The following is a 56,155-nucleotide window of genomic DNA, read 5'->3' as shown; positions in this document are numbered from 1 at the left end:
TTTTTGGGCGGCGAGTTCCCGACGAGATACTGGCACTTCGGCGCGGACTTGCTACATCGGCGCGCGTGAAGATCGCCTCCTGGAACATCAACTCCGTCCGCTTTCGCATCGCCATCCTCGAGCAGTTCCTGCGCGAGGAGATGCCCGATATCCTGTGCCTGCAGGAAACCAAGGTGATCGACGGCGATTTCCCCGAGTCGCCATTCCACGCGCTGGGCTATACCCACATCATCAAGCACGGCCAGCGGATGCACCACGGCGTGGCGATCGTTTCGCGCGTCCCCATTGCCGAGGATGATCGGCTCGACTGGCAGGCGAATCAGGAGGCGCGGCATGTGGGCGTGCGGCTGCCGGGCGGTGTGCGGCTTGAGAATGTCTATGTGCCCGCCGGCGGCGACGTGCCCGACCGCGCGGTGAACCCCAAGTTCGGCCAGAAGCTCGATTTCGTGGCGCGGATGACCGAATGGTCCGAAAAGCTCGACGTGCCGACGATCCTGACCGGCGATTTCAACATCGCCCCGCTCGAATCGGATGTGTGGAGCCACAAGCAGCTGCTCGACGTCGTCAGCCACACGCCGATCGAAGTCGAGGCGCTGGGGCGGCTGCAGGCGGCGCATGGCTGGGTGGATCTCGGCCGCAAGTTCATCCCGGCGCCGGCGCGCTGCTACACCTGGTGGAGCTACCGCGCGAAGGATTGGGCCGCCTCCGATCGCGGGCGGCGGCTCGACCATATGTGGGCCAGCCCCGAAGTTGCGGAAAAGGCGGTGGCGCACAAGGTATGCGAACCGTGCCGTTCATGGCTCAAGCCCTCGGACCATGTGCCGATCGTGACGGAGTTCGATTTTTGAGCAACCCGCGCGCCGCCGCCCATGCCGTGGATGCCCTGCGCCGCGGCTGGCCGATCGCGATCCGGGGCACAGGCGGCACGCTTCGGTTGCTGGCGGTCGAAACCGGCGACGGCGAACGGCTGGCGGCATTCGACTCCGCAGGCACGGCCCCTGTGCTGCTTTCCGCAGGGCGCGCAGCGACGCTGAAGCTCGCCAACCAGCGCGACGCGGCGACGCCCGATGCACCGGTGCTGATCGAGCGGGTGGACTGGCTCGACTTCGACGCGGCGACGGCGCTGGCCGACCCGCAGTTCGACCTCGCGACGCCGCTCAAGGGGCCCTTCCGCGCGATTCCGGTGGTGCAGGCCGATGCCGCTGCGGCAGCGCTGCGGCTGGCGCGCATTGCCGGGATGCTGCCGGCCTTCTTCGTGCTCGAAGGCGAGTCGGAAGATTCGATCACGCTTGCCGATATCGACGCCCACGAGGATGCCGATCGCCTGCGCATCGTCGGCCGTGCCCGGCTGCCGGTGGAAGCCGCCGAGGATGCCGAGATCGTCGCCTTCCGTACCGACGAGATGCCCGGCGAGCATATCGCGCTGCTGATCGGCCAGCCGAACGGCGAGGCACCCCTGGTACGCCTCCATAGCGAATGCCTGACCGGCGACATGCTCGGCAGCCTGAAATGCGATTGCGGACCCCAGCTCAAGGCGGCGGTCGCGGAGATTTCGAAGAGCGGCTGGGGCATCCTGCTCTATCTGCGCCAGGAAGGCCGCGGCATCGGCCTGATCAACAAACTGCGCGCCTATGCGCTGCAGGACCAGGGCTTCGACACGGTCGATGCGAACACAAGGCTGGGCTTCGCGATCGACGCGCGCAACTTCCGGGTGGCGGCGCGGATGCTGACCCTGCTGGGCCAGCCGCGCATCCGGCTGCTCACCAACAACCCGCAAAAGGTGGAGACGCTGCGCGCGGCGGGCGTGGACGTGGCCGAACGCGTGCCGCATGTGCTGCCGGCGAACCCGCACAACGCGCGGTACCTGGCGACCAAGCGGGATCGGACGGGGCACGAGTTTTAAGGCCTGCCGAATCCTCCCCCGCCAGGGGGAGGCAGCACGACGGCTGCCGTTCTGGCATCCTCCCCCTCCGACCCGCTGGCGCGGGCCACCTCCCCCTGGCGGGGGAGGATACGCTCAGCTTTAACGCCTGGTAGGAGCGGTTATGCGATCAGCCGGGCGACCTCGTCGAAATCGTGGGCGATGTGCTGCACGCCCAGCGCCCGCAGGCGCTCGCCATGGTCCGCCGCGCAGTGGGCGCCCGCGCACAGGCCGATTACCGTCGCGCCCGAGGCAACCGCGCCCGTCACCCCCACCGGCGAATCCTCGAGGATCACGCAACGCTCGATCGGCACGCCCAGCGCCGCGGCGGCGTGGAGATAGAGGTCGGGCGCCGGCTTGCCGCGCACCACATGCTCGCGACCGCTGAACAGCTTGTCGCCGAACAGGTCGCGCACGCCCAGATGGCGGAGATGGGTGTCGAGCCAATGCGTGGGGCTCGACGAGGCGATCGCCTTGGGCAGATCGGCGGGCAGGCTTTCGAGGAAGCGGAGCGCCCCCGCTACCGCCGGCAACCCCTCTTCCAGCACCCGCGCGTCTTCCTCGGCGCGGGCGGTGTGGAAATCGTCGGGCACCGTGCGGCCGATCCAGCGCTCGATGGCTGCCAGGAAATCATGCCCCGCCAGCCCCATGAAATGCGCCATCGAATGTTCGGGCGTGGTCGGGTGGCCGATGCTGGTCAGATAGTCAGCGACATGCTTGTTGCCGGCATATTCGCTTTCCAGCAGCACCCCGTCGAAATCGAACAGGATTGCGTCGAAGCGTACCGAGAGCATGGCTGGAATCCGCGAAAGTTCGTTCATGCGCGATCTCCGAACAGCGCCGTGCCGACGCGGACATGGGTGGCGCCGAGCGTCACCGCCGTCTCGAAATCGCTCGACATACCCATGCTGAGCCCGTCGAGCCCCTGCTCGCCTGCCAGCTTGGCTAGCAGCGCGAAATAGGGGGCGGCCTCCAGCCCCGCCGGCGGCACGCACATCAGGCCGGCAACCGGCAGGTTGGCCGCACGCGCCTCGGCGAGCAGTGCGGGCACATCTGCTACCGGGCAGCCGCCCTTTTGCGGTTCGTCGCCGATATTGACCTGGAGGAAGCAGGCAGGACGGCGATCGGCCTTGTCCATCGCCTTGGCGAGCGCCGTGACCAGCGAAGACCGGTCGACGCCGTGGATCGCATCGAACAGCGCCACGGCCTCCTCGGCCTTGTTCGACTGGAGCTGGCCGACGAGATGGAGCTCGATGCCCGGCGTCGCCTCGCGCAGCTGCGGCCATTTGCCCTGCGCTTCCTGCACCCGGTTCTCGCCGAAAACGCGCTGGCCGGCAGCGATCAGCGGCTGGATCGTCGCGGCGTCGTGCGTCTTGGAAACGGCGATAAGGGTGATGGCGTCGGGCTTGCGGCCGGCGATCTTGGCGGCGCGGAGAATCGCGGTCTGCACCGCGGCGAGCCGCTGGCTGGCATCGTCTTGAAGCATAGGGCGGGCTATAGGCACGGACATGCCCAATCGCCACCCCCCAATCCCAAAGCTGTGGCTGATGACCGACCCGCGACTCGGCGATCGGCTATGGGAGGCGCTGGCGCGGCTGCCGCGCGGTAGCGGGGTGATCTTCCGCCATTACCAGCTGCCGAGCGCCGCGCGCCGCGCGCTGTTCGCCCGGATCGCCACGATCGCGCGGCGGCGGCGGCTGGTGCTGCTCCGCGCGGGCGCTGCGCCGATGCGCGGCGAAGCCGGCACGCATGGCCGGCGCGGACGCGGACTCACCACCTGGCCGGTCCATTCCCGGCGCGAGGCTATCGCCGCGATCCGCGCGGGGGCCGATGCCCTGCTCGTCTCGCCGGTGTTCCCGACGCGCTCGCATCCCGGTGCGCCCGCGTTGGGGCCGATCCGATTCGCAATGTTGATCCGGGGCCTGTCGGTACCGGTGATCGCGCTGGGCGGCATGAACCCACAGCGGGCCCATCGCCTCACATCGTTCGGAGTATATGGATGGGCGGCGATCGACGCATGGGCGCCCGCCTGACCAACCGATCAGAACCGGAAGGCGGTGCCGATATAGATGGCCTGGCTTTCGCGACGGCTGTCGTTGGTCAGCTGCGGCAGGCGGTCACGCTCGTTCTTATACCGCACGCCCGCGGTAAGCGCGAGGTTGCGCGATACCGAATAGGAGCTGCTGAGATCGAGCGCATAGCTGGACTTGTCGCCGATCAGCACCGGCGTGTCGACCAGCGGACGATCTTCCGCCGCCGATATGCGGCCGCTCAAGCGCTTGCCGCTATAGCTGAGGCCGACTTCCTTGCGCTCACGGCTGCCGGGCTGGTCAACCAGATCGACATGCGTGACATCGCCCGACAGGGCAACACGGCGCCAGCCCACCGACACGCCAAGATTATACGCGATCGGCGTCAGGTTGACGGCGCTCGGCTTTGCGGCGGCAATGCGGCTATCCACATCGACCGCACGGTTCGAACGGGCGCGGACCGCGACCGTGAGCGGACGATCGACGCCGGAGCGCGAATCGGCCGGCGTGAAGCGGAAGCCCGAATCGGAAATGCCGCTACGGGCCAGCGCTGCGGCCAGCTTGGGATCGGCCGCAGCCGGGGTGAACCCGCCGACGCCATTCAGCGACAGCGGGATGGTACGAACGGCTGCCCTTGCCAGGCGGTCTCGTTCCTGGGCCTGGAGCGCTGGAGACACGGCGAGGCCGGCGACGCAAAGCGCCCCCACCCCAAGTCCCGTCATCCAGCGAACCAAACGCATCTGCATTCCTCTCTTATGGAGGCCCGTACCATGAAACGAAGCCAACGTTCCACCGGTGGCAGCAATTTTCCGGCAGGTGTTGCAACAGACCCACAGATTCGAGCCGAATCGGCCAAGGTCGCCCGTCGCGTCGCGCCTTGCTCCCGCCACATCACACCCTATAGATGCTCGCACTCATCCCTTGCCCGGTAGGAAGTACGACGTCCATGAACCGCCTGTTGCGCTTTGCGATCCTGGGGTCGCTCGCTGTTTCCGCCTCCGCCTGCAGCCACCACAAGAAGGGCGTGAACGCGGACCTGGCGGCATCGAAGGTGACGACGATCGGCGTCAACGCCTATCTGTGGCGCGCCACGCTGGACACGCTGAGCTTCATGCCGCTGCTCCAGACCGATTCGAACGGCGGCGTGATCGTCACCGACTGGTATGTGAACCCCAACGTCCCGACCGAGCGGATGAAGGTGACGGTGACCGTGCTCGACCAGGATCTGCGCGCCGATGCGCTGCGGGTCGCGGCGCTGCGCGAAGTCAATCGCAGCGGCGCCTGGGTCTCGGCACCCGTACAGGCCGCCACCGTCCAGAAGCTCGAGGACATCATCCTGACCCGTGCACGCGACCTGCGCCGCGCGGCCGTCGCCACCAACTAATCGGAATCCCAATATGGCGTCTCGCTTCAATCCCTTGAAGGCGGACGCGGCGTGGCAGAAGGCGTGGGAGGAAAACCGCACCTTCGCCGCCCGCGACGATTCGCCCAAGCCCAAGTCCTATGTGCTCGAGATGTTCCCCTATCCTTCGGGGCGCATCCATATGGGCCATGTGCGCAACTACACGATGGGCGACGTGCTGGCGCGCTTCCGCCGGATGAAGGGCATGGAAGTGCTCCATCCGATGGGCTGGGACGCCTTCGGCATGCCCGCCGAAAATGCCGCGATGGAAAAGAAGGTCCATCCCGGCGCCTGGACCCGTCAGAACATCGCGACGATGAAGGCGCAGCTCAAGCGCCTCGGCTTCGCGCTCGACTGGACGCGCGAGATCGCCACCTGCGAGCCCGATTATTACGGCCAGGAACAGGCGCTGTTCCTCGACCTGTACGAAGCCGGGCTGGTCTACCGCAAGGAAAGCGCGGTCAACTGGGACCCGGTCGACATGACCGTGCTCGCCAACGAGCAGGTGATCGACGGGCGCGGCTGGCGTTCGGGCGCGTTGGTCGAGCGGCGCAAGCTCAACCAGTGGTTCCTCAAGATCACCGATTTCGCCGACGACCTGCTCGAAGGGCTGAAGGGCCTCGAGCATTGGCCGGACAAGGTGAAGCTGATGCAGGAAAACTGGATCGGCAAGTCGGAAGGCCTGCAGTTCACGTGGGAGTTGTCCAACGGCGAAGGGCTGACCGTCTACACCACGCGGCCGGACACGATCTTCGGCGCGAGCTTCGTCGCGATCGCGGCGGACCATCCGATCGCGCAGGGCCTCGCCGCCGGGAATCCGGAAGTCCAGGCGTTCATCGAGCGCTGCAAGCAGGGCGGCACCACCGCCGCCGAGCTGGAGACGCAGGAAAAGCTCGGCTGGAACACCGGGCTCACCGCACAGCATCCGTTCGACGAGAGCTGGCAGGTGCCGGTCTATATCGCGAACTTCGTGCTGATGGACTATGGCACCGGCGCCGTGTTCGGCGTGCCGGCGCATGACCAGCGCGATTTCGAGTTCGCGTCCAAGTACGGCCTCGAAATCCGCCGCGTCGTCTCCGAAGGCGACAAGGCCGACCCCAAGTTCGACGGCACCGAGGCCTATACCGGCCCCGGCACGCTGGTGAACTCGCACTTCCTCGACGGCCTCGACGTGGTCGACGCCAAGCGCGAAGTGATCCGCCGCGCCGAGGAAGGCGGCTGGGGCACGGGCAGCACCGTCTGGCGCCTGCGCGACTGGGGCGTCAGCCGCCAGCGTTACTGGGGCACCCCGATCCCGATCATCCATTGCGAGGATTGCGGCCCGGTCGGCGTGCCGAAGGACCAGCTGCCGGTCACGCTGCCCGAGGACGTGTCGTTCGACGTCCCCGGCAACCCGCTGGACCGCCACCCGACCTGGAAGCATGTCGACTGCCCGAAATGCGGCAAGCCCGCGCGGCGCGAGACCGACACGCTCGACACCTTCGTCGATTCGAGCTGGTATTTCCTCCGCTTCGCCAGCCAGCCCTCCGACAAGCCGTTCGACAAGGCGGTGGCCGAGCAGTGGCTGCCGGTCGGCCAGTATATCGGCGGCGTCGAGCATGCGATCCTGCACCTGCTCTATGCGCGATTCTTCACCCGCGCGCTGCGCCATATCGGCCGCATCGACGTGGCCGAGCCGTTCGCGGGCCTGTTCACGCAAGGCATGGTGACGCACGAGACGTATCGAGCCGATCACGTCTATACGGCTGAAGATCTGGACGGCTATGAACCTCGCCACCAGATGACAGAGCAATATTGGGTTTCTCCCGAAGAACTGGATCGTCGTGACGACGGGCTGTTCGTCAAAGGAACAAACGACCCAGTAACCGTCGGCCGCATCGAAAAAATGTCCAAGTCGAAGAAGAACACGGTCGATCCCGAACCGATCGTGGACCAATATGGCGCGGACGCGGTGCGCTGGTTCATGCTGTCTGACAGCCCGCCCGAGCGCGATCTGGAGTGGAGCGAGAACGGCATCGAAGGCGCTTGGCGCTTTGTCCAGCGGCTGTGGCGGCTGTTCGACGGGCTGGAGGCAGCAGAGGGCGAGGACAAGGATCTCGACCGCAAGCTGCATCGCACCATCGCCGGCGTGGCCGAGGACATCGAGGCGCTGACCTTCAACAAGGCCGTCGCCAAGCTCTATGAGCTGACCGCGGCGATCGAGAAGGCCAAGCCCTCCGCCTCGCGCACCGCCGCGATCCGCACGCTGGTCCGCGTCGTGGCGCCGATGGTGCCGCACATCGCGGAGGAAGCCTGGGCCGCGATGGGCGAGACCGGCATGATCGCCGATGCCGCATGGCCGGCGGTCGATCCGGCGCTGCTGGTCGACGACGAGGTCACGATCGCGGTGCAGGTCAACGGCAAGCTGCGCGACACGCTGGTGATGCCGAAGGGCGCGGCCAAAGACGTCGTCGAGGCCGCGGCACTTGCGTCGGACAAGATCGTTCGGCTGCTCGAAGGCAACGCACCGCGCAAGATCATCGTGGTGCCCGATCGATTGGTGAACATCGTCGCATGAACAAGTCCGTCGCCCTGCTCGCCCCCCTCGCCCTCGCGCTGTCTGCGTGCGGGCTGCATCCGATGTATCAGGGGGGCAGCGGCGGTGTGGTCGCTTCCACGCTGGCGGCGGTCGACGTCGCGCCGATCGAAGGGCAGTCCGGCTGGCTGGTCACCAACGCGCTCAAGGACCGGCTCGATCATCGCGGAGCGCCTGCCGTCTATCGGCTCGACGTGAAGCTGGACGACCAGATCATCGGTCTCGGCGTACGGCGCGATGACTCGGTGTCCCGTGAGCGGCGGACGCTGCGCGCGCGGTACCAGCTGGTCGATGTGCGCAACGGCCAGGTCGTGCTCGACGCTACCGCCGGATCGGATGCAGGCATCGACGTAGTGGGTTCGGAATATGCGACGATCGCCGCCGAAAAGACCGCGCTGGAGCGCCTTTCGGGCATCGTCGCGGACCAGATCGTCGCCCGCATCGCCCGCTATGTGCGCAACGGCGGCACCCCGCCGGCACAATGAAGGCCAATGCCGGCCAGATCCGTGCAGCGGTAGAGGCACCGAAGCCCGATACCCGGCTTTATCTGCTCCACGGCCCCGATGAAGCAGGTGCCGCCGATCTCGCCGCGCGGCTGGGCAAGGCGCTGGGGCCGGAGGCCGAGCGGATCGATATCGACATGAAGGCGCTGCGCGACCAGCCGGGGCTGCTGGCCGATGAGGCGGCATCGCTCTCGCTGTTCGGCGGTGCGCGCTACATCCGGGTGCAGGGCATCGACGAAGGCGCGGCCGAGGCGGTGGCGCTGCTGCTCGGTGCAGAGCGCGCCGGCAATCCGGTGGTGGCGATCGGCCCGAACCTGAAGGCGAGCGGCAAGTTGGTGAAGGCTGCGATCGCCGCGCCCACCGCGATGGCTTTTGCCTGCTACGTTCCCGAAGGCGCAGGCGCAGCGCAACTGGCCGGTACGATCGCGCGCGAGCACGGCCTGCGGCTGACCGGCGACGTGCCGCACCGGCTGGCGCTGGCCTCGGCGGGTGATCGCGCGGTGCTGACCCGCGAGATCGAGAAGCTGGCGCTGTTCCTCGACGCCGATCCCGAACATCCGCGTGATGCCGATGGCGCCGCGCTCGACGCGATCGGCGCAGACCTGGGCGAAGGCGAGCTGTTCGGCGCGATCGAGGCGATCCTCGACGGGCGCGTGGCCGAAGTCGGCGAGGAGCTGGCCAAGCTCGGCGAAGGCGGCGGCTCGGCGATTCCGCTGCTGCGCCAGCTGGTCCGCCGGCTGATGACGCTGGCCGAGCTGCGCGCCGAGATGGACCAGGGTGCCAGCGTCGACGATGCGATGGAGCGGCACCGGGTGTTCTTCAAGGAACGTCCCGCCATCGGCCGCGCGCTGCGCCGCTGGTCTGCCCCACAGATCGCACGGGCGATCGAGCGGGTACGCCAGGCCGAACGAGCCATGATGCACAGCGGCAGTGCCGGGGAATTGCTCGCGGAAGTCGAATGCGTCGCCATCGCCCGTGCGGCGGCACGAGGAAAAGGCTAGATCAGGCTGTCTTGGCGAGGGCGTCGAACGCCTTCAGCCGAGCCAGCAGCGCCGGCATTTCGGCAAGCGGCACCATGTTGGGGCCGTCGCTGGGGGCGGTATCCGGCGTTTCATGGGTTTCGATGAACACGGCCGCAACGCCTACCGCCACGGCGGCACGGGCGAGCGCCGGCACGAATTCGCGCTGGCCGCCCGAGCTGGTGCCCTGCCCGCCCGGCTGCTGCACCGAATGGGTGGCATCGAACATCACCGGATAGCCGGTCTGCGCCATGATCGGCAGCGACCGCATGTCGCTCACCAGCGTGTTGTAACCGAAGCTTGCGCCGCGTTCGCACAGGATGATGTTCTCGTTGCCCGAGGCTGCGAGCTTCTTGGCGACGTTCTGCATGTCCCAGGGCGCGAGGAACTGGCCCTTCTTGACGTTGATCGCACGTCCCGTCTGCGCGGCGGCGACGAGCAGGTCGGTCTGGCGGCAGAGGAAGGCGGGAATCTGAAGCACGTCGACCGCCTCGGCCACCGGTGCGCACTGGCCGGCATCATGGACATCGGTCAGCACCGGGCAGCCGAACTTCGCCTTGAGATCGGCGAACACCTGCAGCGCCGCGGCCATGCCGATGCCGCGCGGTGCATCGATCGAAGTGCGGTTCCCCTTGTCGAACGAACTCTTGTAGATGAAGCCGATGCCCAGATCGGCGCACAGCGTGGTCAGCGCCTCGGCCATGTAGAAGGCGTGTTCGCGGCTTTCCATCGCGCAAGGGCCGGCGACGAGCACGAACGGCTTGTCATTGGCGATTTCGAGAGCACCGACCTTGACCGTCTTCATCTTCAAATCCTTCAAAACGCGCCGCATTCGGCGAGAATCGCGTCCACGTCGCGCCCCCGTGCCGCCTGCATCCGGATGCGTGCCTCATTCGATAGCACGTTCCACGCGGCTTCCTCGATTTCGGGCCACAGTGCCCGCGGCACCGCCACGATTCCATCGGCATCGGCGAATATCACATCGCCGTTGGCGATCGTCACCTCGCCCATCGTAATCGGGCGATTCATCGCCTTGAGCGTGCCTTCATACTTGATGTCGTCGCAGGTCTGGCCGCGGGCATAGACCGGCAGGCCGAGTGCGCGCACATCTGCGGTATCGCGCGTCGCCCCATCGATCACTGCGCCCACCGCACCGGAGCGGATCGCGAGATTGGCGTTGAGATCGCCGAAATAGGCATATTCCGGCACGTCGGTGGCGACCATGATCACGTCGCCCGGCCGCACGAAGCGATAGGATTGCAGCGCGCCGTAGATGCCGTGCCACGGCCCGTCCGGCGAGCGATCGGGCCGCTGCGCCAGCGCCGCCAGCTCGATCGTCTTGGCGCGGCCGAGGAACTTGCCGCCGCTGGTCGGGCGCAGCACCTTGGGCAGCACCACGCGGTGGCCGCGTTCCTTGAGGATATCCGACAGCACCGGCGAGGAAAGATGCGGCAGCATCGCCCGGAAGCGCGTGACTTCCGCCTGGCGGAAGCCGGCGGCGACCGTCTCGGCGATCACCAGATCATGATGGTGGTTGATGTCGATTTGCTCGATCGGGTCGAGGTCGAACAGGATCGGGCGCGTGCCGAAGCGGCGGGTGGCAGCCCCTTCGCCCGTGCGGCGGACGATGTAGAGGCTCATCGCCTCGACGATCGTCTCGGGCAGCTCGACGCTGTTGGGGATACGGCCGGTGCCATAAGCCGGGCCCTGCCCCGTCCAGCAATATTGCTTGGCGCGGGTGACCGCGACGAGGCTGTCCGCTTCCGGCTCCGCCAGCAGGCGCTGGATCGCCCGGCCGATCGTCTCGGCGGTGACGAACGGCGCAGTGCAGAGCAGTTGAATCCAGATATCGGCGTCTGGACGCTGTGAACACTCCCAGGCGAACATGGCATGGCCATCGGTGGCGTTGCTCGCCAGCTCGGCCGGACGCTGCAACCAGGTGACCGGCAGATCGTCGGCCAGGGCGGCGATGCCCGCGCTTTCGGTATCCAGGCAGACTTCGGTGATCGCCGGGCAATCGAGCGCCTGGAGCAGCTTGCGCCTGAACAGGTGCTCGCCGTCCAGAATGCGGGTGTTCTTGTCCGAGACGCGCTCGCTGCTGCCCTTGGCGGGAATGAAGGCAACGATCTTCAGAGGCTTAGCCATTCATCATATCCTTGGCGTGAACCATGCCGTGCAGGCGGCCTTCGCCGTCGACCACGGGCAGCACCAGCAATCCCCCTTCGTGTTCGCGCAGCATCAGCATCGCATCTCCAAGCGTGGCGGCGAGATCGATCACATGCGGATGCGGTTGCATCAGCGCCGCGGCGGGGGTTTCGTACACGTCGCGGCGCGACTGGAAGTGACGGCGGACATCGCCATCCACCACCAGGCCGAGCAGCAGGCCTTCCCGATCGACGACGCAGGCCGCTCCCATTCGCTGCGCCGACATGACGGCGAGCAGATCGGCGATCGGCGCGTCGGGAAGCACGGTGGGCAACTCGTCTCCGACACGCATCAGCGTTCGGACCGGAATCGACTGGCGCCCGAGCAGGCCGGCCGGGTGATGGCGCAGAAAGTCCAGGCGGGTGAAGCCGCGCGTCCGGCTCACCGCCACGGCAAGGGCGTCGCCGATCGCGAGCTGCAGCGTGGTGCTGGCAGTGGGCGCCATGCCGATATGATCGGCCTCACCCGCGATCACCGCTGGGATCAGGATGTCGACCGCGCGGCCGAGCGGCGAATCGGGCCGCCCCACCACTCCGATCAGCACGCAGGCACGCGCCTTGAGCAGCGGCAGGATGCGCAGGATCTCGTCGGTCGTCCCGCTGTTCGAGAAGAGCAGCACGACATTGCCGTCCTGCACGGCGCCGAGATCTCCATGCGCCGCTTCCCCCGCATTGAGCGCGAAAGCGGGCGTGCCGAGGCTGGAGAAGGTCGCGGCAACCTTGGCGGCAATCAGCCCGGACTTGCCCATGCCGAGACAGGTGAGCGGACTAGCCTGCCCGGCAATCACCGCCACCGCATCGCCGAGCGCGGGCGGCAGCACCGCCTCGAACGCTTCGAGCGCGCGGCGCTCGGCAGCGATCACCTCGCCGGCCCAGCCGAGCGCCGGCGCCGTCGTGTCGAGCGCTCGGACGATGGCACCGAGCTTCATGCCGCATCCTCCACCAGCGGATTGCGGAACTGAACGCGGCCTATTCCCGCCTGCCAGCGGCCTGGATCCACCGGGCGCATCGCTCGATCGATCACCATCGCACCGGTCAATGTCGGATCGGTAGGATAAAAGGCCTCGTTGGCGAGATGATAGCCGAACCAGCGGCGGACCATGGCTTCTTCCGGCCGCATCGCCGTGCCCGCTGCAACCGCCCGCACGAACGCCGACAACTCCGCGCCGTCGTGCAGCCAGGGCGCGCTGGCGAAGCGCGAATGGCGGCGCATCGGTACCCCGAACGCAGCGGCCAGCGCGAAGCTCTTCGAATCATGGAGCAGCGCGCCGTCGACATGCCGAGCCAGGGCGATGGTGGGCGGGGTATCCCACACCGGATCCTCGACGAGCACCACATTGTCGAGCGTCGCCAGGAAATCGTAGAATGCGTCACGATCCACATGCTGCGCGTTGAGCGGGTGATCGGTGACGACCAGTGTGCCGATACCCTTCACCGCCGCGGCTGCCTGGGCCACCAGTTCGCGGCTGCTACGGCTACCGGGGCGATGCTGCAGGTAAAAATTCTCTTCATGCTCATATTCGAGCGGAAGCAGGAAGGCGGGACGTCCGGTATCGAGGCCCAATACGCGAAACACGTCTTCGCGTTCGCCACAGGCTTCGCGCCAATATGCCTGCATGTCCGCCCAAGCAGGTGCGATCAGGGCATCGAGACGAGCGGCGTCCGCGTCCGGCAGCGTCGGCAGGAAGCCGTTCACAAAGGGGGCCTCGGTGAAATGGACGGTGTTCGCCGGCGAGACCAGATCGAACGGCGCGGTCACCGCTTCCATGATATAGCGGACCACGCCCGGAAAGGCCTGCGGCGTGTCGAAATCGGCGCTGCGGCACAGCACAAGGTCCGGCGCGAGCGAACGGACATAGGCGATCAGCCCTTCCCTATCCGCGGGTACCGTGCGCAGGCTGGCGTGATCGCCGCTGTCGACGATGGCCCAGTGCACATTGGGCAGATCGACGCAGCGGCCCAGTTCTGCCGGGCCAAGCCCGGTATTGCGCCACGGGGCGGGAGCGAGCACATGCACTTCCGCCACGCTGGCCACGCAACGGATCAGCGGCTCGACGATATTGTCGAACCACCAGGACGTTACCACGGGCAGATAGAAAAGCACTCTCACGCGCCGGCGTCCGCCTGCGCCGCATTCGGCTTGTCGCTGCCGTGATATCTCCGTCCCGCCATGCCTGCTCCGTTGCGCGGTGAAAGGCACATCTCGGCGCCTACCTGTATCTTATAGGAACAGCGCGGCACCGCCGGCGGAGGACGATAGGAAAAACTTGCCTAGTGCCGACCCGCGCGCGCCGAATGCCGGATCGTGCCGATTTGTGCATGGAACCGATTTGGCAAGCCGCTCCGGTCGATCCGCCGCATCCGGTCCGCCGCCCGATTACCAAATGGTCGCTTAGTGGCCCTTGCGCGGGAGCAGGTGCAGCAGCAGCACGATGATGCTGCCCGCCACGAGTCCAGCGATCGCCGAGCCGAGCGCATACACCGCCCAAGTGACGATCGCGCCAACGCCCCCCAGCCCGGCCCCAGCCGCTTCCGACCAGTGATGCACGGCATGCGGCAATGCGCCAAAGCCGAATTCCTCCATGCCGTGCAACAGGATGCCGCCGCCAACCCACACCATCGCCGCCACGCCGAGATGCGACAGCGCGCTGAGCAACAGCGGCATCGCACGCACCAACCCGCGGCCCAGCGCGGCCGTGGCCCCGCCACCATTCCGGCTGAAGTGCAGGCCGATATCGTCCATCTTCACGATCAGCGCGACGACACCGTACACCCCCACCGTGATCGCGAACGCGACGAGCACCAGCGCGCCGGCGCGGGTGATGACGGACATCTCGGCCGGCAGCTGCGACAGCGCGATCACCATGATCTCCGCCGACAAGATCAGATCGGTTCGGATCGCGCCCAGCACCTGTCGCTTCTCCAGCGCCTTGGCATCGGTGATCTCGGCGACTTCGTCGGCATGGTGCTCGCCCTTGAGCGCCTCCAGGATCTTCTCCGCCGCTTCGAAGCAGAGATAGGCGCCGCCGAGCATCAGGATCGGCGTCAGCGCCCAGGGCGCGAAAGCGCTGAGCAGCAGCGCCAGCGGCAGGATCAACAGCAACTTGTTGGCGATCGAGCCCAGCGCGATCTTGCCGATGATCGGCAGCTCGCGATCGGGCGACAGCCCGACGACGTAGCGTGGCGTGACGGCGGTATCGTCGATTACAACGCCCGCTGCCTTCACCCCGGCGCGGCCAGCCGCCGCGCTGACATCGTCGATCGACGCCGCCGCCAGCTTCGCCAGCGCCGCGATATCGTCCAGCAATGCGACCAGGCCACCCGCCATCAAATCCCCCTCATGTTTGCCCCGGGCTAGCCGAGATGAAGCGGAAATGCACGCGAATGGCCAAGGCTCCCGGCGGGGCGCTGCACAGTCGCCACGAAACAAACGTCATCCCCGCGAAGGCGGGGATCCATTCGCCGTACCGCCGGGGGCAGGAACCGCCGATTCAGCGCCGATGGATTCCCGCCTTCGCGGGAAGGACGAAGGGCGTGTGGGGCGGGCTTTCGTTGCCCCACACCCCTCCGCCCCTCAATTCGGCAGGTCGATGGCCTTCTCGATCTTGAACTCCACCGACGCCCCCGCCGCCCCACTGCCCGGCTGCCCGCCGCCGACGGTGGCGCGATAGGTGCCGGCGAGCACCCGGTGCTGCCCCTCCACCGTCACCGCGCTCAGGTCGCGCGGCGAGAGGGTGAAGCGAACCGTCCGCGCCTCGCCGGGCTTGAGCGACACGCGCTGGAAACCGCGCAGCGCCACCTTCGGCGCGCCGGGATCGTCGGGGAAGTTGAGGTAGAGCTGCACGACTTCGTCGCCGACGCGCGCGCCGGTATTGCGCAGCTCTGCGGTAACGGTCAGCCCCGCCCCTTCGGCCTTCTCGACCACCGGTGCGCGATAGGCAAAGCTGGTGTAGCTGAGGCCGTGCCCGAACGGATAGACCGGGGTGCCGGTGAAGTAACGGTAGGTCCGCCCTTTCATGCTGTAGTCGCCGAACGGCGGCAGATCGTCGACGCTGCGGTAGAAGGTCAGCGGCAGGCGGCCCGAGGGGCTGGTCTTGCCCGACAGGACATTGGCGATCGCGGTGCCGCCCACCTCGCCGGGATACCAGGCCTCCAGGATCGCCGCGGCATGGTCCTTGGCCCAGCTGAGGTTGATCGGGCTGCCGTTCATCGCGACGACCACCAGCGGCTTGCCCGTCGCCTTGGCGGCGTCGAGCAGCGCCTGCTGATCGGGCAGCAGGTCGAGGCTGGTCTTGTCGCCGCCCTTGAAGCCGGGGATCTGCACCGGCGATTCTTCGGCCTCCAGGTCGGAGGTGATCCCCACCACCGCGACCAGCACGTCCGCCTTGGCGGCGGCGGCCCGCATCGCCGCCACCGGATCGGCGCTGATCCGCTTCCAGACCAGATCGATGCCCGAGAGCACATGCTCGTCGGTGCGCACCTCGATCGGATAGCGCTTGCCCTTGACCAGTTGCACCTCGCGCATTGTCGGCAGGCTGCCCCAGCCGGACTTGGTGAGGTCGACGAACGGCTTGCCCTCGAAGCTCATCGCCCCGCCGAAGCCGGTCAGGCCCAGCCGGTAGGTGCCGGTCTCGGGCGGCACGAGAAAGCCGGTCCAGATCGTGCGGTGATGCTCGGAAACGGTCGGCAGGTCGAGGCTGCGCGCCGAGACATCGACTTCGACCCGCGTGACCACCGGCGTGTCGGCGAACTGCATCTTGGCGACGGCGTCGCGGAAGGTACCGGGCGCGAACTCGGCGGGCGCCGGCGTCACCGGGTTGAAGTAGCGCGCGAGCAGGCCCGGTTTGCCACTCGGCGTACGCAGCGCCGCGCCCGGCACGCGGTCGCCATCGGTCACCGAAGCACCGAACGGCGCATAGCTCACGTTCGCGCGCGGAAAGGCGCGGCGCAGGCCTTCGACCACCGAAACCGGGGCACCCGATTGCGAGGAGGAATAGTTGCCGCGCAGCACGCGCGTCGCGTCGCCCAGCGGGCCGATCACGGCGATGCGGCTGCCGCGCTTGAGCGGCAACAGCCCGTCATTCTTGAGCAGCACCAGGCTCTTCTCGGCCGCGTCGAGCGCCAGGGCGCGGTGTGCCGGCGCGCCGACATCGGCGACCTTGCCGCTGGTGGTGCGGATGCCCGGCAGGTCGCCGTTGCGCAGGCGGGCGGAGAACAGCCGCACCAGCGTGCGGTCGATCTCGGCCTGGGTGATCAGCCCCTTGGCGAGCGCGTCCCGATAGCGATCGCCCAGTCCTGCCGTGTCGGTGAGCGTCGCGCCGTTGCATTCATTGTCGACGCCTGCGCGAATCGCCGCCGCCACCGCGGCGGGGCCGTCGGGGGCGTAGTGATGGTTGTCGCTGATGTCCTTCACCGCGTCGCAATCGGAGACGACATAGCCCTTGAAGCCCCAGGCGCCGCGCAGATGCTCCTTGAGCAGTTCGTCGCTCGCGCAGGCGGGCTGGCCGTCGATGCGGTTATAGGCGCACATCACCGATCCCGCCTTGCCCTCGACGATCGCGGCGCGGAAGGCCGGCAGATAGGTGTCCTCCAGATCGTGGCGCGAAACGAACACGTTCGCTTCGTGCCGCGTCGATTCCGGCCCGCTATGGACGGCGAAATGCTTGGGTGTGGCGATCACATTGGGCAGGTCCGGGTTCGGCCCCTGCATGCCCTGGACGAAGGCGACGCCGATCCTGGCGGTGAGGAACGGGTCCTCGCCGTAGGTCTCTTGCCCCCGCCCCCAGCGCGGATCGCGGAAGATGTTGATGTTGGGCGACCAGGTATCAAGCCCGGTACCGATCCGCCCCATCCTTCCGGTCTGCCGGGCAAGCGCGTGCAGCCCCTGCACTTCGCTGCTGATCGCGGCGGCGACGTCGTGCACCAGCGGCGCATCGAAGGTCGCGGCAAGGCCGACCGGCTCGGGGAAATTGGTGGTCGGCAGCGTGCCGAGCGCGCCGTGGAGCGACTCCGTCCACCAATTGTAGCGCGGGATGTTCAGCCGCGGAATCGCCGGCGCCACGTTGAGCAACTGGGCGAACTTCTCCTCCGGGGTGAGCTGCGCGACGATCGCCGCCGCCTTGGCATCGGCCTCGGCGCGCGGATCACCGGCGGTCTGGGCGAGCGCGGGCAGCGGCGTAAGCGCGGCGGCCAGCAGCGCGGCGCGGATGGTGCGATTCATATGGTTTCCCCTCTGCGGTCGGTCAGACCGGTTGCAGCCCGTGTTCGTGGATCTTGCGGATCAGGTCGCGGTGGCGCGGCAGCCCGGCGCAGAGGCGTTCGGTCTGTGCCTGATTCTCGCGCATCGCCCGCTCGGCGAGCCTTTGGTCGCCGGACAGTGCCTCGGGCTCGACCTCGCTGCGGAAGCCCATGCCGTACAGGACATATTGGTAGCTGGCGGGCGGGAAGACCTCTTCCACCCGGTCGAACTCGTCATGGAACCAGGGCGGCTGGTAGCGCCACAGGGTGAGCAGCTCCTGGAGCCGCTCGGGGATCGTTTCGGGCAGCAGATTGTCGCGCCAGAATGCGGTGTCGGTGCGCTTGGTCAGGACATAGTGGAGCTTGAGGAAATCGATGATCCGGCCCCAGCGGTAGAGCGTGGTGGCATTGAAGCGCTTGGCGACCACGTCCATCACGTCGCGCACCGCCGGCATCTGCTCGGCGATCAGCTTGGCGGAAAGCTCGATCAGCACGATCGCCGAGGCTTCCAATGGCTCGAGGAAGCCGGCGGCAAGGCCGACCGCGACGACATTGTTCTTCCAGAAAATCTCGCGGTGGCCCGAACGGATCGGAATGCGGCGAACGCCCACGTCCGCGCCTGCCGGGCCGAGATAGGCGCGCAGCGTCGCCTCGGCCTGGTCGTCGCTGGTGTGGGCCGTGGAATAGACATAGCCGGTGCCCCGCCGCGTCGGCAGCCCGATGTCCCAGATCCAGCCGGCATCCTGCGCCGTCGACAGCGTATGGGTGGCAATGGGCGCATTGTCTTCGGGATAGGGAATCTGTGCGGCAAGCGCGGCGTCGCAGAAAAGCACGTCGCCGCAATCCTTGAACGGCACCCCCATGGTCTCGCCGAGCAGCAGCGCGCGGAAACCGGTGCAGTCGACGAACAGGTCGCCTTCGATCCGTCCGGCCTGTTCGGTGTCGATCGCGACGATGTCGCCATTCTCGGCCCGCTCGACCGAACGGACATCGGCGAGCACGTGGCGGACCCCGAGCTTCGTGGTGCAGTGGCGCGTCAGGAAGGGCGCGAACTTGCCGGCGTCGAGGTGATAGGCATAGTTGGCCTGCCCCTCATATTCGGGCGTGGCGATGGTCTTGGGCGCCAGGCCCGCGTCGCAGATCCGGCCTTGCGGGGTAACCGTGTCGCAGAAGCTGCGGCCTTTTGAATCGGTGATCCAGTGCGGCACCAGACTCAGTTGGTGGAAGCCCTGGGGCAACATCAGCGGGTGGTAATAGGCGTCGTCGTCCGCGCCCGTCGTCCAGCGGGCAAACAGCGCGCCCTGCTTGAAGGCAGCATCACACTCGCGGAAGAAGTCGGTTTCGGAAACGCCGATCTTGGCGAGCGTTGTCCGCAAGGTGGGCCAGGTGCCTTCGCCCACCCCAATGATCGGGGTGTTCGGCGATTCGACCAATGTGACGGTGAAGCCGCCGGGCATCCGGCCCTGGTGGCGGGCGGCGATCACCCCGGCGGTGAGCCAACCAGCGGTACCGCCGCCGACGATGACGATGTTGCGAACCCGTTTCACGCGTGCCGACCCGTGGAAAAAGAAGGGGATGCCGGACGATACCGGCATCCCCAGTCGTGGGAAGAGGCTTCAGAAGCGATAGCGCACGCCCGCCGTGAAGCGCCGGCCATACGCCCACACATCGAGCAGTTGGTTGGCGAAACGGCCATGGGTGCTCTGCACCTCGTCGGTGATGTTGAGCGCTTCGCCGAACACGTTGATCCGCTCCGTGATCTGGTAGCTGGCGCTCAGATCGATCTGGAGGCTGGAATTGACGAAGGTAGGCTCGGCCCCGAACGCGCCGGTGTTCTGCGCCTGGCCGAAGGCGAGCAGATATTTGTCGCGCCAGTTCGCCGCCGCGCGGAATTCGATGCCGTTCTTGTCGTAGAAGCCGACGAAATTGGCTGAATTGGCGAGGCCGGTCACCGCGAAACCGCTCTGGCTGATATCGGTCGGGTCATAGGGTCGGTTGGTATCGACCAGGGTAGCGTTGGCGATGAAGCCGAAGCCGCTGTTGCCGAACGTGTTCTGCCAGGCGATTTCGACACCCTTCACGGTCGCCCGGGGTCCATTCACCCGCTGGGAGACGCTGAACTGCGCCGGCTGCCCCGTCGAGGGATCGACGACGCCGTTGATCGTCTGGCGCTGCACGCCCTGCACAATGAAGTTGCGCACGTCCTTCAGGAAGAAGTTCACCGCCGCATACGAGTTGCGCTGATAATACCATTCCACCGCCGCATCGAAATTGTCGGCCAGATAGGGCTGTAGCGTGGGGTTGCCGCCATCCGCCGTCAACGCGCCGATCCGCTGGCCGACACCGATGTTGAGCGCTGGCGTCAACAGGTTCAGCGTCGGTCGGGTCAGCGTGCGCGAGGCATCGAAACGCAGGTGCAGCGCGTCGGTCAGTTCGAGCTTCATGTCCACCGACGGCAACAGATAGGCATAATCCGACTTGGTGGTGATCGCCTGCTGGTTGCCGAAAGCGATGGTGAGCAGCGTCGGATCGGTCGTGCTCGGCGTGATCGACGTCGGCAGGCGGCCGATGCCGGTGGAGGTGACGTGCGTGACTTCCTCGCGCACGCCGGCGTTGAAGAAGAAGGGCATCCCGGCGATTTCGCTCTTGAAGTTCGCCGAGACATAGAGCGCCCAGGTCTTCTCGCCGATGTCGCGGGTGCTGCCGACATCATCCGCCACCGCAAACTGCCCGTTGAAGGCGCCGTTGCAGCATCCGGTGTTGTAGCCCGGAATCACCTTGGTCTGCGGGTTGCCGAGGCCCGTGAGGAAGGCCTGATAGTCCGCCGCGCGGAAGTTGAGCAGCACCGGTGGCAGCGCGCCGGTATATCCCGGCAGGAAGTTGGCGGTGCCGACCGTGCCCTTGAACAGGCTGGCCGGCATCGCGACGCCGCCATTGGTACCCGAAGCGGGACCATAGCCCGAATAGGCCTGCCAGAAATTATTGGCGAACGTGTTGGCGCTGCGGAAGCTGAACTGGTCGTCGAGATAGGAGCCGCCGACCCGCAGCGTCAGATCGTCCTGCTGCCATTTCAGCCCCAGCCGGCCCTGCTTGATCGTATCGCGGTTCTTGTTGGCGATGTTGACCGTCACATGGCTGCCGATCGCGGACAGATCCGCCCAGCGGCTGGCGGTGCCGTTCACGCCGTAATCGTGCAGCACCGGAATGCTGTTCTTGCTGTCGCCGTTGATCGCGATGCCCAGCGTCGGCCCGATACCGAAGCCATAGCCTACATCGGCACCCAGCGAACTGATCCGGCCATCGGGGTTCAGCCAGCTCTTCGACAGGCTGGCATCGCCTTCCACCTGCAACTTGTCGGTCACGTCCCACTTGACGTTGAAGCCCGTCTGGTTGGTGCGACGATAATTGCTGTCGGTGCCGGCGGTGAAGTCGGTCTGGGAGCCGGCCTGGGTGAAGTCGACGATCGTACCGTTCTGATCGAGCTTCACATTGCGAAGGCTGCCCTGATTGAACCAGATGCCGAAGCCGAAATTATCGGTGTTGACGCGCTGGTCGGAATAATTGTTGTCGAGCGTCAGCAACACCGTGTCCGATGGCTTCCACTGCAACGCGATCCGGCCATCGACACGTTCGTCGCGCGTATAGTTCTGCGTCGCGCCGAACTGCTGTTCGAACCAGCTTACGACCGTCTTGCGCTGGCTGGCCGGCGCGTTCGCATCGTCGGTCGGGTTGCAGGTTGCGGCCGTGCTGCCGGCCTGCTGGCAAGGCGCGATCTTGCCGCCCGGCCAGCCATGGACGAACACATTGTTCGTCTGGGTGTCGTGCCGCGTGTAGATGGCGTTGGCGAGGATGCCAAAGGTATCATCGGCGAAGGTCTTGCTGATCAGCAGGCCGCCGGTGGGAACGATCTTGCCGGCATCGTCCTGGATCGAACCGGAAACCGAAGCGGCGAGATGGAAGCCGGGACGATCGAATGGCTTGGGATAGGAAACATTGATCGTCGCGCCGATCGAGCTGGACGATAGCGACACGTCCGGGGTCTTCAGCACCGTCAGCCCGCCGACGAAATCCGAACCGACGGTGGAGAAATCGATCGAGCGGCCGCCCGTCGCCGTCGACAGGCGCCGGCCGTCCACCAGCGTTTCGTTAAAATCGCCACCGAAGCCGCGCACCGTTACGCCATTGGGCTCGCCGCGCGGTCCGTCGCGCTGGATCGAAATGCCCGGCAGGCGCTGCAGCGATGCGGCAACGTTCGAATCCGGGAACTTGCCGATATCTTCGGAGGAAATCTGCTCGATCACGCCGGACGCGTTGCGCTTCGCATCGAGGTTGCGTTGCAGCGAGCCGCGGATACCGGTGACGATGATCTCCTCGTCCTGACTCTGCGCCGTCACACCGGGCCCGTCCTGCGCGCGCGCCGGAGCGGCAAGACCCAGCACGACCATGCTCGATGCCCCCGCCAGCATCCACCGTTTATGGCGACGCGATGGCTGGAGACCATTGTTTCGAATATTCATACCCCCTCCGTCCATTATGGGTTCGAAGCATGGCGCGAAATTGCGCGCCATAATTCGCAGCTGCAGCATCGATAGCCGTGCTGACCCTGCTCGGAGAAAAGGTATGCGTCTTCACATCCGCAAATAGGCGGCAAAGCATCCTCCCCGATTCATTCTTATTCTGCGAATCTATACGAATTGTATCGTTTCACGTTAGCGCTATCAACATCAAATTTGTCGGCGTAGTCTTTTGCTTTAGTCCGGGCATTGGCGTCGCGCCGGCGGCGGGATATGCACGGCCAAGCGGCGGGCACCCGCCGACGGCGCAGGATTACGAGAGGATGGCCATGGCTGATGATCTTACCCTGCTCGATTCGGCCGAACATCGGGCGCTCCGGCTCCAGCCGCCGGTGGCGCCCCTGCCCCATTTCGTCCCCATCGTGCCGGAGGAGTTTGCCGCTGCCGCCGCGTTGTGCCCGATCCTGCTGACCAAGGATGCCCAGACCGGCCGCTTCTATGCCGGGGCGATGCTGGGCTTCGAAGCCGGGGAGATCCTGGTCGAACTCCGTCCCGGCGAAGGATTCTGGCCACTGCTGGTCGAACGCGAAGGCTTCCTGATTGCAGGCGACGCGATCGCGATCGATCCGCAGGCCGCGCGATTCAGCACGGAGGCCGGCGAGCCGCTGTTCGATGGCGAAGGTGCCCCCGCCCCGGCGCTACGCCGAATCCGGCAGGTACTGGCGCAGCTGCACCACGGCGCCGAAGCGAATACGGCCTTCGTGGATGCGTTGCTGGCCCACCGGCTGGTGGAACCGATCGATCTTTCCTTGCGCTTCGACGATGGCCGCACGCTCGAACTGGCGGGACTCTACACAATAAGCCTCGATGCGCTGGGCGATCTCGACGATGCCGCGGTGCTGGCGCTGTTCCGCGCCGGGCAACTGCCGCTGATCTATGCGATGGCGGGCTCGCTGCGGCAGATTCCGGTCCTGGCGGGCCGGCGCAACCGTCAGCTGGCGGGCTGAGCGCCGCTGCCGATGATCGAGACCCTCCGCGACGAAGAGCTTGCTCCGTTCGAAACGCACCGGCGGGCATGTCGCCCGGTCGTGATTCGCGGCCTTGCGAAGAAGGTGCAACTGTTCCGGGCTGCCCGCGCACTCGACACGCTAATTCCCTATCTGCTCGGGTTCGATTCCGGCGCATCGGCACAAGCCTTTGTGGGTAAGCCGGAAATTGCCGGGCGATACGGCTATGGCGATCGCACCGACGGATTCAACTTCGCCCGGGAGACGATGACGCTGCCGGTCGCGCTCGCCCGGATCGGCGCCGCCGCAGCGACGCCGGGCGGCGACAGCATCTATCTCGGCTCGCTGCCGGCCGAGGTGCATCTGCCCGGTCTCGCCGAAGCCAACCCCCTGCCCCTCGCACCGCCCGGCGTCATGCCGCGGCTCTGGATCGGCAGTGCCTCGCAGGTCGCGTGCCATTATGATCGCTTCGACAATCTTGCCTGCGTGATGGCCGGCACGCGCCGCTTCACGCTCTATCCGCCGGATGCGATCGGCGATCTCTATGTCGGCCCGATCGACCATACCATGGCGGGCCAACCGGTAAGCCTGGCGGCGGGTGCCGAGGCGGGCGATCCCCGCTATCCCCGCTTCGCCGCCGCAAGCGCCAGAGCGGAGACGGTCACGCTGGAGGCCGGCGATGCGCTCTACCTGCCCAAGCTGTGGTGGCATCAGGTGGAGGCAACGGCACCGTTCAACCTGCTGCTCAACTATTGGTGGGACGGATTCACCGCCGGGACGGACTCGCCCTACACTGCGATGCTGCTGGCAATGACCACGCTGGCCGAGCGCCCGGCGGCCGAGCGTGCCGCCTGGCGGGCCTTTTTCGATCATTATGTCTTTCGGCCGGACGGCCACCCGCTCGCACATCTGCCGCCGGAGGCGCATGGCATCCTGCGCAGCACGCGAGAGAATCTCGGCCGGATCCGCGCCTTCGTGATGCAGGTGCTCCGCGGCGGCTGAACGTCACCGCAGAACCGGGAATGCGTAGATCACGGTGGCCGTGGCCGGCACGGTAAGGCGCTTGCCGAGTGCCGGCACGTTCGATTCCCGTACCGAAACACCAGGCGCCGCGCCGACCTTGTTCGCAGCGTCGAGCGATGCCCCGGTCAACAGCCATTGCCGCCCGGCGCCGCGCGTCTTCACACCCTTCAGCGCCACCGCCACGGTTTGCGGCCGATGCGTGGCGTTGACGATCGCGATCTTCAACGTCCGCCCATCGGCACTCAGCGCCGCGATCATGTCGAGCGGCCAGGTCGCGCTGCCCGCCTTCACCTGCGGATGGCTGTAGCCGACGACATATTTGGGATCGGGCTGGGGCACCGTGCCGTCGAGCGCGATCGGTACCGTGCCTGCGCCGAAATGTTCGCCATACAGCTTGAAAACCAGCCCGGTCGTGTTGAGCACCGATGCCGTCGGCGTAATATCCATCGTCGAAGCGCCGGTGGTAAAGGCCGCCATGGTCAGGAAGTCGGTATGGCGCAGCATTTCCTGCAGCACCATCGAGTAAGCGAGTGCGTTCTTGAGCGTCGGTGGCCCGAAATAGGCATATTCGTCCATCGACAGGAAGATCTTCTTCTCCCGGATCGCGGGAAAGCGCTGTTCGTAGATCTTCCACTCCTCGGCCTTCATCCGAACCTGGTTGGAAGGCGAGCGGACATATTCGATCAGTTCGGCATCGGCCGGCGCGTTGGGCCGCTGTTCGGCGCGGTCGTACCAATGCTCGCTGACGCCGTCGAAATTCCCCCAGGCCTTGGCGAACAGGCCGCCGGTCCAGTCCTCATCGGTACCGAACTTGTGCTGAATGCTTGCCAGGGTAGGATTTTCCTGGGTGCCCTTGGGGTGCATCTGGTCCGGCATCGCGCCCGATCCGATCAGCACGATCGAAGGATCCTTGGCCCGCATCGCTCGCGCGAAATCATTATGCTTGATCATGAAGTAATCGAGCGTGGTGCGGCCGATCTGCCACCAGCCATAGGGCTCGTTGCCGATGTTCCAGAAACGTACCCGATAGGGCTCCGGATGCCCGTTGGCAGCGCGCTTGGCGCCCCATTCGCTCGTCGCAGGACCGTTCAGATATTCTACCTCCTCGGCCGCCGAATTGGCATCGCCCAGCCCGGCATTCACCGTGACATAGGGCTCCACATCGAGCAGCCGGGTGAGCGTCATCCACTCGTCCATGCCCAGATCGTTGGGCTGCATCGCACTCCAGGCATAGTCGAACATCGGCGGGCGCTTGTCGCGCGGGCCGATCGCTTCGTGCCAATCCCAGTCGGACAGGAAATTGCCGCCCGGCAACCGCCAGAAACCCGAGTTGAGCGAGCGCGCGAGGGCGATGGTGTCGGCGCGCCAGCCATCGATATTGTCCTCCGGCATCAGCGAGACGGCAGCGACCCGGAAACGGCCGCTGCCCGTACCGGTGATCTCGAACCGGGCATTTGCGGAGTCCGCCGTCGGCGCGAACGCGAAGGTGACACGCTGCCAGCCGCTGCCGGGCGCGGGCAGTGCCACGGTCTGCGCCGCGTCGCTCGCCTGCCCCCAGGTGAGGCGCACCTGCACCTTCGCCCCGGCATCGCCGCTCAGCCACAGCGTGCCGACATAGCGTTTGCCGCCCGCCACCCCGATTCCCTCCTGCGCGAGCCCGCGCGGACCCGCGGCGTCCACCGCGACGCTCGGGCTCTGGGCACCGACATAGGGGTCGCGCGTATCCATGGTGACGGCATCGTCGCCCCCCACCGGCCGCCATTTGCGATAGGCGACCCCCGGTCGCCCCTCGGCGTTGGGCGGCGGCGGCACGTCGCGCGCGGCCGACACCACCGGATAGTAGAACTTCCGATCGTCCAGCATCTCCGCCCACAGGGTGCGGGCAACCAGCCCGCCGATGGGCTCGATGAACATGCCATATTCATACTTGGTGATCGGGGCCGAACGACGACCGGCATCGATGGTCGCCTGAAGTGACTGGCCGTGTGCGGCCGATGCAGTGAGCGCGAGCACGAGCGCAGACGTGGCGGTGCGAAACGACGCCATAAGCCTCTCCCCTCTTTCTATTTACTCCGACCTGATGTACGCCGACTTGCATGTTAACGCTACCGCAATTTGTAGCGACATCGGTGGTATTTGGGTGCATCTTCAGGCAGCCGGAGCGAAAAGGGCCACGGGCGTAACCTTTAAGCTGCACGGACAAATAGAAGCGATCACACCAGCAGGCAGGAGAGCGCAGGATGGGCAGGCTGAATCGGGCGGCGGCGGCATTGCTGTTGGCGAGTATCGGGCTGGCGCCCTTCCCGGCTGCCGCGCAAGTACAAACCAGCGTACCGGCGATCGTGCCGGATGCGCGACCGGTGACGGTGGAACGCATCAAGGTCCATGCCGCCGCCATCGAGGGCAATCTCGAAGGTGAAAGCGCCGATCGCGATGTCATCGTCGTGCTGCCACCTGGCTATGCCGCCAACCCTCACAAACGCTATCCCGTGGTCTATGCCCTGCACGGCTATTCGATCGGCGTGGAGCAGTGGATTCGGGAAATCCATGTGCCGCAGGTAGTCGAGGGCGCGTTCGCGTTGGGCGCCAAACCGGTGATTCTGGTGCTGCCGGACAGCAAGACGCTGCATAATGGATCGATGTATTCGAGTTCGCCTACGACGGGCGATTTCGAGCGCTTCATCGCTCATGATCTCGTCGCCTATATCGACGGCCACTATCGCACGCTGGCGAAACGCGAGAGCCGCGGCCTGGTCGGCCATTCGATGGGCGGATATGGCGCGACCCGGATCGGTATGCGCCATGCAGATGTGTTCGGCGCCGTCTATATGATGAGCCCCTGCTGCCTGTCTGCGCGCGATTCGGGAATGCTCGACGCCGCCGCCATCGCGCAGTTGAAAGGCGTGACCTCACGCGATGCAGCAACCGCCCTGCCCTGGGGGCTGCGCGCGACCTTGGCGGCGGCTGCTGCCTGGTCGCCCAATCCCAAGGCTCCGCCGCTCTATCTCGACCTGCCGATCGGCGATGAAAAGCAGCGCGCCGACGTGCTGGCGAAATGGGCTGCCAACGCCCCGCTGGCCTTTATCGATCAGTATATCGACGATCTGCGACGCTACCGCGCCATCGCGATCGATGTGGGCGACAAGGACAGCCTGCGGTTCGACGCGCAGAAGCTGCACGAGCAGCTCGATCGCTATGGCATCGCCAACCGCTTCACCCTCTATGCCGGCGATCATACCAGCGCCGTGGCGGACCGATTCCAGAATCACGTCCTGCCCTTTTTCAGCACGCATCTCGATTTCGGAACCGCACGATGATTCGTTCCCTTTCGGTACTCGCCGCCATGGTGCTGGCGCTGCCCGCGGCGGCGCAGACGACTGATCCGCTGGCTCCCACCGGCCGATGGAGCGCACATCCGCGCGGTGCAGCCGCGCTGCCGCCGATGGGCTGGAACAGTTGGAACGCCTTCACCAGCGATATCGACGAGGAAAAGCTGCTCGCTTCGGCCCAGGTGATCGTGGATAGCGGGCTCGCGGCCAAGGGCTATCGCTATATCGACATCGATGACGGCTGGTGGCTGCGCCGCAACCAGCCCGACGGTCGGATGGTCATCCGCACCAAGGCCTTCCCTTCCGCCGCGATGCCCGATGGCACCACCAGTTTCCGCCCGCTCACCGATCGGCTGCATGGCATGGGGCTGAAGGCGGGCATCTATTCGGACATCGGCCGCAACAGCTGTGGACAGGTGTTCACCTCCACCTTCCCGGGCCAGCCCGAAGGCACGGTGCTGGAGCGTGAAGTGGGGCTGTACGGCCATGTCGAACAGGACATTCGGCTCTACTTCGCCGATTGGGGGTTCGATCTCATCAAGGTGGATGGCTGCGGCATTCGCGGGCTGCCCGCCAGCGATCCGCGGGTGAAGGCCGGCACCTATCGCGCCTTCCCGCCGCTGGTCGACGTGGATTCGCTGGGGCGGACCGATGTGGCCGCAGTGCGGCGCCTGTACGAGGCGGTCGGCGCCGCACTGGATCGATGGAACCCCGATCAGGATTTCGTCTTCTCGATCTGCATCTGGGGCGCCGCCGATGTGCGGAGCTGGGCCCATCAGGTGGGCAACATCTCCCGAACCAGCGAAGATATCTCGCCGACCTGGAGCCGAATGCTCCATAACCTCGATAGCGCCGCCCGCCGCCCCTTCTATGCCCATCCCGGCAGCTGGAACGATCCCGATATGCTGTTCGTCGGCACCGGACAGTTCGATGCTGACCATCCGGTCGAGGCCCGCGCCCATTTCAGCCTCTGGGCCATGCTCAACGCACCGCTGATGATCGGCTATGATCTCCGCAAGGCCGGTCCGGCATTGCTCGATATTCTGGGCAATAGCCGGATCATCGCGCTGAATCAGGACCCGGCAGGCAACCAGGCGATCCTGGCGGTCGACTCCGACGATATCGACATCTTCGTGAAGAGCCTGGCCAATGGCGACAAGGCGGTGGCGATCTTCAACCGCACCGATGCGCCGATCGACGCAGCCCTCACCGCGCAACATCTCAAGTTCCGCGACGACGCCGGAATCACCCTCACCGATCTGTGGAGCGGCGAATCGCAGCGATTCACCGGCGAGAAGGCATTCCATCTCGCACCCCACGAGGCCCGCGTCTTCGCGGCCCATGGCCTGCGGATCCTGCCCGACGGGCTCTACCTGTCGGAGATGCCGGGGCGCGTGAATCCCGCGGTCGACGGCGTGGTCGTGCCCCAGGCTGAGCCGCTGGTTCGCCGATCGCTGCTGCCGTGGCGCGGCAGCAAGGGCAATGGCGAACCTCCACGCTATGGAGGCTGGGGTGGCGCCCAGCCCGATCGCGCCGTGTATGGCGAAACGCTCGCCGCTGGCGGCCGCAGCTTTGACTCCGGGATCGGCGCGCTCGCCAATTCTCGGATCGAAGTCCGGAGCGACGGATTCGCTCGCTTCACCGCCCTGGTGGGGGTGGACGATAGTGCCCGCGATCGCCGGCAGCCGGTGACCTTCTCCGTCTATGCCGATGGCAAGCTGCGCGCGCGCAGCAGGCCCCGCCGCTTCGGGGAAGCACCGGAGGCAATCTCTGCAGATGTCCGCGGTGCGAAGGTGATCGAACTGGTTGCGCGGACGCCGGGCCAGCCGCGCCTTGCCGATCCCGTTGCCTGGGGCAATGCGGCACTGCACCGCTGAGCCGCTTGACGCTGATCGACAAGGGGGAGATGTAGGAAAGGACGGGCAGCAGCGTGGAGCAACTTCTTGGCACCGATCGTTCGGAAGCAATGCTTGGCAGGCATCGGAATCGCCGCGTTGCTGGTCGGGATACCGGCCAACGCACAATCCGGTGCCGCCGCTGCAGCCGGCCGGGATCGCATTGTGGTCGGCGCAAGCGTGGGCGTTGTTCCCGGCTATCAGGGCAGCGATGCTATGCGCGTGCTGCCCCTCCCCGCGATCGACATCCGCCAGGGCTGGTTCATCGCCAATATGTTCAACGGAATCGGCGTTGCGTTCGAGCCGCAGAAGAATGTGACGGTGACCGGCGGCGTCACCTTCGTACAGGGCTATCGCAAGCGGGATGCACCCGCCGGAATCGACTCGCTGGCGGATGCCGCTGGCGCGCGCGTTACCGTCAGCATCCGCGAACGCGGTCTGGTCGCGACGCTGGGTATGACCCGCTCGCTGGGCGTTACCGACGGCACGTTGGCCGATGCTTCGCTCGCCTATCCGATCCGCGCCGGAAACCGCCTGTTTGTGATCCCCTCGGCCAGTATCAGCTGGGCGGATCGTCGCTATACCGATCGCTATTTCGGCATCAGCGCAGCGGAAGCCATCCAGTCCGGCTTGCCGCGCTATCGTGCCAATGGCGGCATCCGGGATATCGGTGCGGGCATCACGGCAAATTACCGCCTTTCCCCGCGCTGGGGCCTTACCGGATCGGTACGCGGCACGAGGCTCGTAGGAGACGCAGCCGATAGCCCATTGGTGCGGCGCCGCACCAATGTCGCAGCATTCGCCGCCATCACCTATCGGTTCGGTCGGATGCCGCGCAGCCGCTGATCGCGAGATGCCTAGGCGAGTTCCCGAAGGCCTTCCTCGTCGGAAGCCATCGTGGCGAACAATGCCGGCAGCTGTTTGGCGAACGTAAAGAAGCCACGGTTGCAATGGGGCCATGCCGCCATGTCCCATGCGCGATGATGTTCCGCGATCGCGATTCCCCGCCCCCTGGCTTCGCCCAGCGCGTCTGCGACAGGCCCAATGGGCGCGTATCCGGTGACAATCTGCTTCGCGCCTTCCCGCGCAGCCAACGCAGCAACGTCGTCGATCGTATCGACCCATGCGATCGGCACACGCCAATGCTCCCACCCGCGCTGCAAACCGTCCGCCACCGCGGCGATGTCGGCCGGTCCGTCGCACAGCGACCGACATGCCACGACGCCACGGATCGGTAGCGCGCGGATTGCTGCCTGGCATTCGAGCGACAGATCCTCGGGCGTCAGCAGCAGCAGCGTGTCACGCAAGGCGTCCGGGGCGAGCGGCGTACGCATGGGTTCGGTTACGACCCGCGCTGTTTCACGTGGAACATCCCCCGTCGTCGCGAGCCCCTTTGGGTCGAAGCGCCCTCCGCTGCGCCGCCGGATCAAATCTCGATCGGCGAGATAAATCTTCCCCTGCGTATGAAGACCAGCAACCCAGCGCCACGACAGCGTATTGGACGCAGGATCCGCATCGAGCAGGTGCCGATACATCCATGCAGCCCCGAGTTCCCAAGGCAGCTGCAGCGTGAAGATCCAGATCGACGCAACCTGCATCCGCGCCCAGTTGTGCAGATAGCCCGTTTCCCGGAGCTCCCGTGCCCAGGCATCGAAGGCATCGATACCAGTCTCGCCGCCTACCGCCGCATCATAACCGCTCGGCAACTGCCCCGCGTGCTTTGCAACGGCCTGTTTCCAGGCACCCCAGACCCGAGGATGCTGTTCCAGCCACCCCTTCCAATAGCTTCGCCAACACAGCTCTCGGAGAAAGGTGGCGGCGGCATTGGCACCATGCGCACGGATTACTGCGCCGGCCACCACGTCTTCCGCGATCAGCCGCCTGCGTATCGCAGCCGAAAGACGCGAAACGCCGTCATGGCCGCCAGGGCCGACCGCGCTTTCACTGCGTCCCGTGGCATATTGTGCGCCAGCATCGGGCACGAATGCTGCGAGCCGAGATAGCGCCGCGCTACGCGAGAGCGGGAAGCTGAAAGACAGGGTCGAAGCGCGGTCGCGGGGCGTATCGAGCAGCATGACGCGAACATGACACGCAGCCCCGCCCTGCCCCACCTGACATTTCGGGCATCTCGCTCTAGATACGCTCCCCGGAAAGGCGCTGACACACCATGTCGAGTTGGTCGAGCGTCGAATAAGATACCGCCAACGTGCCGCCCTTTTCACCATGGCTGATCCGCACATTCAGCCCGAGCACATCACCCAGATGCCGCTCCAGCGCGGCAATATCGGGATCCGACTCTGCCGGCGATGCGCCCGCCTTGCGCTTGGCGGCGGGCTTTGCCGACCGCGCCAGCTTCTCCGTGTCACGAACGGAAAGGCCCTTTGCCACGACTTCCCTGGCAAGCTTCTCCGGGTCCGGAGCGCTGACCAGCGCGCGGGCATGCCCCATTTCCAGCGACCGATCGACGACCATCTCCCGAACGCTGGCCGGCAGATCGAGCAACCGAAGCAGGTTTGCGATATGGCTGCGCGACTTGTGCACGATCTTCCCCAGCGCCTCCTGGGTGTGACCGAACTCACGGATGAGCCGAGCATAGCCCTCCGCCTCTTCGATCGCGTTCAGGTCCTGTCGCTGGATGTTTTCGATCAGCGCGATTTCGAGCGTTTCAGCGTCGGTAAGCTCGCGAACGATTACCGGCACCTCGTGCAGTCGTGCGCGCTGCGCCGCACGCCAGCGCCGTTCGCCCGCGACGATCTGGAAATTCTGACCATGTGGGCGAACGAAGATCGGCTGGATCAGCCCACGGGTGCAGATCGAATCCGCAAGAGTCTCCAGCGCCTCTTCGTCGAAATGGCGGCGGGGCTGGTTCGGATCGGCAACCAGCGCGCTGATCGGCAACATCCGCACCCCCGAGGTACTGGTGGGATTGCCCTTGATCGGCTCTTCGGGAACGCTCTCTCCAAGCAGCGCAGACAGGCCCCTGCCGAGGCCAGGACGGGGTTTACGAGCGGCAGCGGGAGAATCGGTCATGCGGCTTTCTTGCTTTTGGGAAGGCGCTCGATCACTTCGCGGGCGAGCGCGATATAGGCTTCAGAACCGGCGCAACGATGATCATAGATCAACGCAGGCACACCATGGCTCGGTGCCTCGGAGAGGCGCACATTGCGCGGAATTACCGTATCGAAGACGACGCGGCCGAGCACCGCGCGTACGTCTTCAGATACCTGATCGGTTAGCCGGTTTCGGCGATCATACATGGTGAGCGCAACCCCAAGGATCGAGAGGCCAGGGTTGAACCGGGTACGGATCCGCTCGACGGTATTGAGCAGCTGGCTGAGCCCCTCCAGCGCAAAGAACTCGCATTGCAGCGGCACCAGCAGGGCATGGGCGGCAACCATCGCATTCACCGTCAGCAGGCCGAGCGACGGTGGACAATCGATCAGAATCACGTCCCATCGCATCGCCTGGTGCCGGCGGATCGCGCCATCGAGCCGATGAGTCCGCGCGTCGAACTCGATCAGTTCGATCTCGGCCCCAGACAGATCCTGGGTCGCGGGCACCACGTCCAGCCCGGGGACGTTGGTCGGCACTGCGACATCTTCCAGATCGGCGTCGGAGACCAGCAGGTCGTAGCTCGAATGCTCCCGGTTCGAGCGGGCGATGCCCAGACCGGTCGACGCGTTGCCCTGCGGATCGAGATCGATCAGTAGAACGCGCATTCCCGTCGCCGCCAGGGCAGTGCCGACATTGATGGCGGTAGTGGTCTTGCCCACCCCGCCCTTCTGATTGGCGATCGTGATGGTAATCATCTGGCGCCTATCTGCGTTGCCACCACGATCCCCGAGTCCGGCTGCGTGATGCTGGGTTCCACGTGGAACCGACCTTGCCATTTCGCACGCGCGGCATCCACCTCCGAATGGGCACTGCGTCCCTTTGGCAGCACCCAAACCGTGGACGAATCGGTGCATGAAACTGTGGATAACAACAGCGCCGAAAGCTCCGCCACCGCCCGCGCCGAGACGACTGCGACTGGCACTTCCGGTCGAAAGGATTCGACCCTGCTCGCGACCACTGCCACCCGAGCGCTGATACCCAGCTGCTCCGCTGCGGATCGAAGGAACGCGACACGCTTCGCCCTTGGTTCGACAAGGATTACCGGGCGTTCGGTCAAGAGCGCAACGACGATGCCAGGCAGCCCAGCCCCGCTGCCAACGTCCAGCCATGGGCCCGCCGGTGCCGCCGCGGCGAGCGGAACAAGTTGTGCGGAGTCGGTAAGGTGGCGGCTCCAGAGCTCGGGCAAAGTGGACCGCGCAATCAAGTTCTGCTGCTCTGACTCGGCGACCAGGATGGCGCCAAACTGCTCGAGGAGTGTTTCACGTGAAACACCAAATCGGTCACGCACCCAGGTGCGAGCGTCTTCCTCCGTCATGCCACGACCTTTCGCGCATGAAGCAGAATCGCCGAGAGCGCCGCCGGCGTGATGCCACGGATCCGCGCCGCCGCCCCCAGCGTCTCTGGTGCGGCCGCACTCAGACGCTCGACCATCTCATTGGAAAGTCCCGGGATCGCAGCATAATCTAACGTCGCGCCTAGCCGCACGGCATCATTCGCCCGCAGCTGCGCGACTTCCGCGTCCTGCCGCTCCAGATACGGTGCATAGCGTGCATCTTCGATATACTCCGCCAGCAACGCCGGATCGCCCTGCGGTACCTCGTCCAGCACATGATCGATCGTGACGCTTGGAAAGCGCAGCCAGTCTCTGGCAGGTCGCCGAGCGCCGTCTTGCGCCACAGGCGCGCCGCGTGCTGCCAGCGCATGGGCAGTCCGCTCGACCGCAAAGACCGTATCGAGTGCAGCACGCGCCTCAGCTCGGCCTTCCAAGCGTGTGCTACGCGCTGGCCCCAGCAACCCAAGACCAGCCCCGATCGGCCCCAGTCGCGTCTCGGCGTTATCGGCGCGCAACCGCAGTCGAAACTCCGCACGCGCAGTCAGCATCCGATAGGGCTCCGTTACACCCTGCAGCACAAGATCGTCGATCATCACGCCGAGATAGGACGTCGCCCGATCGAGCAGCAGCGGCGCGAGCCCCAACGCGTGCGCAGCGGCGTTGGCTCCAGCCGTCAAGCCCTGGCCGCCGGCCTCTTCATAGCCGGTGGTGCCGTTGATCTGCCCGGCGAAAAATACTCCCGAAAGTTGCGGAAGCGCCAGTGTGGCATTGAGCGCGCGCGGATCGATATAATCATATTCCACGGCGTAACCGGGCACGGTGATCCGCGCCTGCTCCAGCCCGGGGATCGACGCAATCATCGCTTCCTGCACGTCGACGGGGAGCGATGTCGACAAGCCATTGGGATAGATCCAGGCATGATCCAGCGCTTCCGGCTCAAGGAAGATCTGGTGCCCGTCGCGATCGCCGAACCGATGAACCTTGTCTTCGATCGAGGGGCAATAGCGCGGGCCCTGCGCCTCGATCGCCCCGGTAAACAGGGGCGACCGGGAAAGGCCACCGCGGATCGCGTCATGGGTCCGCTGGGTCGTACGAGTCACCGCACAATGCAACTGCGGCAGCGGGCGGCGTGCCGTCATCGGCGACATGGTCCAAGGATCATCGTCCGACGGCTGTTGCTCGGTACGCGTCCAATCGATCGTGCGTCCATCGATGCGGGGCGGCGTGCCGGTCTTCAGCCGCCCCATCGGCAGCGCAAGCTCGCGCAACTGCACGGCGAGCCGCAGGGCCGACGCTTCGTCGACACGCCCCCCTTCCATCCGCTCCTCGCCGCGGAAGAGCCGCCCGCCCAGGAACGTCCCGGTCGCCAACACGACAGCCGGCGCGGAGAGCTGGGTTCCATCCCGAAGTTGCACGCCGGCCACCCGATCACCGGTCAACGCCAGCGCTTCGACCTCGCCGGCGATCAGCGACAGGCCTTGCTGCGCGGCAAGCATGTGCTGGATCGCCGCGGCATAGCGACCGCGATCGGCTTGTACCCGCGGCCCCTGCACCGCTGTCCCCTTGGAACGATTGAGCATCCGATAATGGATACCGGCGGCATCGGCGGCGCGGGCCATCAGACCGTCGAGCGCGTCTATCTCGCGAACGAGATGGCCCTTTCCCAGCCCGCCGATCGCAGGATTGCAGGACATCGCACCAAGCTTCGCAAGGTCGAAGCTGACCAGTGCGGTACGGGCGCCGCGACGCGCAGCCGCCGACGCAGCCTCCGTACCGGCATGGCCGCCGCCAATGACGATCACATCGAATTGCATGACGCTGCTAGACGGCGTTTGCGGGCGCTTGTCCAGTCCCGGATCGACCGAATGCCCGAACGCTGCGTTCCACGTGGAACATCTACTTGCCGATGCAAAACCGCCCGAACAAGGCATCGAGAACATCCTCGACGCCCGCTCGTCCGGTTATCGCATCGATCGCCCGCCGAGCCGCACGAAGCTCCTCGGCAAACAGCAAGGGATCTCCCTCCACCGCCGCACGCGCCAACGCCTCCGCCGCAGCGGAGCACCAGGTCCGCTGCCGTGCATTCAGCGCGACCATATCGGGTGGCGGCAGCAGATCCGCCGCAATATCGGCCATGCGACGCCAGAGAAGGTCGATCCCCCTCCCCTCCCGCACGGAAAGAACGATCTGATCGGGGTGCGGCGCGGCGCGCCCGATCGCATCTGCACGCGCGTGAATCCAAAGGCTTGCGGGCTGCGGCGGTGGCGGATCGTCCCCCAGCCACAGCAACAGATCGGCTTCTGTGAGCGCGGCGCGGGCGCGCGCGACCCCGATCGCTTCGATCGGATCGCTCGTCGTGTCTGCCAACCCTGCCGTATCCACCAGCAGCCAAGCAATGCCTTCCCGCACGATGGAAATCTCGATGCGATCCCGCGTGGTTCCAGCGATCGGAGAAACGATCGCGGCTTCCCGCTCTGCAAGCGCATTGAAGAGAGTCGATTTACCCGCATTGGGCGGCCCGCCCAGCACCACCCGCAGTCCATCGCGCAACCGCTCCACGGGCGGATGCGACGCCACCGTCGCGATGTCCCGCGCAAGGGCACCGGCCTCGATCCGAAGGGCCGGCAAGGGATCGTCGCCGGCAACATCATCTTCATCGCCGTGATCGAGCTCTGCTTCGATTCGCGCCGCAAGTCCGAGCAGACGTTCGGCCCATGCGTCCGCGTGCCGGCGCACGGCACCCCCAGCATTCCGAACGGCAACGCGGCGTTGCGCCTCCGTTTCAGCCATCAGCAGATCACCCAGACCTTCGGCCTCGCTCAGGTCGAGACGCCCGTGCAGCAGCGCGCGGCGGGTAAACTCGCCCGCCTCGGCAGCGCGCAGGCCTGGCATTGCTGCCAACACCCGTTCGACGGCACGGACAACCGCACGACCGCCATGGAGGTGAAATTCGACGAGATCCTCACCGGTTGCGGTGTGCGGGCCGGGGAAGCACAAGACCAGCGCCCGATCCAGCACGTCCCCGTCCGCTGGATCCCGCAAGATCCGCAGTGCCGCCCTTCGCGCCGGGGGAAGCGCACCGATCATTTGTTGCGCCGCAGCAAAAGCCAGCGCGCCGCTCAAACGCAGTACCGCAATGGCCGCTGGCGGTGCGCCGCTGGAAACCGCGAAGATCGTGTCCATCCGCCTGGTCAGCTCCCCGGCTTCTTGGTCGCGGCATCGAACAGGCCACGCCAGAAGTTCATTCCCGCCTCTCCCATCGGCGCCCAGTTGCGCATCATCGTTTCAAAACCCTCGGGCGTTCCGTGGTTCTCGATCGCCTGCACCATCAGCGCCACATATCGGTCGTGAACCGGGGTAAGATCGGGCAGGCCCATCGCCCGGCGCGCTTCCTCGGGGGTGCATTCGACTTCGACGTTGATCTTCATGAGATTCCTTCCGCGCTTGAGCGCATCGCCGGCCCCCTGCTAGGCCATCGTCCATGTATGCGCGCGACTATGCCCTGATCGCAACGCCCATCGGCCCGATCCGGATCGAAGGCGATGATCGGCAGCTCGTGCGGATCGCCATCGGCGTGGAAGCCGCTCCCACGCGAGCCGCCAGCGCAGCCGTGGGCGCGGCGGCGGAACAGATCGAACAATGGTTCGCCGGGGAACGCCGCAGCTTCGATTTGCCGCTTGCCCCCGCTGCAACGTCACGGGGTGCCATCCTTCGGGATGGGTTGATTGCGGTGCCGTTCGGAGCGACCCTCAGCTATGCCGATCTTTCGCGCAGGCTGGGTTCGAGCGCACGGGCGATCGGGCAACTTTGCGCGCGTAATCCGTTTCCCTTGATCGTACCGTGCCACCGGGTGCTGAAACAGGGCGGCGGCCTGGGCGCCTATTCGGCCGGGCAAGGTCCCATCACGAAATCCTGGCTGCTCGATCATGAGCGGCGCTTAACCGGAGAGTATCTGCTATGAGCACCCTGACGATCGACGCGCTGGATGAAAGCGGCAGCTTCTCCGCCTATGTCGCACGCCCCGAAGGCACTCCCCGCGCCGCGATCCTGGTGATCCAGGAAATCTTCGGCGTCAACGAGGGCATCCGCCAGAAATGCGAGGACTTTGCCCGTGAAGGCTATCTCGCGCTCGCGCCCGACCTGTTCTGGCGCCTCAAGCCCGGCATCGAGCTCGACGCCGACATCCCCGAGGAGTTCCAGCAGGCGCTGGAGCTGTTCGGCAAGTTCGACCAGGACAAGGGCGTTGCCGACATCGAATCGACCATCCAGGTCGCGCGCGCCGAACTGGGCGGCGGTAAGGTCGGCGCGGTCGGTTTCTGCCTCGGCGGTCGCCTCGCCTATATGGCCGCGGCGCGGACCGACATTGATGCGAGCGTCGGCTATTACGCCGTCGGCATCGACGGATTGCTTGGCGAGAAGCACGCGATCGCCAAACCGCTGCTGCTACACATTCCGACCGCCGATCACTTCGTCCTGCCCGAGGTGCAGGCGAAGATGCACGCGGGCCTCGACGATCACCCAAAGGTGACGCTGTACGACTATCCTGGTGAAGATCATGGCTTCGCCGCAGAGCTCGGCAAGCGCCGTTCGGAAGAAGCCGCGCAACTGGCAGACAAGCGTACGGCAGACTTCTTCGCCGCGCATCTCGCCTGAAGTCGCCCGCCCCTCCCTGCCGCGCAGGGAGGGGCGCAGGGCTTAGAAGAGGCTGGTGATGCCCGCCGTCCCGGCCGTGCCGACCCAGCCTTCGTAGATCATCTTGAACGCGACGAAAACGATCACCGCCAGGCCGAAATAGGCGATCCAGCGATGGCGATCGATCAGCTTGGCGATCAGGTTCGCGGCAAGCCCCATCAACGCAACCGACAGCAACAGCCCGACCACCAGGATCCCGGGATGCTCGCGGGCCGCCCCTGCCACGGCCAGCACGTTATCCAGGCTCATGGATACGTCTGCGATCGCCACCGCCCAGGCGGCGCCGGCAAAGCTCCGCGCCGAACGCACGCCCGAATGCTCGTCGCCCTCGATCTCGTCCGATCCCGCGCTTTCGCCACCGTGCCGGATCTCACGCCAGAACTTCCAGCTGACCCAGAGCAGCAGCAGGCCGCCCGCAAAGATCAGCCCGACGATGCCCATCAGCCAGCTGACGATCAGCGCAAAGGCGATCCGCAACACCAAGGCTGCGCCGATGCCGATCAGGATCACCTTCTTGCGCTGTTCGGCCGGTAGCCCCGCCGCCAGCGCACCGACGACGATGGCGTTGTCGCCGGCCAGTACGAGGTCGATCATCAGGACCGATCCGAACGCCGCCAGCGCGGCCGGATCGCCGAGATTGGAGAAATCGGCGACAATATGCTGCCAGATATCCAGGGGCGTGCCGATGCCGGCCGCCGCTGCGCTGAAGAATAGATCGATCATGCCCTAGCCCTAGCGCCGGGAGCGGCGCGCGCAAAGCCTACGCGGTATCCCCCGATGCGTTCCCCGGCGGACCCGCAAAAAAAAGGCCGGGCACAGGCCCGGCCTTTCCGATCCTTGCAGCAGTCCCTGCAGCGTTACTGGTTCATGCTGTCGAAGAAATCTTCGTTGGTCTTCGAATCCTTCATCTTGTCGAGCAGGAACTCCATCGCGTCGATGGTACCCATTTGCATCAGGATGCGGCGCAGCACCCACATCTTGGTGAGCTTGGCCTTCTCAACCAGCAGCTCTTCCTTGCGGGTGCCCGACTTGCCGACGTCCAGCGCGGGGAAGATGCGCTTGTCCGCCACCTTGCGGTCGAGCACGATTTCGGAGTTGCCGGTGCCCTTGAACTCTTCGAAAATCACTTCGTCCATGCGGCTGCCGGTGTCGATCAGCGCGGTGGCGATGATCGAGAGCGAGCCACCTTCCTCGATGTTGCGCGCGGCGCCGAAGAAGCGCTTCGGGCGCTGCAGCGCGTTCGCATCGACACCGCCGGTCAACACCTTGCCCGAGCTGGGCACCACGGTGTTGTAGGCGCGGCCGAGGCGGGTGATCGAATCGAGCAGGATCACCACGTCCTTCTTGTGCTCGACCAGGCGCTTGGCCTTTTCGATCACCATTTCGGCAACCTGCACGTGGCGGTTGGCCGGTTCGTCGAAGGTCGAGCTGATCACTTCGCCCTTCACCGAACGCTGCATGTCGGTGACTTCTTCCGGCCGCTCGTCGATCAGCAGCACGATCAGGAAGACTTCGGGATGGTTGTCGGTGATCGCCTTGGCGATGTTCTGCAGCAGCACCGTCTTACCGACACGAGGCGGGGCGACGATCAGCGCGCGCTGGCCCTTGCCCTGCGGAGCGACGATGTCGATCACCCGCGCCGACTTGTCCTTGACCGTCGGGTCAAGCGTGTCGAGGCGCAGCTTCTGCTCCGGGTAAAGCGGGGTTAAGTTGTCAAAGTTCACACGGTGACGCACTGCATCGGGATCGTCGAAATTGACCTTGAGCAGCTTGGTCAGCGCGAAGTAGCGTTCGCCGTCCTTGGGCGCGCGGATCTCGCCTTCCACCGTGTCGCCGGTGCGCAGGCCGAACTTCCGCACCTGGTTGGGGCTGACATAGATGTCGTCGGGACCGGCGAGATAGTTCGCCTCGGGTGAGCGGAGGAAGCCGAAGCCGTCGGGCAGCACTTCGATCGTGCCTTCGCCGGTGATCTGGTCACCCTGTTCGGCCTGGGCCTTGAGGATGGCGAAGAGCAGGTCCTGCTTGCGCAGCGTCGACGCGCTCTCGACGCCCAATGCCTCGGCCATGGTGACCAGTTCGGCGGGGGCGGTCTTTTTGAGGTCCTTGAGATGCATGGAAGGTCCGGAATTTCTAAGGGGGGAGAGCGTCGATCGGCGAAGACAGCGCGCGGAATTCGATGCTTGCAGGAAGGATGCGCCGAGGACCGGCGCACGCTTCCGGAGTTAGGTAGGGCTCCCCCCCAAGTCAACTGCGATTCGGCGCAGATTCGGAGGCACCGATCGCAGCAATCGTTCTCAGCGACTCAGAACGGTTTCACTTCGGCCAGGATGACGATGACCACCAGCGCCAGCGCCGGCACTTCGTTGAGGAATCGCAAGGTACGCGTCGCGATCGGCGCCTCCCCGCGCGCCAGCTTCCTCGCATAGCCTACCGCCCAGCCGTGATAGCCGCTCAGCAGCACGACGAGCAGCAGCTTGGCGTGGAGCCAGCCGATGCCCGGCTGCCCGTCGAACAGCCCGATATTGGCAGACAGCGCCAGCCCCAGCGCCCAGACGATGAGCATCGAGGGCGTCAGGATCATCCGCTTCAGCAGCGCCTCGCGCTTCGCCCACGCCGCCGCCTCGGGCGTGCCCAGCGCCTCCTGGTGGTGGATCAGGTAGCGCGGAAACAGGAACAGGCCCGCCATCCAGAATACCACGAAGATGACGTGGAACGCCTTCACCCACAGATAGGCATTGCCCAGCCAGCCGATCATGAAGCGGTTCCTCGCACACGGGCCAGCAGCTGCTCGACATGCGCGATCGGCGTGTCGGGCAGGATGCCGTGCCCCAGGTTGAACACATGCGGCCGTTCCGGAAAGGCCGCCAGGATCCGGTCGATCGCGCTGTCCAGCACCGCGCCGCCCGTGATCAGCGCAAGCGGATCGAGATTGCCCTGCACCGGCAGCCCTTCCGGCAGCACCGTGTTCGCCCATGCGGGGTCGACCGTCTCGTCCAGGCCAATCGCATCGACGCCGGTTTCGCGGGCATAGGCGGCAAGCTTGCCCCCCGCCCCCTTCGGGAATCCAATTACGGGCACCAGATCGCGAACGGCGGCCGCGATCCGCGCGTTGGGAGCGATCACCCAGCGTTCGAACTGGGCGGGGCTGAGGCTGCCGGCCCAGCTGTCGAACAGCTGCACCGCCTCCACGCCCGCTTCGGCCTGGGCGCGGAGATAGGAGATGGTCTGATCGGCGATGCGATCGACCAGTGCCTGCATCAGGCCCTCGTCGCGATAGGCAAGGCGGCGTGCCTCGGCCTGTTCGCGGCTGCCCTGCCCTGCGATCATGTAGGTCGCCACGGTCCAGGGAGAGCCCGCAAAGCCCAGGAAGGTGGTCTGGGGGTCCAGGGACGCCTTCACCCGCCTTATCGTGCCGTAGATGGGCTCCAGGACGCTGGAATCGGCATCGAAGCCGTCGAGCACGTCCCTTGCGGTGACCGTCGGGGCGAGTCTGGGGCCCTCGCCGGTCTCGAACCACAGCTTCTGGCCGAGCGCCATCGGCACCACCAGGATGTCGGAAAACAGGATGGCGCCGTCCATGCCGAAGCGGCGGATCGGTTGCAGCGTGATTTCGGCGGCAGACTCGGAATCCATCGCGAGGGCGAGGAATCCGCCCTTTTCGGCACGGAGCGCGCGATATTCGGGCAGGTATCGGCCGGCCTGGCGCATGAGCCAGACGGGTGGAACGGGCTGGCGAGTCCCTTGCAGGGTCGCGAGCAGCGGCTTGGATGCGCGAAGAGTCAGAGCCGGGATCCCACTACTAGAAGATTCGATTCTCAGGATGTTGGAGTCTGTTGGCGGGTGAAAGCCGGGGCTTATGGCGATGTGAGTCAGTTGCCAACAATTTGACTCCTGCGGCCATACGGATTCGCCCGGATTCGGGAAATCTGTCCACAAGACTCACAGCCTGTGCATGGAAAGCACAAGCTGGGGATGCCGCTGTGGACGAATCACACGGGCTTTCCCGAATCACGGCGGGTTGGCCGGGTGCCGCGGTTACGCTACCGCTTGTTCGCCATGTTATGCACAGATCGGTCCCCAGCCTGATGCGGCTGCACCTCCATTTGCTCTCGGACTCCACCGGGGAGACGCTGGAAAACATCGCCAAGGCGGCGCTGGCGCAGTTCGACGATGTCGAGCCGCTCAGGCATTTCTGGCCGATGGTGCGCAGCGAGGCGCATCTGGAGCGCATCCTCCAGGAGATCGCGCAGAATCCGGGCTTGGTGATCTACACGCTGGTCAATCGCGACATCCGGCGGATGCTCGAGACGCGCTGCCGCGCGCTGGGGTTGCCGGCGATCGCGCCGCTCGATCAGGTGAGCCACGCGCTGTCCAACCTGCTCGGGCAGGAGGCCAAGGCCCGGCCCGGGCGGCAGCATATGCTCGATGCCGCCTATTTTGCCCGGGTCGATGCGATCCAGTTCACCATCGCCCATGACGACGGGATCGGCTGGGAGGATTGGGAGGAAAGCGACATCCTGCTCGCCGGCGTGTCACGCTCGTCCAAGACGCCGACCTCGATCTATCTCGCCAATCGCGGCTACAAGGTGTCGAACATTCCCGTGGTGGTGGAATCGCCGCCGCCGCCCAAGCTGTTCCAGCTGAAGCGCCCGCTGATCGTCGGGCTCACCACCAGCGCCGACCGGCTGGTGCAGATCCGCCGCAACCGCCTACTCTCGCTCAATCAGGCGCCGGAGACCGACTATGTCGACCAGGAAGCGGTGCAGCGCGAAATCGCCTTTGCCCGCCGGATGTTCGCCGACAATGGCTGGCCGGTGATCGACGTAACCCGCCGCTCTATCGAGGAAACCGCGGCTGCAATCATCCAGCTGTGCAACGACCGTGAAATGGAACGCCGATAATGCCGACTCTCGTCCTTGCCTCGCAGAGCGCCTCGCGCCGGGCGATGCTCGATGCCGCGGGCGTGGCGCATGAGGCGCTGCCGGCGCTGGTCGACGAAGCGAGTGCGAAGGAGTCGCTGCTTGCCGAGGGCACGTCCCCCCGCGACCTTGCCGATGCGCTCGCCGAGCTGAAGGCGCTCAAGGTGTCGCGCATGGCGCCGCAGGCACTGGTGCTGGGCGGGGATTCGCTGGTCGCGCTCGACGACGGCAGCCTGCTCGACAAGCCGGAGAGCCGCGCGCAGGCGCGCGACCATCTCCAGCGCATGTCGGGCAAGACCCACGACATCTACAGCGCCGCGGTGATCGCGGAGGGTGGCCGCCCGGTGTGGCGCCATGTCGATCGCGCGCGGCTGCATGTCCGCCCGCTGAGCGAGGCGTTCATCGAATCCTATCTCGACCTGGAATGGCCCGCGATCGCCGGTTGTGTCGGCTGCTTCCGGATCGAGGGGCCCGGCGTGCAGCTCTTCAGTCGTACCGAAGGCAGCCATTTCACCATTCTCGGCATGCCGCTGCTGCCGATTCTCGACTATCTGCGCACCCGGGGAGTGATGCCCAAGTGACTCGCTATGCCGAGGTGATCGGCGATCCGATCGCCCATTCCAAATCCCCGATCATCCACAAATTCTGGCTCGATGCGCTGGGAATCGAGGGCGATTATCGCCGCACCCATGTGCTGGGCGACGACCTCGCGGGCTATTTCGCCCGCGCGAAGGACGACGCCGACTGGCGCGGCTGCAACGTCACGATTCCGCACAAGCTGGCGGTGATGGACCTGGTCGGCGATCCCGGGGGCGTGCGCAGCACGATCGGGGCGATGAACACGGTGATCCGCGGCGAGGACGGCGCGCTGATCGGCACCAATACCGACGCCGGCGGCTTCTTCTCCCCCATCGCCGGGCTGGAGCTGGAAGGGCGCCATGCGGTGGTGGTCGGTGCCGGTGGCGGCGCGCGCGCCGTGCTGTTCGCGCTGTCACGGGTCGGGATCGGCCGCGTGACCATCCTCAACCGCAACGTGCTCAAGGCGGCGGCCCTGCTCTCCAGCTTCGGGGTGAAGGGCGATGCGCTGCCGATCGGCGCGCCGCTGCCGCCCGCCGATCTGCTGGTTAACGCCAGCCCGCTCGGCATGGCGGGCCAGCCGCCGCTCGACCTGGATCTCGCGCCGCTGCCAGAGCACGCGGTGGTGTACGACATCGTCTACGCCCCGCTGGAGACGCCGCTGCTCGCCCAGGCGCGCGACCGTGAACTCGATACAGTCGACGGCCTCGAAATGCTGGTCGGCCAGGCCGCCCTTGCCTTCGAGCTCTTCTTCGGCGCCGAGCCCCCGCGCGACCGCGACGAGGAACTGCGCGCGCTGCTCACCGCATGAGCAGGCGGCCGATCGTGCTCGGGCTCACCGGCTCGATCGGCATGGGCAAGTCGACCGTGGCGGCGATGTTCGCCGCCGACGGCGTGCCGGTGTTCGATGCCGATGCGACCGTCCACCAGCTCCAGGGCCCGGACGGTGCGGCGGTGGCGGCGATCGAGGCGGAATTTCCGGACACCACGACCGACCTCGGCGTGAATCGTACGCTGCTGCGCGAGGCGGTGATGGCCGATCCCACCGCCTTCGCCCGACTCGAAGCGATTCTCCACCCCGCGGTCGCCGCGGCGCGCGAGTCGTTCCTTGCCGCCCATGCCGACGCGCCGCTGGTGGTTCTTGACGTACCGTTGCTGTTCGAGGCGGGCGGCTGGCGGCATGTCGACAAGATCGCCGTGGTCTCCGCACCGCCCGAGGTCCAGCGCGAACGCGTCCTCGCCCGCCCGGGCATGACCGTGGAACGCTTCGAAGCGATTCTCGCGCGCCAGACGCCCGATGCCGAGAAGCGCGCCCGCGCCGATTTCGTCATCCCTACCGGCGAAGGCCTGCAGGTTACGGAAGATTGCGTACGCACGGTCATCGCTTGCCTCGCGCCGCCTGCGGGTGGATAAGCGATCCATGCGGGAAATCGTGTTTGACACCGAAACGACGGGACTCAGCTTCTCAGGCGGAGATCGCCTCGTCGAAATCGGCTGTGTCGAACTGGTGAACCGGGTTGCCACCGGCAACCATTTCCACGCCTATATCAATCCGCAGCGTGCCATGCCGGTGGAGGCGTTCAACGTCCACGGCCTGTCCGAGCGGTTCCTCTCCGACAAGCCGCTGTTCGAGGAGGTGGTCGAGGACCTGCTCGACTTCATCGGCGACTCGCCGCTGGTCGCGCACAATGCGGGATTCGACTTCAGCTTCCTCAATGGCGAGCTGGGCAGGTGCAGCCGGCCGCTGGTCGACCTGAGCCGGATGGTCGACACGCTGGTGCTCGCGCGTACCAAGCATCCCGGCGCCAAGCACACGCTCGATGCGCTGTGCAGCCGCTACGGCATCGATCTCAGCGCACGCACGCTGCACGGCGCGCTGCTCGACGCGCAGCTGCTGGCGCAGGTCTATGTCGAGCTGACCGGCGGCCGCCAGATCACACTCGGCCTCGCCGAAGAGGTGCCGGTGATGCCGGAAACGGTCGCCGAGGCGCCGAGCCGGGTGCACGTCCGGCCCGCGCGGCATTTCACCGCGAGTGCGGCGGAACTTGAACGGCACGCAGCGTTTCTGAAGTCCCTGGACGAGCCGCTATGGGGTGTTCCCACAATCGACGCGGTTCCGGCGCAGCCCTAGGTCGCTCGTCCTTAATTGCGAAGTGGAGGTACATTATGGATATCCGGATCTCGGGGCATCAGGTCGATACGGGCTCGGCGCTCAAGACGCAGGTGACGGATCGGGTCCAGGGTATCGCCGACAAGTATTTCTCCCGCGCCATTTCCTCCCAGATCACCTTCGGCAAGGGGCCGCACGACAACGGCTTCACCTGCGATATCGTGATGCACGTGACCCAGGGGCTGGTGCTCAAGGCGACCAATTCCGGCATGGAAGCGCATGGCGCGTTCGACGGCGCGGCGGATCGGATCGACAAGCAGCTGCGCCGCTATGTCCGGCGGTTGAAGGATCGGCGTCCGGCCGAGGCAATCGCGCTGGCGGAAGGCGGCGCCTATGACAATGGTTTCGATAATGCCGGCTACACCCTGTTCCAGGAGGCGCAGGACGAGGATGAAGTCGCCGATGCACCCCTGGTGATCGCCGAGACGCGTGTCGACGTGCCCGAAGCCACCGTCTCGGATGCGGTGATGATGCTCGACTTGCGCAATACGAACGCGCTGCTGTTCCGCAACAGCGGTACCGGCGCCTATAATATGGTCTATCGCCGTGGCGACGGGACGATCGGCTGGGTTGAGCCCAACCGCGCACCGGCGTAAGGCGCCAGCTTGCCTGCGGGCAGCCGCTTCTTTGGAACGATGATGACTGATCTGAGCGATTTGCTCGTGCCGGAGGCGGTGCTCGCCGGCGTGACCGCTGGCAACAAGAAGGCGCTGTTTCAACAGCTTGGGTCCACCGCGGCGTCGGCGCATGGCGTCGACGCGCGGCTGGTGGCCGAACGGCTGGCCGAGCGTGAGCGGCTGGGTTCCACCGGCTTCGGCGCCGGTATCGCCATTCCCCACGCACGGCTGGATGATCTGCCGCGCGTTTGCGGCGTGTTCGCGCGGCTTGCCCAACCGGTCGATTTCGGCGCGGTCGACGATCTGCCGGTGGACCTGGTGTTCATGCTGCTTTCGCCCACCAATGCCGGCGCCGAGCATCTGAAGGCGCTGGCTTCGGTGTCGCGTCGGTTGCGCGAACGGCCTTTTGCGGAGAAGCTGCGAGGGGCTGGGTCGCCGGATGCGCTGTATGCGTTACTCACCGGGGTCGAGGCGCGTGACGCAGCCTGAAGGCGGGGCTTCGGCTCCAACGGGTGCGGAAGCCCATTATCGCGCCTTGGAGGCGCTCTACGCGGCGGCGCCGATCAACCAGCTCTTTCCTTCGGTGCTCGAGATACCGGAAGCCGGGATCGCCCGGATTCGGTTCGACGTCGATTCGCGATTTTTTCACGCTGCGGGCGCGGCGCACGGCACCAGCTATTTCAAGATGCTCGATGATGCCGCCTTCTATGCAGCGAACAGCCTGGTCACCGATCGCTTTCTGTTGACCACGGCGTTCAACCTGCTGCTGACCAAGCCGTTGGCGCAAGGGCCGGTGATCGCCGAGGGGCGTTGGGTGAGCGGCCAGCGGCGGGTATTCGTCGCCGAGGCGCGGTTGATCGATGCGCATGGCGAGGAGGCTGCACGCGGTACCGGCACCTTCATGCGCTCGCGCATCCCGCTGGCCACGCTGCCAGGCTATCGCACGCCATGACGCCCCGGCTGACCAGCGCGATGCTGGTGAGCGCCATGGTGCGGCGGGCGGATGCCGCCGGGGGATCGGCGATGGTGCTGGCAAAGGGCGACGCCACTTCCGGGGCGATCCTGCTCCTGTTGCTGGAGCGGGGGGCGAATCCCCGCTTCGTCGAACGCGGCATCGGGCCGCAAGGCGTGCCCGCGCTGGTGCCGTCCGGCCCTGCCGGTCTGGCGGACGAGGAATCGGCCACCAGCTATTGGCAAAGGCGGCGCGCGCGCGATTCCGACCTGTGGGTCGTGGAACTGGATATCGCAGACGCCGAACGGTTCGCCGCTGAAACGATGAACCTTTGTTGACAGTCGGCCCAGCGCCCGCGAAAGGGACGATCACGTTAATTCGCGTTGTGCCGGTCGGGGTGTGAAGTCGATCGGTTACGCAGTCGGGGGGTAAGCCCGGCGGTCTCACTCCTCCGGAGCAGCAGGCCGGCCGCGCGCCAACCGCACATTACTGATATGAAATGAAGCTCCTGCCACGAGCTGCTACTTTTGCAGCTGTGACTTTTTGCGCTGGCGCCCTGGCAAACGCCGCCACGCTCAACCTGACCCCGCTCCCGCAGCAGGACTCGCATGGCAATGCCATGGTGCAGCCGATCCCGGGTCAGGAACAGAACGCCCTTCCCTCGGCGCCGGTTCCCGCGACACAGTCCGCGGTCGAGCAGCAGGATGGTGCCGAAAAGACCGATCCAACGCCCGAATATGCAAGCCTTTCCGATGCGGTTGCCGCGCAGGAAGACGTCGCCGCGCTCGAAGACGATCGTGAGCTGCATTGCCTTGCCACCGGGGTCTATTTCGAAGCACGCAGCGAGCCGCTTTCGGGTCAGCTCGCGGTTGCCGATGTCATCCTGAATCGTAGCACCTCCGGCCGTTTTCCGGGCTCGGTCTGCTCGGTGATCACCCAGCGCGGCCAGTTTTCGTTCGTTCGCGGCGGCAAGCTGCCCAAGGCGCCGGAAAACGCCCAGTGGCGCCGGGCGATGGCGGTCGCGCAGGTCGCCCGCAAGAATCTGTGGGAAAGCCCCGCCGGCGACGCCCTTTATTTCCATGCGCGCTATGTGAATCCGAACCTGGGCCGGGCGACCGTTGCCACCGTGGGAAATCACATCTTCTACCGCTGATCGGTGCAGCCGATCGCTCCAGAAAAGCCGCCGACGCGATTCGGCGGCTTTTCTGCGTTCTGTAAATGTTCTAGACGCTCGGCATGGACGCCGCCTCGCCTTCCGTTGCTCCCGCCGCCGGACCTTCGCCCGATGCCGAGGCGCTGGTTGCCGCGGATGTGGTTCGCGGCGTGTCCCGCATGTTGTTGCGCCATGATTGCGTGGCCATCGCCGAAGTACCGCTGGAAGGCGGTCGGCGGGTCGACCTGATGGCGCTGGATGCGCGCGGTGCCGTGGTGATCGTGGAAATCAAGGTTTCGCGCGCCGATCTGCTGGGCGACAGCAAATGGCAGGAGTATCTTGCGCATTGCGATCGCTTTTTCTGGGCGGTGCCGCACGGCTTTGATCATCGGCCACTGGAACAGCCGCACTTCCTGCCCGAACGTACGGGCCTGATCGTCGCCGATCGCTATGATGCAGCGGTGGCGCGGGAAGCTGCGACCGTGCCGCTGGCGGCGGCGTTGCGCCGAAAGGCCACGCTCGCCTTCGCCCGGCGTGCGGGGCGAAGGCTGCTGGGAATGCTCGATCCCGACGTTGCCGACGGGTTCTGAATCGCGGCGTTAGAGCTTCGGGCCCGCCGCGGTGGGGGCGCGGCCAACCTTGGGAGCATCGCTCAGCATCTTGGCGATGCTCGGGTAGCGGGTTTCGCGCTGCGCATATTCGCGCGCGGAAAGCCCGCCTCCGAAATCGCTGCGATCGGGATCGGCACCCGCGTCGAGCAGTTTGCGCACCACATCGGCATTGTGCGCCAGAACCGCCCGGATCAGCGGCGTAACGCCAGCATTGTTGGCAAGGTTCACGTTCGCCTTCTTGGCGATGAGTGCCTCCACGCCAGGGATCCATCCCCGTTCGGCGGCGAAGATCAGCGCGGTATTGCCTTCGCGATCCTGGATATTCACGTTCACGCCGGGCTGGTTGATCAGCACCGTCAGATAGGTCGGGTCGCTCCGCTTGACGACGATGTGCAAGGCAGCCTCGCCGGTCCCGTAGGGATCCTTGACGTTGACCATCGATATCGCCTTGTCGCGCAGGAACTCGTTGACCTTGGCGCCATCCTGCTTACGGATCGCGTCGAGGAACTGGATGCTTTCGCGCGGCTGGCCGCCTGCGCCTTGGGCCAGGGCGGGAAGCGGCAGGAGCAAAAGCGCTGCTGCGACGGCGGTAGCGAAGCGAACGTTCATTGCGTGATCAATACCCTTGGTTACTGGCAGCACGTGCCGGAAGGGTTCGTAACAGAAGATGGCGGTGGACTCCATGAACAGCGTGCTTCGGAAGCTGCAACCTCTCGCCGCGGCGGTCGCCTTGACGCTTGCGGGCTGCGGTGCCGGCGCACCGGGCGAAGCGCCGCTGGCCGGTGCGCGGATTGGCGGGCCGTTCACCCTTACCGATCAGAACGGCAAGCAGGTGCGCGATAGCGATTTCGCCGGCAAATACCGGATCGTCTATTTCGGGTACACCTATTGTCCCGATGTCTGCCCTACCGATCTCGCCAGGATCGGCGCCGCGCTGCGCACGCTGGACAAGCAGGCACCGGGCATTGCCGGCAAGATCGTGCCCTTGTTCATCTCGGTCGATCCGGAACGCGATACGCCCGCGCAGCTCAAGCAGTATGTCGGCAATTTCCATCCCCGTCTGATCGGGCTGACCGGCACACCGCAGCAGATCGCGCAGGTGGCGAAGGCATACGCCATCGCCTATATGAAGCAGCCGACGCCGTCGGGCTATCTGATGGGCCATACCGAGGTCGCCTATCTGATGGGGCCGGACGGCAAGCCGATCACCAGCCTGCCGCTGGAAAAGGATTCGCCGGCGATCGTCGCCGAACTTGAGCATTGGGTGCGGTGACCATCAAATTCTGGGAAGACCTGCCGCTGGAGGCGCTGGACCGCGCGCAATGGGAGGCGCTGTGCGACGGCTGCGGCAAATGCTGCCTCCACAAGCTGGAGGATGAGGAGACGGGCGAGCTGTTCGCCACCAACGTCGCCTGCAAGCTGCTCGATCGCAAGATGGGGTTGTGCAAGGATTACAAGCACCGCCGTGCCTATGTGCCCGAATGCGTGCGGCTGACGACGCGCAACGTTGCCGATATCGAATGGCTGCCCTCCACCTGTGCCTATCGCCTGCGGGCCAATGGCGAGAAGCTGCCCGACTGGCACTATCTCGTATCCGGTGACCGCGAGGCCGTGCATCGGGCGGGCGAATCCACCCGCGGCTGGACGATCTCCGAGGATGATGCCGGTGACCTCGAGCATCACATGACGGATCGTCGCCTTTGATCGAGGGGCTCGAAGTGATCCGCCATCCCCGCGCCCGGCGGATGCGGCTTGCGATCGATCCCCGCGACGGGAAGGTACGATTGACGATTCCGCCGCGCGCCTCGCTTGCCAAGGCGATGCAATGGGCCGGCGAGCAACAGGGCTGGATCGCAGCGCAGCGGAAGCGCTTGCCGGGTTCGCGACCGTTCGTCCCGGATGCGCGGATTCCGTTCGAGGATGGCGAATTGACGATCGTCTGGCCGGCACCTGGCGTGCGCGGCGTGCGGCGTGTGGGCGATCAGCTGTTGTGCGGCGGCACCGAAGAGGGGCTGTCTCGCCGTATCGAGCGCTGGCTCCGCGCCGAGGCGCTGCGAATTCTGAGCGAGGAGACGGCGCAGTACGCCGCGCTGGCAGGCGTGCGCGTCACCAAGGTCGCGATCGGCGATGCGCGGAGCCGCTGGGGCAGTTGCGCCTCGACCGGGGTGATCCGCTACAGCTGGCGATTGGTCCTCGCGCCGAGCGCGGTACGGCGTGCGACCGTGGCCCATGAAGTCGCCCATCGAATCCATATGCACCACGGCCCCGATTTCCACGCACTGGTCGAACAGCTGTACGGCGCCGACCCGACACCCCATCGCCACTGGCTGCGCCGGCACGGGGCCGCATTGCATTGGGTGGGACGCGCCTAGCGCGGGCTTCAGAATTCGTCGTTGGGGCGTTGGCGGTCCTGCGGTGCCGGCTGGCGCTGTGGCGGCCGCGCCGGCGGTTGCTGCTGCGCCGGTGCGCGGCCGGTCATCCGATTGATCCAGTCGCGATCGAGCTTCTCGCCCTGCGACGGCTGCGGCGCGGGACGCGCGGCAACGGTGCCGTCGGCCGCGTCGCCATCCTGTGGCTCGACCGGCACATTCGGCGGCGGCGCAACCGGATTACCGCTCTCGTCCAGCATCATGCCGTTGTCCGGGGCGCCATAGGCGTCTTCATCGGGCTCCAGCATGTTGTCGGGCGGGGTAAGCTGGGTTTCGAACTGTTCCACCGGGCGGTTGGCAACCGCTTGCACCATGAAGTCGTGGAAGGCGCGCGCGGGGGCGCGGCCGCCCTGCAGGCCCGGCACCACCTTGGCGTCGTCGCGACCCATCCACACGCCGGTGGTGAGCCCGCTGGAAAAGCCGATGAACCAGCCGTCCTTGTTCGAGGTCGTCGTGCCGGTCTTGCCCGCCACCGGGCGGCCGATCTGCGCCGCCCGGCCGGTGCCGGTGGCAACGGCGGTCTGCATCAGGTCGATCATCTGCGCGGCGACGTAATTGGCGACCAGGACATGGCTGGTATCCACCTCATGCTGGTAGATCACCTGGCCGTTGGCGGTCACGCGCGTGATGCCATAGGGCGTCACCGCCACGCCGTTATTACCCACCGAGGCGAAGGCGCGGGTCATGTCGATCAGGCGGACGTTGGAGGTGCCGAGCACCATCGCCGGCTGGGTGTTGATCGGCGTGGTGATGCCGAAGCGCTTGGCCATGTCCGCCACCGTGGTGAAGCCGACTTCCTGGCCCAGCTTCGCCGCGATGGTGTTGACCGAATAGGCGAAGGCGGTGCGGATCGTGATCGGGCCGCTGTTGCGGCGCGAATCGTTGCGCGGCGTCCAGCCGTCGATCGTCACCGGTTCATCGACGACCACGTCGTCGGGCTTGTGCCCGGCTTCGAGCGCGGCGAGATAGACGAACAGCTTGAACGACGAGCCCGGCTGGCGCTGCGCCTGAGTCGCGCGGTTGTAGATCGAGGACACATAGTCCTTGCCGCCCACCATCGCCCGTACCGCGCCGTCGCGATCGATCGAGACGAGCGCGCCCTGCGCCCCGTCCGGGGCATTGGCGCGGATCGCCTGATCCGCGCTGCGCTGCATGTTGAGGTCGAGCGTGGTCCACACATCGAGCGGCGCTTCGGTTTCGTCGATCAGCGTTTCCAGCTGCGGCAATGCCCAGTCGGTGAAATAGCGGACGCTGTTCTGCTTGGGCTCCGGTGCCAGCTGCACGCTGTGCGGATCGGTGCTCCTGGCCTGGGCCTCGCTGATCTTGCCGGCATCGGCCATCAGCTTGAGCACCACCGTCGCACGGTCCACCGCCGCTTCGGCATCGGCCGTGGGCGAATAATGCGAGGGGGCCTTCACCAGGCCGGCAATGATCGCGGATTCGCCCAGCGACAGATTGGTCGCGGGGTGGCCGAAGAATTTGCGGCTCGCCGCGTCGATGCCATAGGCGCCGCCGCCGAAATAGACCTTGTTCAGATAGAGCTCGAGAATCTCCTGCTTGGAGAATTTGCGCTCCAGCGCGAGTGCCAGGATCGCCTCGCGGATCTTGCGGCCGACGCTGTACTTGTTCGACAGGAAGATGGTGCGGGCCACCTGCTGGGTGATGGTGGAGCCGCCCTGCAGGCGCCGACCTTCATCATGCAGCCGCTTTGCCACCCAGAAGATGCGGGCCACGCCGACCGGGTCGACCCCCCAGTGCGATTCGAATCGGCGATCCTCGGTGGCGATGATCGCGTCCTTCATCGCCTGCGGGATCTGGTCGTACTTGATCCACTCGCCATAGCTCGGCCCGAGCGAGACCAGCACCGTGCCGTCCACCGCATGGACACGGATCATCTGGCCGTTGGGCGAAGATTTCATCTGGTCGAAGCTCGGCAGGGTCGAGCGTGCGGAATAGACTGCGATCACCAGGGCGGTGAACGCAATCAACCCCACCCCCAGGCCGCTCAAGAACGACCAGAGGAGGAACTTCTTCCAGAAGGAGCCCCGGCGCCACCAGGGCGCAGCTGCGATTTTCGATTTCACGGCCATGTACGGCGTGGTCGATTACAGGGTGCGGGGCAATCTCACAAGGATCAGGCTGCCGAACCGCCGGCGGCGCGCGGCCGGAAGTCCAGGCTTACCGAATTCATGCAATAGCGCAGGCCCGTCGGCGGGGGCCCATCGGGGAATACGTGGCCAAGATGGCCGTCGCAGCGTGCGCAGCGCACTTCGACGCGGCGCATCCCATGGCTCACATCGGCATGTTCGGAAACATGGTCGGGGGCGATGGGCTGGGTGAAGCTGGGCCAGCCGGAGCCGGAGTCATATTTGTCGACGCTGTCGAACAGGTCGAGCTGGCAGCCGGCGCAGCGATAGATACCGTCCGCCTTGTTATCGTTGAAATGGCCGGAAAAGGCGCGCTCCGTCCCGGCTTCGCGCAGGACGTGATACTGCTGCGGGGAGAGGCGTTTGCGCCATTCGGATTCGGAGAGGTTCAGGTGCTCCATAGACCATAGGATGTGGGTCTCCCGGGGCGTGGCGTCAATCCGGGATGGTGCTGGATTGCGTGAGCGCGCCGCTCTTGCGCAACTGCGCCTTCAGCACGTCCGGCCGCGGGGCATAGAGAAAGCCGAAGCTCACCGTGCCCTTTCGGCTGTGAACCGCATGATGCAGCCGGTGCGCCTGCACGATCCGCTTCATATAGCTGGAACGCGGCACGTAGCGGTGGCGGATTCGCTTGTGTACGATCAGGTCGTGGAAGCCGAAATAGATCGCACCATAAGCGGCGATCCCAGCGCCGATCCACGCATAGCCCGGCCACCAGCCGAGATGGACCCCGCCAAGGAGCAGGATGAACGACGGCACCGCGAAAATCGCCGCGTACAGATCGTTCCATTCCCAGTTGCCGGAGCGCGGGCGGTGGTGGCTGGCGTGGAGGAACCAGCCGGGACCGTGCATGATCCAGCGATGGGCTGCATATGCGAACAGCTCCATGCCGAGGACGGTGGCGACGAACAGCGCGATTCCAGACAGTGGCGACATGCCGCCTCTCTAGGCGATCCCGCACGCGCTTGCCATTGACTTTGCCCAAAGGGGCAGGCGTGCATCTTTCTTGATGTTCATTCGCAATCGCATTAGTGCGCAAAAGGGTGGATTCTACGCGCGCGCTGTGCTTAGGCGGGCGCGATCCATTTCCCCGTTCCCTTGAAAAGGCGGACTGCTCCCATGAACATCCACGAATATCAGGCCAAGGAACTGCTCGCGAAGTTCGGCGTGCCCGTGCCGGCCGGCTTTGCTGCTCTTAGCGTCGAGGAGGCCGTCGAAGCCTCGAAGAAGCTGCCCGGGCCGCTCTATGTCGTGAAGGCGCAGATCCATGCCGGCGGCCGCGGCAAGGGCAAGTTCAAGGAACTGCCGGCCGAAGCCAAGGGCGGTGTCCGCCTCGCCAAGACCGAGGACGAGGTTCGTCACGCCGCGACCGAGATGCTCGGCAACACGCTGGTGACGATCCAGACCGGCGCCGCCGGCAAGCAGGTCAACCGCCTGTACGTCACCGACGGCGTCGACATTGCCAAGGAATTCTACCTCGCGCTGCTGGTCGATCGCGCCACCGGCCGCGTCGCGTTCGTCGTCTCGACCGAAGGCGGCATGGACATCGAAACCGTCGCGCATGACACGCCCGAGAAGATCCACACCTTCGACGTCGATCCCGCGACCGGCTTCATGCCGCACCATGGCCGCGCGGTCGCCAATGCGCTGGGCCTGGAGGGCGATCTCGCCAAGCAGGCGCAGAGCCTCGCCGGCAAGGTGTACGACGCCTTCCTCGGCACCGACGCCTCGCAGATCGAGATCAACCCGCTTGCCGTCACGCAAGACAACAAGCTGCTGGTGC

At 66.0% G+C, this 56,155-nt stretch carries 56 protein-coding genes; 29 read left to right on the top strand and 27 right to left on the bottom strand.

Annotation, left to right across the window (positions count from 1 at the left end; genetic code table 11):
- Positions 1–65 precede the first annotated feature (65 nt).
- Together DD559_RS02215 and ribA are read left to right on the top strand one after the other, a co-directional pair.
- Complete coding sequence (locus tag DD559_RS02215) at positions 66–848, top strand: exodeoxyribonuclease III (protein ID WP_116467750.1); 783 nt, start codon at positions 66–68, stop codon at positions 846–848.
- Entirely contained in the window at positions 845–1,903 is a 1,059-nt protein-coding gene (ribA, locus tag DD559_RS02210; RefSeq protein ID WP_116467749.1) for a GTP cyclohydrolase II, read from the top strand. Before DD559_RS02215 ends, ribA begins: the two co-directional genes overlap by 4 nt.
- A gap of 140 nt (positions 1,904–2,043) precedes the next feature.
- Here ribA and DD559_RS02205 read toward each other — a convergent pair whose 3' ends face one another.
- Positions 2,044–2,742 carry an HAD family hydrolase gene (locus tag DD559_RS02205; RefSeq protein ID WP_116467748.1) on the bottom strand — a complete coding sequence of 233 codons (699 nt, stop codon included), beginning with the start codon at positions 2,740–2,742 and terminating at the stop codon, positions 2,044–2,046.
- Positions 2,739–3,407, bottom strand: a complete 669-nt coding sequence (locus DD559_RS02200; protein ID WP_116467747.1) for a YggS family pyridoxal phosphate-dependent enzyme — start codon at positions 3,405–3,407, stop codon at positions 2,739–2,741. Before DD559_RS02200 ends, DD559_RS02205 begins: the two co-directional genes overlap by 4 nt.
- Positions 3,408–3,468: 61 nt before the next feature.
- Between DD559_RS02200 and DD559_RS02195 the strand changes: the two genes are divergently transcribed.
- Positions 3,469–3,954 carry a thiamine phosphate synthase gene (locus tag DD559_RS02195; protein ID WP_240610086.1) on the top strand — a complete coding sequence of 162 codons (486 nt, stop codon included), beginning with the start codon at positions 3,469–3,471 and terminating at the stop codon, positions 3,952–3,954.
- 8 nt (positions 3,955–3,962) lie between these two features.
- Here the strand turns inward: DD559_RS02195 and DD559_RS02190 are convergent, their stop codons facing one another.
- Positions 3,963–4,691 (bottom strand): hypothetical protein, encoded by a 729-nt coding sequence (locus tag DD559_RS02190; protein WP_368389676.1) that lies wholly within the window; start codon positions 4,689–4,691, stop codon positions 3,963–3,965.
- A 206-nt stretch (positions 4,692–4,897) separates the two neighbouring features.
- On the opposite strand from DD559_RS02190, the gene DD559_RS02185 reads away from it, so the two are divergent.
- The 4 genes from DD559_RS02185 to holA are packed head-to-tail and all read left to right on the top strand — an operon-like array spanning position 4,898 to position 9,432.
- On the top strand, positions 4,898–5,335 hold the full coding sequence (locus DD559_RS02185) for a DUF3576 domain-containing protein (RefSeq protein WP_116467745.1): 438 nt from the start codon (positions 4,898–4,900) through the stop codon (positions 5,333–5,335).
- A 13-nt stretch (positions 5,336–5,348) separates the two neighbouring features.
- Positions 5,349–7,910: a leucine--tRNA ligase gene (gene leuS / locus DD559_RS02180; RefSeq protein ID WP_116467744.1), complete on the top strand. Its 2,562-nt coding sequence runs from the start codon at positions 5,349–5,351 to the stop codon at positions 7,908–7,910.
- Positions 7,907–8,413, top strand: coding sequence for an LPS assembly lipoprotein LptE (gene lptE, locus DD559_RS02175; protein ID WP_116467743.1), 507 nt, complete (start codon positions 7,907–7,909; stop codon positions 8,411–8,413). The genes leuS and lptE overlap by 4 nt, the downstream gene beginning before the upstream one ends.
- The gene (holA, locus tag DD559_RS02170; protein ID WP_116467742.1) at positions 8,410–9,432 is read left to right on the top strand and encodes a DNA polymerase III subunit delta; all 1,023 of its coding nucleotides are present in this window, start codon (positions 8,410–8,412) and stop codon (positions 9,430–9,432) included. Before lptE ends, holA begins: the two co-directional genes overlap by 4 nt.
- Position 9,433: 1 nt before the next feature.
- Here holA and kdsA read toward each other — a convergent pair whose 3' ends face one another.
- The 8 genes from kdsA to DD559_RS02130 form a co-directional block, all read right to left on the bottom strand.
- The gene (gene kdsA, locus DD559_RS02165) at positions 9,434–10,255 is read right to left on the bottom strand and encodes a 3-deoxy-8-phosphooctulonate synthase (protein ID WP_116470658.1); all 822 of its coding nucleotides are present in this window, start codon (positions 10,253–10,255) and stop codon (positions 9,434–9,436) included.
- A gap of 11 nt (positions 10,256–10,266) precedes the next feature.
- Positions 10,267–11,595, bottom strand: coding sequence for an RraA family protein (locus DD559_RS02160; protein WP_116467741.1), 1,329 nt, complete (start codon positions 11,593–11,595; stop codon positions 10,267–10,269).
- Complete coding sequence (locus DD559_RS02155) at positions 11,588–12,583, bottom strand: KpsF/GutQ family sugar-phosphate isomerase (protein WP_116467740.1); 996 nt, start codon at positions 12,581–12,583, stop codon at positions 11,588–11,590. Before DD559_RS02155 ends, DD559_RS02160 begins: the two co-directional genes overlap by 8 nt.
- Positions 12,580–13,764 (bottom strand): hypothetical protein, encoded by a 1,185-nt coding sequence (locus tag DD559_RS02150; protein ID WP_116467739.1) that lies wholly within the window; start codon positions 13,762–13,764, stop codon positions 12,580–12,582. The genes DD559_RS02155 and DD559_RS02150 overlap by 4 nt, the downstream gene beginning before the upstream one ends.
- 282 nt (positions 13,765–14,046) lie before the next feature.
- Positions 14,047–14,982 (bottom strand): DUF808 domain-containing protein, encoded by a 936-nt coding sequence (locus DD559_RS02145; RefSeq protein WP_116467738.1) that lies wholly within the window; start codon positions 14,980–14,982, stop codon positions 14,047–14,049.
- Positions 14,983–15,228: 246 nt separating this feature from the next.
- Complete coding sequence (locus tag DD559_RS02140; RefSeq protein WP_116467737.1) at positions 15,229–17,874, bottom strand: glycoside hydrolase family 3 C-terminal domain-containing protein; 2,646 nt, start codon at positions 17,872–17,874, stop codon at positions 15,229–15,231.
- 22 nt (positions 17,875–17,896) lie between these two features.
- The gene (locus DD559_RS02135; protein WP_116470657.1) at positions 17,897–19,438 is read right to left on the bottom strand and encodes a tryptophan halogenase family protein; all 1,542 of its coding nucleotides are present in this window, start codon (positions 19,436–19,438) and stop codon (positions 17,897–17,899) included.
- A gap of 69 nt (positions 19,439–19,507) precedes the next feature.
- Positions 19,508–22,336, bottom strand: coding sequence for a TonB-dependent receptor (locus tag DD559_RS02130; RefSeq protein ID WP_240610085.1), 2,829 nt, complete (start codon positions 22,334–22,336; stop codon positions 19,508–19,510).
- Between the two features lie 398 nt (positions 22,337–22,734).
- On the opposite strand from DD559_RS02130, the gene DD559_RS02125 reads away from it, so the two are divergent.
- Positions 22,735–23,412, top strand: coding sequence for a SapC family protein (locus tag DD559_RS02125; protein ID WP_116467735.1), 678 nt, complete (start codon positions 22,735–22,737; stop codon positions 23,410–23,412).
- 12 nt (positions 23,413–23,424) lie between these two features.
- The gene (locus DD559_RS02120; protein ID WP_116467734.1) at positions 23,425–24,414 is read left to right on the top strand and encodes a cupin-like domain-containing protein; all 990 of its coding nucleotides are present in this window, start codon (positions 23,425–23,427) and stop codon (positions 24,412–24,414) included.
- Positions 24,415–24,417: 3 nt separating this feature from the next.
- Here the strand turns inward: DD559_RS02120 and DD559_RS02115 are convergent, their stop codons facing one another.
- Complete coding sequence (locus DD559_RS02115) at positions 24,418–26,481, bottom strand: alpha-L-arabinofuranosidase family protein (protein WP_116467733.1); 2,064 nt, start codon at positions 26,479–26,481, stop codon at positions 24,418–24,420.
- A gap of 194 nt (positions 26,482–26,675) precedes the next feature.
- Here DD559_RS02115 and DD559_RS02110 point away from each other — a divergent pair, with 194 nt between their 5' ends.
- The 3 genes from DD559_RS02110 to DD559_RS02100 all read left to right on the top strand — a co-directional run bounded on the left by DD559_RS02110 (position 26,676) and on the right by DD559_RS02100 (position 30,505).
- Positions 26,676–27,752, top strand: a complete 1,077-nt coding sequence (locus tag DD559_RS02110) for an alpha/beta hydrolase (RefSeq protein WP_116467732.1) — start codon at positions 26,676–26,678, stop codon at positions 27,750–27,752.
- Complete coding sequence (locus tag DD559_RS02105; RefSeq protein WP_116467731.1) at positions 27,749–29,641, top strand: NPCBM/NEW2 domain-containing protein; 1,893 nt, start codon at positions 27,749–27,751, stop codon at positions 29,639–29,641. Before DD559_RS02110 ends, DD559_RS02105 begins: the two co-directional genes overlap by 4 nt.
- A 93-nt stretch (positions 29,642–29,734) precedes the next feature.
- Positions 29,735–30,505, top strand: a complete 771-nt coding sequence (locus DD559_RS02100; protein WP_165830951.1) for a MipA/OmpV family protein — start codon at positions 29,735–29,737, stop codon at positions 30,503–30,505.
- An 11-nt stretch (positions 30,506–30,516) separates the two neighbouring features.
- On the opposite strand, the gene DD559_RS02095 is transcribed toward DD559_RS02100, so the two are convergent.
- The 7 genes from DD559_RS02095 to DD559_RS02065 form a co-directional block, all read right to left on the bottom strand.
- Complete coding sequence (locus DD559_RS02095) at positions 30,517–31,734, bottom strand: FAD-binding domain-containing protein (protein WP_116467729.1); 1,218 nt, start codon at positions 31,732–31,734, stop codon at positions 30,517–30,519.
- A 58-nt stretch (positions 31,735–31,792) separates the two neighbouring features.
- Positions 31,793–32,689 carry a ParB/RepB/Spo0J family partition protein gene (locus DD559_RS02090; RefSeq protein WP_116467728.1) on the bottom strand — a complete coding sequence of 299 codons (897 nt, stop codon included), beginning with the start codon at positions 32,687–32,689 and terminating at the stop codon, positions 31,793–31,795.
- Entirely contained in the window at positions 32,686–33,468 is a 783-nt protein-coding gene (locus DD559_RS02085; RefSeq protein WP_116467727.1) for a ParA family protein, read from the bottom strand. Before DD559_RS02085 ends, DD559_RS02090 begins: the two co-directional genes overlap by 4 nt.
- On the bottom strand, positions 33,465–34,088 hold the full coding sequence (gene rsmG, locus DD559_RS02080) for a 16S rRNA (guanine(527)-N(7))-methyltransferase RsmG (protein WP_116467726.1): 624 nt from the start codon (positions 34,086–34,088) through the stop codon (positions 33,465–33,467). The genes DD559_RS02085 and rsmG overlap by 4 nt, the downstream gene beginning before the upstream one ends.
- A complete protein-coding gene (gene mnmG / locus DD559_RS02075; RefSeq protein WP_116467725.1) occupies positions 34,085–35,920 on the bottom strand; it encodes a tRNA uridine-5-carboxymethylaminomethyl(34) synthesis enzyme MnmG in 1,836 nt (611 codons plus the stop codon). Before mnmG ends, rsmG begins: the two co-directional genes overlap by 4 nt.
- Positions 35,921–36,002: 82 nt before the next feature.
- Entirely contained in the window at positions 36,003–37,289 is a 1,287-nt protein-coding gene (mnmE, locus tag DD559_RS02070) for a tRNA uridine-5-carboxymethylaminomethyl(34) synthesis GTPase MnmE (RefSeq protein WP_116467724.1), read from the bottom strand.
- 8 nt (positions 37,290–37,297) lie between these two features.
- Positions 37,298–37,534 carry a DUF6489 family protein gene (locus tag DD559_RS02065; RefSeq protein ID WP_116467723.1) on the bottom strand — a complete coding sequence of 79 codons (237 nt, stop codon included), beginning with the start codon at positions 37,532–37,534 and terminating at the stop codon, positions 37,298–37,300.
- Positions 37,535–37,587: 53 nt separating this feature from the next.
- Here DD559_RS02065 and DD559_RS02060 point away from each other — a divergent pair, with 53 nt between their 5' ends.
- Both DD559_RS02060 and DD559_RS02055 read left to right on the top strand, forming a co-directional pair.
- Complete coding sequence (locus DD559_RS02060; protein ID WP_116467722.1) at positions 37,588–38,067, top strand: methylated-DNA--[protein]-cysteine S-methyltransferase; 480 nt, start codon at positions 37,588–37,590, stop codon at positions 38,065–38,067.
- Positions 38,064–38,759 (top strand): dienelactone hydrolase family protein, encoded by a 696-nt coding sequence (locus tag DD559_RS02055; protein ID WP_116467721.1) that lies wholly within the window; start codon positions 38,064–38,066, stop codon positions 38,757–38,759. Before DD559_RS02060 ends, DD559_RS02055 begins: the two co-directional genes overlap by 4 nt.
- Positions 38,760–38,801: 42 nt before the next feature.
- Here the strand turns inward: DD559_RS02055 and DD559_RS02050 are convergent, their stop codons facing one another.
- The 4 genes from DD559_RS02050 to hemE all read right to left on the bottom strand — a co-directional run bounded on the left by DD559_RS02050 (position 38,802) and on the right by hemE (position 42,506).
- The gene (locus DD559_RS02050; protein ID WP_116467720.1) at positions 38,802–39,521 is read right to left on the bottom strand and encodes a TerC family protein; all 720 of its coding nucleotides are present in this window, start codon (positions 39,519–39,521) and stop codon (positions 38,802–38,804) included.
- 134 nt (positions 39,522–39,655) lie between these two features.
- Positions 39,656–40,912 (bottom strand): transcription termination factor Rho, encoded by a 1,257-nt coding sequence (gene rho / locus DD559_RS02045; protein ID WP_019369107.1) that lies wholly within the window; start codon positions 40,910–40,912, stop codon positions 39,656–39,658.
- Positions 40,913–41,100: 188 nt separating this feature from the next.
- A complete protein-coding gene (locus tag DD559_RS02040) occupies positions 41,101–41,553 on the bottom strand; it encodes a CopD family protein (protein WP_116467719.1) in 453 nt (150 codons plus the stop codon).
- Complete coding sequence (gene hemE, locus DD559_RS02035; RefSeq protein ID WP_240610084.1) at positions 41,550–42,506, bottom strand: uroporphyrinogen decarboxylase; 957 nt, start codon at positions 42,504–42,506, stop codon at positions 41,550–41,552. The genes DD559_RS02040 and hemE overlap by 4 nt, the downstream gene beginning before the upstream one ends.
- Before the next feature lie 377 nt (positions 42,507–42,883).
- On the opposite strand from hemE, the gene DD559_RS02030 reads away from it, so the two are divergent.
- From DD559_RS02030 to DD559_RS01980, 11 genes are all read left to right on the top strand, one after another.
- Positions 42,884–43,699 (top strand): pyruvate, water dikinase regulatory protein, encoded by an 816-nt coding sequence (locus tag DD559_RS02030; RefSeq protein ID WP_206364421.1) that lies wholly within the window; start codon positions 42,884–42,886, stop codon positions 43,697–43,699.
- Positions 43,699–44,298, top strand: coding sequence for a Maf family protein (locus tag DD559_RS02025; protein WP_116467718.1), 600 nt, complete (start codon positions 43,699–43,701; stop codon positions 44,296–44,298). Before DD559_RS02030 ends, DD559_RS02025 begins: the two co-directional genes overlap by 1 nt.
- The gene (gene aroE / locus DD559_RS02020) at positions 44,295–45,104 is read left to right on the top strand and encodes a shikimate dehydrogenase (RefSeq protein ID WP_116467717.1); all 810 of its coding nucleotides are present in this window, start codon (positions 44,295–44,297) and stop codon (positions 45,102–45,104) included. The genes DD559_RS02025 and aroE overlap by 4 nt, the downstream gene beginning before the upstream one ends.
- Positions 45,101–45,706 carry a dephospho-CoA kinase gene (gene coaE, locus DD559_RS02015; RefSeq protein WP_116467716.1) on the top strand — a complete coding sequence of 202 codons (606 nt, stop codon included), beginning with the start codon at positions 45,101–45,103 and terminating at the stop codon, positions 45,704–45,706. The genes aroE and coaE overlap by 4 nt, the downstream gene beginning before the upstream one ends.
- Positions 45,707–45,713: 7 nt before the next feature.
- Positions 45,714–46,424, top strand: a complete 711-nt coding sequence (dnaQ, locus tag DD559_RS02010; protein WP_116467715.1) for a DNA polymerase III subunit epsilon — start codon at positions 45,714–45,716, stop codon at positions 46,422–46,424.
- A 35-nt stretch (positions 46,425–46,459) separates the two neighbouring features.
- Positions 46,460–47,059, top strand: coding sequence for a ribosome hibernation-promoting factor, HPF/YfiA family (hpf, locus tag DD559_RS02005; RefSeq protein WP_116467714.1), 600 nt, complete (start codon positions 46,460–46,462; stop codon positions 47,057–47,059).
- Positions 47,060–47,101: 42 nt separating this feature from the next.
- Positions 47,102–47,569, top strand: coding sequence for a PTS sugar transporter subunit IIA (locus DD559_RS02000; protein ID WP_116470654.1), 468 nt, complete (start codon positions 47,102–47,104; stop codon positions 47,567–47,569).
- Positions 47,529–48,032 (top strand): PaaI family thioesterase, encoded by a 504-nt coding sequence (locus DD559_RS01995; protein ID WP_116467713.1) that lies wholly within the window; start codon positions 47,529–47,531, stop codon positions 48,030–48,032. The genes DD559_RS02000 and DD559_RS01995 overlap by 41 nt, the downstream gene beginning before the upstream one ends.
- Entirely contained in the window at positions 48,029–48,370 is a 342-nt protein-coding gene (locus DD559_RS01990) for a DUF1491 family protein (protein WP_116467712.1), read from the top strand. Before DD559_RS01995 ends, DD559_RS01990 begins: the two co-directional genes overlap by 4 nt.
- A 197-nt stretch (positions 48,371–48,567) precedes the next feature.
- A complete protein-coding gene (locus tag DD559_RS01985) occupies positions 48,568–49,185 on the top strand; it encodes a cell wall hydrolase (protein ID WP_240610082.1) in 618 nt (205 codons plus the stop codon).
- 83 nt (positions 49,186–49,268) lie between these two features.
- On the top strand, positions 49,269–49,775 hold the full coding sequence (locus tag DD559_RS01980; protein WP_116467710.1) for an MmcB family DNA repair protein: 507 nt from the start codon (positions 49,269–49,271) through the stop codon (positions 49,773–49,775).
- Between the two features lie 9 nt (positions 49,776–49,784).
- On the opposite strand, the gene DD559_RS01975 is transcribed toward DD559_RS01980, so the two are convergent.
- Positions 49,785–50,405: an ankyrin repeat domain-containing protein gene (locus DD559_RS01975; protein WP_116467709.1), complete on the bottom strand. Its 621-nt coding sequence runs from the start codon at positions 50,403–50,405 to the stop codon at positions 49,785–49,787.
- Between the two features lie 73 nt (positions 50,406–50,478).
- On the opposite strand from DD559_RS01975, the gene DD559_RS01970 reads away from it, so the two are divergent.
- From DD559_RS01970 to DD559_RS01960, 3 genes are read left to right on the top strand one after another with little or no spacing between them, the layout of a single operon-like run.
- The gene (locus tag DD559_RS01970; protein WP_240610081.1) at positions 50,479–51,069 is read left to right on the top strand and encodes an SCO family protein; all 591 of its coding nucleotides are present in this window, start codon (positions 50,479–50,481) and stop codon (positions 51,067–51,069) included.
- A complete protein-coding gene (locus tag DD559_RS01965; RefSeq protein ID WP_116467707.1) occupies positions 51,057–51,500 on the top strand; it encodes a YcgN family cysteine cluster protein in 444 nt (147 codons plus the stop codon). Before DD559_RS01970 ends, DD559_RS01965 begins: the two co-directional genes overlap by 13 nt.
- Complete coding sequence (locus tag DD559_RS01960; RefSeq protein WP_116467706.1) at positions 51,497–52,168, top strand: M48 family metallopeptidase; 672 nt, start codon at positions 51,497–51,499, stop codon at positions 52,166–52,168. Before DD559_RS01965 ends, DD559_RS01960 begins: the two co-directional genes overlap by 4 nt.
- 8 nt (positions 52,169–52,176) lie before the next feature.
- On the opposite strand, the gene DD559_RS01955 is transcribed toward DD559_RS01960, so the two are convergent.
- From DD559_RS01955 to DD559_RS01945, 3 genes are read right to left on the bottom strand one after another with little or no spacing between them, the layout of a single operon-like run.
- Positions 52,177–54,315 carry a transglycosylase domain-containing protein gene (locus DD559_RS01955; protein ID WP_116467705.1) on the bottom strand — a complete coding sequence of 713 codons (2,139 nt, stop codon included), beginning with the start codon at positions 54,313–54,315 and terminating at the stop codon, positions 52,177–52,179.
- Between the two features lie 44 nt (positions 54,316–54,359).
- Entirely contained in the window at positions 54,360–54,773 is a 414-nt protein-coding gene (gene msrB / locus DD559_RS01950; protein WP_116467704.1) for a peptide-methionine (R)-S-oxide reductase MsrB, read from the bottom strand.
- Positions 54,774–54,807: 34 nt separating this feature from the next.
- Positions 54,808–55,308 (bottom strand): sterol desaturase family protein, encoded by a 501-nt coding sequence (locus DD559_RS01945; protein ID WP_116467703.1) that lies wholly within the window; start codon positions 55,306–55,308, stop codon positions 54,808–54,810.
- Between the two features lie 183 nt (positions 55,309–55,491).
- Here DD559_RS01945 and DD559_RS20035 point away from each other — a divergent pair.
- Positions 55,492–56,155 (top strand): ATP-grasp domain-containing protein (locus tag DD559_RS20035; RefSeq protein ID WP_240610080.1); only part of this gene is annotated, 664 nt, incomplete at its 3' end.

It is taken from the genome of Sphingomonas pokkalii (genome assembly GCF_003096275.1).
GTDB lineage: Bacteria > Pseudomonadota > Alphaproteobacteria > Sphingomonadales > Sphingomonadaceae > Sphingomonas > Sphingomonas pokkalii.
The sequence above is the reverse complement of the archived record's forward strand: the minus strand, read 5'-3'. Positions and strand labels throughout refer to the sequence as shown.

Bases quoted from the DNA above. Each gene is read 5' to 3' on its own strand.
- DD559_RS02205 (WP_116467748.1), bottom strand. From the start codon at position 2,742: ATGAACGAACTTTCGCGGATTCCAGCCATGCTCTCGGTACGCTTCGAC.
- DD559_RS02200 (WP_116467747.1), bottom strand. From the start codon at position 3,407: ATGCTTCAAGACGATGCCAGCCAGCGGCTCGCCGCGGTGCAGACCGCG.
- DD559_RS02195 (WP_240610086.1), top strand. From the start codon at position 3,469: ATGACCGACCCGCGACTCGGCGATCGGCTATGGGAGGCGCTGGCGCGG.
- DD559_RS02190 (WP_368389676.1), bottom strand. From the start codon at position 4,691: ATGCGTTTGGTTCGCTGGATGACGGGACTTGGGGTGGGGGCGCTTTGC.
- DD559_RS02185 (WP_116467745.1), top strand. From the start codon at position 4,898: ATGAACCGCCTGTTGCGCTTTGCGATCCTGGGGTCGCTCGCTGTTTCC.
- leuS (WP_116467744.1), top strand. From the start codon at position 5,349: ATGGCGTCTCGCTTCAATCCCTTGAAGGCGGACGCGGCGTGGCAGAAG.
- lptE (WP_116467743.1), top strand. From the start codon at position 7,907: ATGAACAAGTCCGTCGCCCTGCTCGCCCCCCTCGCCCTCGCGCTGTCT.
- holA (WP_116467742.1), top strand. From the start codon at position 8,410: ATGAAGGCCAATGCCGGCCAGATCCGTGCAGCGGTAGAGGCACCGAAG.
- kdsA (WP_116470658.1), bottom strand. From the start codon at position 10,255: ATGAAGACGGTCAAGGTCGGTGCTCTCGAAATCGCCAATGACAAGCCG.
- DD559_RS02160 (WP_116467741.1), bottom strand. From the start codon at position 11,595: ATGGCTAAGCCTCTGAAGATCGTTGCCTTCATTCCCGCCAAGGGCAGC.
- DD559_RS02155 (WP_116467740.1), bottom strand. From the start codon at position 12,583: ATGAAGCTCGGTGCCATCGTCCGAGCGCTCGACACGACGGCGCCGGCG.
- DD559_RS02145 (WP_116467738.1), bottom strand. From the start codon at position 14,982: ATGGCGGGTGGCCTGGTCGCATTGCTGGACGATATCGCGGCGCTGGCG.
- DD559_RS02140 (WP_116467737.1), bottom strand. From the start codon at position 17,874: ATGAATCGCACCATCCGCGCCGCGCTGCTGGCCGCCGCGCTTACGCCG.
- DD559_RS02130 (WP_240610085.1), bottom strand. From the start codon at position 22,336: ATGGTCGTGCTGGGTCTTGCCGCTCCGGCGCGCGCGCAGGACGGGCCC.
- DD559_RS02125 (WP_116467735.1), top strand. From the start codon at position 22,735: ATGGCTGATGATCTTACCCTGCTCGATTCGGCCGAACATCGGGCGCTC.
- DD559_RS02120 (WP_116467734.1), top strand. From the start codon at position 23,425: ATGATCGAGACCCTCCGCGACGAAGAGCTTGCTCCGTTCGAAACGCAC.
- DD559_RS02115 (WP_116467733.1), bottom strand. From the start codon at position 26,481: ATGGCGTCGTTTCGCACCGCCACGTCTGCGCTCGTGCTCGCGCTCACT.
- DD559_RS02110 (WP_116467732.1), top strand. From the start codon at position 26,676: ATGGGCAGGCTGAATCGGGCGGCGGCGGCATTGCTGTTGGCGAGTATC.
- DD559_RS02105 (WP_116467731.1), top strand. From the start codon at position 27,749: ATGATTCGTTCCCTTTCGGTACTCGCCGCCATGGTGCTGGCGCTGCCC.
- DD559_RS02095 (WP_116467729.1), bottom strand. From the start codon at position 31,734: ATGCTGCTCGATACGCCCCGCGACCGCGCTTCGACCCTGTCTTTCAGC.
- DD559_RS02090 (WP_116467728.1), bottom strand. From the start codon at position 32,689: ATGACCGATTCTCCCGCTGCCGCTCGTAAACCCCGTCCTGGCCTCGGC.
- DD559_RS02085 (WP_116467727.1), bottom strand. From the start codon at position 33,468: ATGATTACCATCACGATCGCCAATCAGAAGGGCGGGGTGGGCAAGACC.
- rsmG (WP_116467726.1), bottom strand. From the start codon at position 34,088: ATGACGGAGGAAGACGCTCGCACCTGGGTGCGTGACCGATTTGGTGTT.
- mnmG (WP_116467725.1), bottom strand. From the start codon at position 35,920: ATGCAATTCGATGTGATCGTCATTGGCGGCGGCCATGCCGGTACGGAG.
- mnmE (WP_116467724.1), bottom strand. From the start codon at position 37,289: ATGGACACGATCTTCGCGGTTTCCAGCGGCGCACCGCCAGCGGCCATT.
- DD559_RS02065 (WP_116467723.1), bottom strand. From the start codon at position 37,534: ATGAAGATCAACGTCGAAGTCGAATGCACCCCCGAGGAAGCGCGCCGG.
- DD559_RS02060 (WP_116467722.1), top strand. From the start codon at position 37,588: ATGTATGCGCGCGACTATGCCCTGATCGCAACGCCCATCGGCCCGATC.
- DD559_RS02055 (WP_116467721.1), top strand. From the start codon at position 38,064: ATGAGCACCCTGACGATCGACGCGCTGGATGAAAGCGGCAGCTTCTCC.
- DD559_RS02050 (WP_116467720.1), bottom strand. From the start codon at position 39,521: ATGATCGATCTATTCTTCAGCGCAGCGGCGGCCGGCATCGGCACGCCC.
- rho (WP_019369107.1), bottom strand. From the start codon at position 40,912: ATGCATCTCAAGGACCTCAAAAAGACCGCCCCCGCCGAACTGGTCACC.
- DD559_RS02040 (WP_116467719.1), bottom strand. From the start codon at position 41,553: ATGATCGGCTGGCTGGGCAATGCCTATCTGTGGGTGAAGGCGTTCCAC.
- hemE (WP_240610084.1), bottom strand. From the start codon at position 42,506: ATGCGCCAGGCCGGCCGATACCTGCCCGAATATCGCGCGCTCCGTGCC.
- DD559_RS02030 (WP_206364421.1), top strand. From the start codon at position 42,884: ATGCGGCTGCACCTCCATTTGCTCTCGGACTCCACCGGGGAGACGCTG.
- DD559_RS02025 (WP_116467718.1), top strand. From the start codon at position 43,699: ATGCCGACTCTCGTCCTTGCCTCGCAGAGCGCCTCGCGCCGGGCGATG.
- coaE (WP_116467716.1), top strand. From the start codon at position 45,101: ATGAGCAGGCGGCCGATCGTGCTCGGGCTCACCGGCTCGATCGGCATG.
- dnaQ (WP_116467715.1), top strand. From the start codon at position 45,714: ATGCGGGAAATCGTGTTTGACACCGAAACGACGGGACTCAGCTTCTCA.
- hpf (WP_116467714.1), top strand. From the start codon at position 46,460: ATGGATATCCGGATCTCGGGGCATCAGGTCGATACGGGCTCGGCGCTC.
- DD559_RS02000 (WP_116470654.1), top strand. From the start codon at position 47,102: ATGACTGATCTGAGCGATTTGCTCGTGCCGGAGGCGGTGCTCGCCGGC.
- DD559_RS01995 (WP_116467713.1), top strand. From the start codon at position 47,529: ATGCGTTACTCACCGGGGTCGAGGCGCGTGACGCAGCCTGAAGGCGGG.
- DD559_RS01990 (WP_116467712.1), top strand. From the start codon at position 48,029: ATGACGCCCCGGCTGACCAGCGCGATGCTGGTGAGCGCCATGGTGCGG.
- DD559_RS01980 (WP_116467710.1), top strand. From the start codon at position 49,269: ATGGACGCCGCCTCGCCTTCCGTTGCTCCCGCCGCCGGACCTTCGCCC.
- DD559_RS01975 (WP_116467709.1), bottom strand. From the start codon at position 50,405: ATGAACGTTCGCTTCGCTACCGCCGTCGCAGCAGCGCTTTTGCTCCTG.
- DD559_RS01970 (WP_240610081.1), top strand. From the start codon at position 50,479: ATGAACAGCGTGCTTCGGAAGCTGCAACCTCTCGCCGCGGCGGTCGCC.
- DD559_RS01955 (WP_116467705.1), bottom strand. From the start codon at position 54,315: ATGGCCGTGAAATCGAAAATCGCAGCTGCGCCCTGGTGGCGCCGGGGC.
- msrB (WP_116467704.1), bottom strand. From the start codon at position 54,773: ATGGAGCACCTGAACCTCTCCGAATCCGAATGGCGCAAACGCCTCTCC.
- DD559_RS01945 (WP_116467703.1), bottom strand. From the start codon at position 55,308: ATGTCGCCACTGTCTGGAATCGCGCTGTTCGTCGCCACCGTCCTCGGC.